We start from the raw sequence: 56,998 nt of genomic DNA, 5'->3' as shown, positions 1-56,998 counted from the left end.
ATGATGCGGTGATGATTCCTGTCCTAGGTGAAACTAGCACCTGGAAGATCGTATTCTTTATCGCTGCCATTCCAGGGTTCTTTATTGCTGCTGGAATGCTGTGTATCAAAGAGCCGAGGCGCACCGGCTTAAGATACAATTACGAGAGTAAGGAGTCGGTAAGCGTCAGTACTCTTTTTGATTTTCTCCAAAAGAATAAAAAATCACTGATAACACATCTCTTTGGTTTTATCGGCGGGGTGGCTTTTGCTAACGGACTTTTGCTTTGGAGTCCAACGATAATCCACAATAATCACGGAGTACCAATAGGAGAAGTTGGTCAGGAGTTTGGAGTTCTATTGATCATTGTTGGTGGGGCTGGTCCGTTTCTTGGTGGCTGGATTTCAGATTTCATGTACTCGAAGAATATCGCATCAGCACCAATTAAGGCAGCCATCCTTCTATCAACTATAGCCTTGATACCTGCAGTAATGTTTACATGGATGCAATCGATCATTCTCACTTATATTCTTTTGTCACTTGTCATACTGATTCTTACAGCTCAACTTGGTCTGGCAATTACGGCTCTTCAAGTAATAACGCCAAACGAACTTCGCGGCCAGGTTTCCGCGATATTTTTGCTAGTGGTTAATCTTGTTGGCGTTGGCTTTGGCCCTGCTTTGATTCCCTTTATCGCCGGATTCTTCAGTACGAGTTATGGCCTAAATATGGCGGTATCTATTGTTGGGTGCATGGCATTTCTTTGTTCAATTGTTGCATTAGCCATGGGGATTAGCGCTTACGATGATAGTGATCAGAGCATGAGTCTGAGCTAAATATTAAATGACTTTTAGAAATTTATGAGGTTGGAAGATGCCAAAAATACTTGCAGAGTACATTGATCGCTTGTGCACGGTTGAGATGCGAGGGAAAGGAAAGAATATTCCTAGAGGAGTTTTAAGTACTTTTTATAACGCTGCGCTGGAAGAAGGCGGTGGAGACCCGTTAAGTTTCCGAGCGGCGGAACTATTGATCAACTCGTGTTCTCCCGGAAAAACGGTATTTATCTTCTGTAACGCTGGGGTAGCTCCTTATCTCCCTTATGGAGAAACTGATGGTCCGCTGGGTGGTGTGGCTATTGCTCATGCAATAAATGCAGCTACTGGAGCAATTCCAGTTTTTATATCTTCTGATGCGCATTCTCCGCCGGTTGTGTCAGTAGCTCGTGCGGCAGGTTTTCAGGTAGTTGAACCTGATATTGCGCTACAGCGTCCGAGATGGGCGGCCATTGATGAGCGTTACAATGAGCTCGATATTGAAAATGAGAAGGCATTAGAGCTAATAGAGCGATACGATCCTGTCGCAATGGTTTCCGTAGAATGTACCGCTCCCAACAGCGAAGGAGTATATTGTTCGATACTTGGTTTTCCAGTTGTCGGTGTCCCTGCTTATCATAATTTTTTTCGTATTGCCTCTGACCGATTGATTCCTACCATTGGTGTTGGCGATGGAGGAAATGAGATAGGCTGCGGGCGTATTTTGAAAACCGTTCGCGAACTGCGCGGTATTCCAGTGGGTGGAAACGATCCAGCAGCAACGATCAAAACTGATGTTCTGTTCTTTGCTGGCGTATCAAATTGGGGAGGATATGGTATTGCTGCTATGATCGCGTTCCTCTCTGAGAATCCTAAAGCATTTCATTCAGATGTGACGGAACGCAGGATGCTGGATGCTGTAGTTTCTGCAGGTGCAGCCGATGGCGCTGAAGCCAGCCTCAACCCTAATGTTGATATGATTGACAATCGTGTGCACATTGATTTAGTAAACATCTTGCACACCATGGTGATGAATGCACTGCAGCCGCTCGAACGGCCATTTTAAGTAGGGATTTGCGATTTTTTGCGAGGAAGTGTTTTGAGTGTAGTTTCTACTGTATGGTTGTCGTTATTTTTCAGTTGAAGTACTTGATAAGCGATTAGATATACGTTAAAGGCCTGAGATCAAAAATGAATGATATGCATCAGCCAGCACCGGTTGAAATACCTAAAAAGGTAGACTTTTTTGAGGGATTGAGTACTTCATTAAAGATAAATTATTTGATTGCAATAGCTTCAAACTTAACGCCTGTTTTGAAGAATGACAGTAAAAACTTCAAGTATATCAGTATTCAGGAGCTTCGATGCTTAAGTGTTATTGTTCGATTAGGTCCGCAAACATTGAGTCAGTTAGCGAAGGCTAGTCGCCAGAATACTGCCAACGTGAGCCGTACAACGACGAAGTTGCTGCATAAGAAGCTTTTGGTCAAGATTTCAAATCCCGAACACAAGCGTAGCTATTTCTTGTGGGTAACTAATAGTGGACTTGATTTGTATAACACTTTTAGGCCAGAGATAGAAAGTCGAGCGGAGCAGTATACTCTGAACTTCACGGAGAAAGATAAAGAGCAGTTATGTTTACTCTTGCAAAGGTATATTGAAAACGCAACTTAGTGGATTTTTCGGTTGCATAAATGTGTGAATCTGGCTCGCTTCTGCTTATTTGGCTATTACAAAAGGGAGGAGCCCAGCTTTGTAGATAAGGCAAACGAAGTTTGGCAGTTCTATAAGTCTCATAGTAACCCCCTAATATGATCTACTAAGCACTACACATTGGAATTACTATGAGGCATTCTATCAGGTAACGGTGTTTTCGGATGCGCACTATCTATTGCATGGCGCGCTCCCGAAAGCCGGCCATTGCCGCCGTTTCTGTGTCATATTGCTCGCGATCCACGATGTGCCGTCTGTGCTTCTCCTGCAGACGCGGGAGTACCCCGGCGTAGTCGCGCGGATCGAGGGCACCAAACCACTGTTTAAAACGGGTCGCCGCGCCGAGGTTCATCCCCATATCGTTCAACAACTCGTCGATATGGTGAATGGAGAAGGGGATGATGTTGGTGCCCTTGGAATGCTTGCCGTCGGTCCTGGCCTCCATCCACGCCAGTCGTTCATCGGCATAGCGGTGTTGCTCGCCGATGGCGGGTAGGCTGACGCCGCCGTTCAGGTAATCCGCCAGCCACAGTGCGCCAACCTCGCAGTTCAGCTGGCTGAAGAACGAGGAGTTGTAGCCGTTGAAGGCCAGGCGCGGCACCCCGATTGGCAGCATTGAGCGGTAGAGGCGGAAATTTCCCTGCTCATCGGTGACCTTGGCCATGATGTCGGGGTCGAGGAAAGGGCAGACCTGGCGCCAGCCGGTGCCGCAGACAATGATATCGGCGGGAACGGTCTCTCCGTTGGACAGTTCCGCCGTGTTGGCATGCAGGCGCACGATTTCGCTGTTTTTTGCCACCCGTATCCGTCCCGCCCGGATTTTTTCGTAGAAGCCGTCGGTCACCAGGCTGACGGTGCTGCGGGCAATGGTTTCTAACGGCTTTTGTGGGTGCAGCCCCAGTGATTTGAGGTGGGTCTGTTTCTCGATAACAAACTGCACGCTGCCCAGCATGGCCTGGCGCAGGGGGTTGCCCCAGGTGTGAAAGAACTTGTCCGCGCCCTCCAGGCGGATATAGCGGAACAGGGCCTCGCTCAAGCGGGTCAGGAACAGGTGCTTGTAGTTGAGCACATTCGCCAGGCGCTTGGGCAGCTTCCAGATCAGGTTTCGCGCTACCACCGTGGTGCTGGCGGAGATGTCGGCGATCGCATTGGCCACGTCGCAAGAGGACTTGCCGTAGCCAATCACCAGTACGTGTTTGCCCCGAGCTGCCTCGCGGCTATTGAACTGGCTGGTATGGCAGATGCGTCCGCCGGCGGCGGTAAATTCATCGGCTCCCGGGTATTGGGGGATCGACGGCACCGAGAAAATCCCGTTGGCGATGATCAGGTAGTCGAAGCGCTCGGAGTAGCGCTCGCACTGGCCATTGGCGTCGGTACGCTTCAGGTCCAGCTGCCATTGCTGGGTGTGGTCGTCATAGCCGGCGTGCACCACTTCCGTGTTGAGCTGGATGTCGTCGGCAAAATCGAAGGCTTCGGTGTAGGCCTGCATGTAGGCTTGCACCTGTTCGCCGCTGGGCCACTCCGGGTAATCCGCCGGCATGGGGTAATCCGACAGGGCATAGGTCGAGCGCGGGTTCTGGGTGGTCAGGCCGGGGTAGCGGCGGGAGGCGGTCCACACTCCCCCCACTTCCGCTTCCTTGTCGAAGACGGTCACGTCGTAGTTCAGCGACTTGAACACCCTGGCCGCGCTCAAGCCGCCAAAACCCGCACCCACAATGCCAATTTTTCGAATCATGTCGCACCTGCTCCCACTGTTATGACGGTGGCCCGGACTGCTCGCGCAGCCAACACGGGTAACACCACAATTTATGGGGCTATTAAACCGCTTGCGGGTGGGGGTGAACTATTCAGTTCTTGTCGGACTTGTGCGAATCCTGCGTTTTTCCTGGCCACAAATGCATTTGGCGACAAGGGCAGCCAGTTCAGCTCGCCCCAGGTTTCCGATCTGGATGTTCACAGTGGCTTGCCTGTGCGTCGCGGGCGAGTACGCAGGAGGGTCAGTTGCTCCAGTACCTCGGATGGTAGCTGCTTCAGGGCTTTTGCCAGCAGAGCCTTCACCTCATCCTTGAATACGTAGCGGGGGTTAAACTCAAAAACCCGGGTGCGGCCCACCTTGCGGCTGACCAGCAGGCCGTCGCGTTCCATGCGCAGCAGCTGGTTCTGGACGGTACTGACATCCATGGACCAGCTGTTGGCAATTTCCCGAGGGTACCCACTCCCTCGCGCGGCGAGGAACAGGAGCACCCGCTCTGCACCCTCGCTCCCGACTATGGCTTCAATCATGGCGTCGCCTATCGACCGATTTATGCGGTCATATTACCGACATGTTCGGTCGATATAAAGGGCGAGGCTAGTCTACGCGTGGCGGTATGGCTAGTCAGAGCGGGGCGAGAAGGGGAGTGGAGTTTGGCGGCCTGCCGGGGATGCCCGGCAGGCCGCTGGTACGGTGATTGCGCGGGCCTTATCGCTCCCGCTGCCACTCGGCGAAGGTTTTGCCCTCGGCGGCGAGCTTCGCCAGCAGCTCGCTGGGCTGCCAGTTGTCCGCCGAAAGGGTGTCGCGGTAGCGGCACACGGTTTCATACATCGCGCCGGTGCCGAGGTGGTCCGCCAAGTGCATGGGCCCGCCGCGGTGGCGCGGGAAGCCGTAGCCGTAGGCGTAGACCACGTCGATATCCCCCGGGCGTTGGGCGATGCCCTCTTCCAGGATGTGCGCGCCCTCGTTGATCAGGGCGGTGGTGAGCCGGGATATGATCTCGTCGTCGGAGATCGCCCGGCGCTCGACGCCCAGTTCTTCCGCGGCGGCCTCTACGATCGCCATCACCGCGGGATCGTCGCTGCGTTTGCGGGTCTCGGGGTCGTACTGGTAGTAGCCCTGGCCGGACTTCTGTCCCAGGCGCCCCTGTTCCACCAGCAGATCCGGCACGCGGTAGCTGCGCGGGTCGCCCTTCTGTTCGGTGGTCAGGCCCTGGCGCGCCTTGTAGCCGATATCGAGGCCGGCGAGGTCGCCCACCGCGAGCGGGCCCATGGCCATGCCCCAGCGCTCCATGGCACCGTCGATCTGCGCCGGGGTGGCGCCCTCGATCAGGCACAGCTGCGCCTCGCGCTGGTAGTGGCGCAGCATACGGTTGCCGATAAAGCCGTAGCACACGCCGGCCAGCACCGGCACCTTGCCGATGCGCTTGGCCACGGCCATCGCCGTGGCCAGGATGGTGTCGCTGCTGGCGTCGGCGCGCACCACTTCCAGCAGCTTCATGACGTTCGCCGGGCTGAAGAAGTGCATGCCCAGCACCTGCTGCGGGCGCGATGTGACCCCGGCGATGGCGTTGACGTCCTGGTAGGAGGTGTTGGTGGCCAGGATGGCCTGTGGCTTGCAGATGCCGTCCAGCTGGCGGAACACGTCTTGCTTCAGTTCCAGGCTCTCGAAGACCGCCTCGACCACCAAATCCACCTCGGCGAGGGCCGCGTAGTCGGTGCTGCCGCCGATAAGCGCCAGTGCCGCGTCAGCCTTGTCCTGGGACAATTTGCCGCGCTTGACGCTGGTGGCGTAGTTCTTGCGGATCAAGCCCAGGCCCCGTTCCAGGCCCTCGTCGCTCATGTCGATCAGGGTGACGGGAATGCCGGCGTTGGCGAAACACATGGCGATGCCGCCGCCCATGGTGCCGGCGCCAATGATCCCCACCGTGTCGACCGGCTGGGTCGCCGTGTCGCGTGGCAGGCCCTGTACCTTGGCCGCCTCGCGCTCGGCGAAGAACATATGCCGCAGGGCGCCGGATTGCGGGTCTTCCATACAGGCCATGAACAGTTCGCGTTCACGGCGCAGACCCTCGTCAAAGGGCAGGGTGGCGGCGGCCTCGAGGCAGTCGACAATGCGCTGCGGCGCGTTTTCCCCGCGGGTGCGGCGCGCCAGGCGCTCGCGGGCCGTGGCCAGGAGTTCCCGGCCCGCGTCGTCCAGTTGCAGGGGCAGTTCGCTGGCGCGGCGCAAGGGGGCTTCGCCGTCCAGCAGTTCCCGGGTGTAGGCCAGCGCGCCGGCGAGCAGGTCGTCGCCCTCGATGACTTTATCCACCAGGCCGGCGTCGGCGGCCCGCGGGGCGGGCATCGGGTTGCCGCTGGTAATCAGTTCCAGGGCGGTCTCCAGGCCGGTGAGACGCGGCGTGCGCTGGGTGCCGCCGGCGCCGGGCAGCAGGCCCAGTTTGACTTCCGGCAGGCCGACCTTCGCCGAGGGCAGGGCGCAGCGGTAGTGGCAGCACAGGGCGGTCTCCAGGCCGCCGCCGAGGGCGGTGCCGTGCACGGCCGCCACGGTTAGCTTGTCGTGCGCGTCCAGGCGCGCGAGCACCTCGCCCAGGATGGGCTCCCGGGGCGGCTTGCCAAACTCGGTGATATCCGCGCCGGCGATAAAGGTGCGCCCGGCGCAGTGTACGACCAGGGCGCGGCTGTCGTCGGCGGAGGATTGCTCCAGCGCCGCCATCAGCCCGCTGCGCACACTGTGGGAGAGGGCGTTGACCGGCGGGTTGTCAATACAAACGATGCCAATGTCGCCATCGCGGCGATAACTTACGGTTTCTGTCATAAGGCTCACTTCACGGCTGTGACTTCTATTTCCACGAGGGCCTCATCTTCTATCAATGCGCTGACCTCTACAACACTCATCGCCGGAAAATGCTTGCCCATGACCTCGCGGTAGGCGGCGCCGATGCCGCGGAGGTTGTTGACATAGGCCTGCTTGTCGGTGATATACCAGGTCATGCGCGTGATGTGCTCGGGGCCGGCGTCGGCGCTGGCCAGGATGTCGGTGATATTCGTCAGCGCCTGCTTGACCTGGTCGGTGAAGTCATTGCTTTCGAATACGAAATCCGAATTCCAGCCTATCTGTCCGCCGACGAAGATGGTCTCGTTGCCGCGCGCGAGAATGGCGTTTGAGTAGCCTTTGGGGCGCGGCCAGCCTTCGGGTAACAGGGAGATATGCATATCGTGCTCCAGGTGATTTAGCGGTTAAGGCACTGGATTATATTTTAGGTCTAAAATATAATCCACCCGAAGCGCGGGTAAACCGTGGAAAATATAGCCAGCATACCGGGGAGAATAAGCATGACCGATTCCGTTCTGACTGAACTCGCACTGGGCCTTGCCAGCGGCAAGGTGCGTATCGTCGACCTGACAGCCACGCTGTCGCCGGATACGCCGATCCTTCAGTTGCCCACCGAATTCGGCTGGGGCGAGTCCTGGCCCTTCAGCATGGAGCAGATTTCACGCTACGACGAGAAGGGGCCCGCCTGGTACTGGAACAACCTGAAGTGCGGCGAGCACACCGGTACCCACTTCGACGCGCCCATCCACTGGGTGACCGGCAAGGACCACGAAAACCACGCCACCGACACCCTGCCGCCGGAGCGTTTTGTGGCCCCCGCGGTGGTGATCGACGCGGTGGCGGAATCCGCCGCCGACCCGGATTTCCTGATGAGTGTCGATTTCATCAAGGCCTGGGAGGAGCGCCACGGCGAGATCCCCGCCGGCTCCTGGGTGCTGTACCGCACCGATTGGTCGAAGAAAGCCTCTAACGAGGAATACCTTAATGCACAGGATGACGGCAGCCACACCCCGGGCTGGGATCCGGCCACGGTGGTATTTTTGGCGGAGGAGCGCGACGTGATCGGTGTCGGCGTGGAAACCGTGGGCACCGACGCCGGCCAGGCGCCGGCGCAGGACCCGATGTTTCCCTGCCACAACCTGATGCACGGCGCCAACAAGTGCGGCCTGGCCAGCCTGTGCAACCTGGACCAGCTGCCGCCCACCGGCGCGATCCTGATCGCCGCGCCGCTCAAGATCAAGAACGGCTCCGGCAGCCCGGCGCGGGTGCTGGCGCTGGTACCCCAGGGGTAAATTTATATGGCTGAACGTTCCTTTGCCGAGGAAGTCCTGAAGCTGCGCGCCGGCGACGGCGAGGTGTTCAAGGGCGAGGGCATCCTCGCCATCACCAAGGCGCTGCTGCAGTCCGGGGTGTCCTATGTCAGCGGCTACCAGGGCGCGCCGATTTCCGCGTTGATGGATGTGCTCAACGACGCCCAGGATATCCTGGGCGAGCTGGGGGTACACTTCGAGGCGGCGGGCAGCGAGGCGACTGCGGCGGCGATGCTCAGTGCGTCGATCAATTACCCGCTGCGCGGCGCCGTGACCTGGAAATCCACCGTGGGCACCAATGTCGCCTCGGACGCCCTGTCCAACCTGGCCTCCTCCGGCGTGACCGGCGGCGCCATGGTGATCGTCGGCGAGGACTACGGCGAGGGCTCCAGCATCATGCAGGAGCGCACCTACGCCTTCGCCATGAAGGCGCAGATGTGGCTGTTGGACCCCAGGCCCAACCTGCCCAGCATCGTGGACATGGTGGAGAAGGGCTTCGAACTGTCGGAGGCCAGCAATACGCCGCTGTTCTTCATGATGCGGATTCGCGGTTGCCACGTTTCGGGTGAATTTGTCGCCCACGACAACGTGCCCCCGCGGTACAGCGACAGCAATCCGGTCATCCCCAATCGCGAGGCGGACAAGATCATCCTGCCGCCCAATGTCTACGCCCACGAGCGCGAGAAAATCGCACAGCGCCTGCCGGCGGCGATTGAATTCATCAAAGAGCGCAAACTCAACGAGTTCTTCCCCGGCAAGCACGGCGACCTCGGCATTATCGTACAGGGGGGTTGCTACAACACCCTGGTGCGCGCCCTGCAGCGCCAGGGCCTGTCCGACGTACTCGGCAATTCCGACATACCCATCTACGTGATGAACGTGGCCTACCCGCTGGTACCGGACGAGCTGGTCCAGTTCTGCGCCGACAAGAAGCAGGTGTTGGTGCTGGAGGAAGGCCAGCCGGAATATGTCGAGCAGGGGATCAATACGGTGCTGCGCCGGGCCGATGTGCAGACCCGGGTGTACGGCAAGGACATCATGCCGATGGCGGGCGAGTACACCGGGCAGGTGATGCTGCTCGGCATTGCACGCTTCCTGGAGGCGGCGGGTATGACGCCGGCGCTGGGCAGTGCCGCCGTGGCGGCGATGGAAACACCGCTGTCCGAGGACGACCAGCGGGAATTGCTGAGCAACGTGCCGCCGCGGCCGTCGGGCCTCTGCACCGGGTGCCCGGAGCGCCCGCTGTTTTCGGCGGTCAAGCAGGTGCAGAAGGAGCTGGGGCCGTTTCACATCAGTTCCGACATCGGCTGTCACTCCTTCGCCACCCTGGCGCCCTTTAACCTGGGCAATACCATCATGGGTTACGGCCTGTCCCTGGCCAGTTCCTCCAGTATTCGCCACACCCTGCCGCACAAGTCGATCAGCATCATGGGCGACGGCGGCTTCTGGCACAACGGCCTGACCAGTGGCGTGACCAGTGCCGTGTTCAACAAGCACGACGGCCTGTTGATCATCGTCGACAACGGCTACGCCGCCGCCACCGGGGGCCAGGACATTCCCTCGCTGGTGGAGCCGAACAAGATCATCGCCACCACCATCGATACCGACGCCCCGGCACGGGAGGACCAGCAGCCGATCGAGGACGCCTGCCGCGGCGCCGGCGTGCGCTGGATTCGCACCGTGAGCACCTACAATATCGAGGCGATGAAAAACACCCTGCGCGAGGCGCTGACCACCGACGAGGGCGGCCTCAAGGTGATCATCGCCGAGGGCGAGTGCATGCTCAACCGGCAGCGGCGCATCAAGCCGCTGATGAAGCGCTCCATCGCCGATGGCAAGCGCACCCTGCGTGCCCGTTTCATGGTGGATGCCGAGACCTGTACCGGGGATCACGCCTGTATCCGCCTGTCGGGCTGCCCCTCGCTGACCATCAAGCCCAACCCGGACCCCCTGCGCAAGGATCCCGTTTCCTACGTCGACAACAGTTGCGTGGGCTGCGGCGTGTGCGGCGAGAACGTGCACTCGGCGATCCTGTGCCCGTCCTTTTCCCGCGTCGACCTGGTGTACAACCCCAGCTGGCGCGATCGGATGATGGGCAAGTTACGACAGACCGTGATCGGCTGGATGCAGTCGCGCGATGACGACCAACAGGCGGCCGGAACGCTATGACCAAACAACGTACCATCAACATGGTTGTCGCCGCCCTGGGTGGCGAGGGCGGCGGCGTATTCACCAACTGGGTGATCGACGTGGCTAACAGCGAGGGCTGGCTGTGCCAGAGCACCTTCCTCGCGGGGGTGGCCCAGCGCACCGGCGCCACTATTTACTACCTGGAGATGTACCCCCGCGGCGACATCCCCGAGGGCGAGCGGCCGGTGATGTCCCTGTTTCCCGCCCAGGGCGACATCGACGTGGCCATTGCCTCGGAAGTGGCGGAGGCCGGGCGCATGGTGCAGCGGGGCTTTGTGACCCCGGACCGCACCACGCTGATCGCCTCGGATCACCGGGTCTACGGCATCACCGAGAAGATCAACCTGGGGGATGGCACCATCGACCCCGCCGCGGTGCAGGCCATTGCCGGCCGCTACGCCAGGGATTACATCCACTTCGACATGGCGGCGCTGGCCAAGGCGCACAATGCGGTGATCTCCGCGGTGATGCTGGGGGCGCTGGCCGGTTCGGGGGTGCTGCCCTTTCGCCGGGAGAGTTTCATCGCCGCCATCGAGGCCTCCGGCAAGGCCGTGAAAACCAACCTCGCGGCCTTCAACGCCAGCTACCAGGCGGCCCAGGCGCGCGGGGTCCAGCAGTTCGAGCCGGCCAAGGCGGCGGAGCCGGCCGCGGGCTTTGCGCTGCCGCAAGCGCACAGCCCCGAGGGCGAGCAGCTGCTGGCGCGCCTGCGGGTCTTTCCCGAGAACTGTCACGAGGTCCTGTACCGGGGCCTGCTCAAGCTGGTGGACTACCAGGACTACGCCTATGCCGGGCAGTACCTGGACGAGCTGGAAGACATTCACGAGCGCGATGACGGCGCCGGCGACCACCAGTTGACCCGGGAGACCGCGCGCTACCTGGCGCTGTGGATGTGTTTCGAGGATATCCCCCGGGTGGCGCAGTTGAAAACCCGCGCCTCGCGCATGGACAAGGTCCGCGACGAGGTCAAGGCCGAGCCCGGGCAGCTTTTCGACGTGACCGAGTTCTTCCGCCCCCGGGTGGAGGAAGTCTGCGGCATGCTGCCCGCGGGACTGGGGCGCGCAGTGCAATCCTCGCGCCCCGCCAGCGCCGTGATCGGCCGCTTCACCGGCGGCAAGAAGCTGCGCACCAATACCATTGGCGTATTCCTGGTGCTGCGCATTCTGGCTGGCCTGCGGCGCTGGCGGCGCCGCAGTCTCGCCTACGCCGAGGAGCACGCGCTGATCGGGCGCTGGCTGCAGGCGATCCGCCGCGCGGCGCAGGGAGACGATCTGGATTTGGCCCGCGAGCTGGCGGAGTGCGGTCGGCTGGTGAAGGGATACGGCGACACCCGCGCGCGCACCAGCGCCCAGGTGGCCGATATCCTGGCGCGGGCGGAGCAGGGCGGGGCGTCCGCGGCGGCCGTGGCCCACTGGCGCGAAACCGCCTTTGCCGATGACGATGGCGTGGCGTTTCGCCAGTCGCTGGCGGCATCATCGGCTGGCAGCGAACCCAAGGCCTCGAATCGGGCGGCGTAAGCCGTGGTCGAATAAATTCGACCCCACACGGCGCGGATGGCGCCCCCCTGTAGGGCGGAATTCATTCCGCCGCTTTTCGGTCGAATAAATTCGCCCCCACACGGCGCGGATGGCGCCCCCTGTAGGGCGGAATTCATTCCGCCGCTTTTCGGTCGAATGAATTCGACCCAACACGGCGCGGATGGCGCCCCCTGTAGGGCGGAATTCATTCCGCCGCTTCTCGGTCGAATGAATTCGCCCCCACACGGCGCGGATGGCGTCACCCCGTCGGGCGGAATTCATTCCGCCGCTTCTCGGCCGAATAAATTCGACCCTACACGGCGCGGGTGGCGCCCCCTGTAGGGCGGAATTCATTCCGCCGCTTTTCGGTCGAATAAATTCGACCCTACACGGCGCGGATGGCGTCACCCCGTCGGGCGGAATTCATTCCGCCGCTTCTCGGCCGAATTCATTCGGCCAACGCCCCGCCGTCCTCCACCCCCGGATTGCGCTCCGCGAGAATATCGATGTTAAACCGCATCACCAGCTCGTTGTACTGGTTGTAGGCCTCGTTGCGGCTGCGAATGATGCCCCAGCGGTCGCGCACCACGCGCTCGGGTTTCTCGGTGATCTCGTAGGTGAAGGTGATGGTGTGCCCGGGCCGCACCGGCACGAACCACTCCAGGTCCTCCAGGCCCATGCCCGCCCCGTTGCGGCGGCCGTCGCGCACGCCGCGGGCGAAGCGCTCCATGTAGTCCACCATCAAGCGCATCCAGGTCGCGGTCAGGTGCCAGCCGGAGGCCACCAGGCCGCGGTGCAGGGTATCCCGCGCCGCCACCGGGTCGGTGTGGTAGATTTCGGGGGCGTAGCGCTCGCCGAACTCGATGATTTCCAGCTCGCTGAAGGTGTGGGAACCGAACACGTGGAACTCGCCGACCGGGATGTCCTCCCACCAGCGGCTGCGGATGTAGGGCTTACGCTGCATCGCTGTGCTCCCCGTGGGCCACCAGCAGCACGGCGTTCAGCTCGATGACCGGCCGGCCGTCCTGGTTGTGCACGGTGATGTCCATGTGGGTGCGACCGCAGCCCGCCTGTCGCGAGTTGTTCTCGCCGCCGCGGATGGTCACTTTACCCTGGAGCGTGTCATCGACGAACACCGGCGCCTTCCAGCGCAGGGAGGGGACCGAGTCGATACCCATGACCGGCACGCCCTGTTGGTGGAGGGTGTCGGTCAGCAGGCGCATCATCAGCGCCGTCACCTGCCAGCCGCTGGCGCACAGGCCGCCGAAGATGGAGTCTTCCGCTGCGGCGTTGTCGAGGTGGTAGGGTTGGGGGTCGAACTCGGCGGCGAAGTCGAGAATGGCTTCCCGGTCCAGCGTCAGCTGGCCGGTGGCGAAAGTCTCGCCGGGCTGCAGGTCGCTCCAGTATCGGCTCATGTGCGGTTCCCTGTGGGGTGACGACGGCGGGCCTCGGGGCCCGCCGCCGCTACCTTAAACCAGGGCGGCGCACAGCGTCCACTGTCGCCCCTTGGGGCTGGCGATGGCGTGGGTGCGGCCTAGGACCGTCCGCCGGCCTCGCCAAAGGCCGCCAGGGCCTGGCGGGCGATGATGGTCTGCTGCACTTCCGAGGCGCCCTCGTAGATCCGCAGGGCGCGGATGTCCCGGTACAGCGACTCGACGATGTGCCCGCGGCGCACGCCCTGGCCGCCGTGCAACTGCACCGCGGCGTCGATCACCTGTTGCGCCGACTCGGTGGCGTGTAGCTTGGCCATCGCCGCCTCCCGGGTGACCCGGTCGGCGACGCAGTCGCGGGTCCAGGCCGAGCGGTAGACCAGCAGGGCGCTGCTGTCGATGGCCAGGGCCATGTCCCCCAGCTTGCCCTGCACCAGTTGCAGGTCGGCGAGAGTGCCGCCGAAGGCCTTGCGTTGCTGCACGTGGGCCAGGCTTTCATCCAGCGCCCGGCGCGCCATGCCCAGCGCCGCGGCGGCCACGGTGGAGCGGAACACGTCCAGCGTGCCCATGGCGATGCCGAAACCGCGGCCGGATTCGCCGACCCGGTTGGCCGCCGGTACCCGGCAGTTGGTGAAGCGCAGGGTGGCCAGGGGGTGGGGCGCCACCAGGTCGATGCGCTCGGCGATCTCGAAACCGGGGGTGTCCGCCTCGACGATAAAGCAACTGATGCCCTTGGCGCCCGGGGCCTCGTCGGTGCGCGCGAACACGGTGTAGAAATCCGCGATGCTGCCGTTGGAGATCCAGGTCTTTTCCCCGTTCAGCACGTAGTGGTCGCCGTCCAGGGTGGCGCTGCAGGCCATGGCCGCCACGTCGGAGCCCGCGTCGGGTTCGGACAGGGCGAAGGCGGACAGTTTTTTACCCGCCGCCACGTCGGGCAGGAAGCGCTCCTTCTGCGCGTCGCTGCCGAACAGCGAGATCGGGCCCGAGCCCAGGCCCTGCATGGCGAAGGCAAAGTCCGCCAGGGCGTGGTGCCGGCCGAGGGTTTCGCGAATCAGGCACAGGCTGCGCACGCTGAGCTTGTCGAGGGCGCCGCCGCCGCTGGCGGGGACCGCATAGCTGGTGATCCCGGCCTCGCCCATGGCGCGCACCAGGCCGATGCAGGTGCCGTCGAGGTCGTCGTGCTCGTTGGCCACCAGTGCCGGGATGTGCTCGCTGGCCCAGCGGTCGACAACCGCCTCCAGGTCGCGGTGGCTGTCATCCAGGAAGGGCCACTGCAGGTAGCTTCTGTCGCTCATAGCGTATTTCCCCTAGTCGCCTTCGAACACCGGCGTTTGCTTGTTGACGAAGGCGTTGTAGGCGCGCTCGAAATCCTTGCCCTGCATGCAGATGGCCTGGGCCTGGGCTTCCGCCTCGATGGCCTGGTCCACGGACATGTTCCACTCCTGGTGCAGCTGGGTCTTGGTGATGCCGTTGGCGAAGGTCGGGCCCTCGGTGATGCGGCGGGCGGCCTTCAGGGCGTCCGCGGCGGGGTCGTCGCTGACCGCGTTGAAAAAGCCCCAGCGCTCGCCTTCCTCGGCTTTCATCGCGCGGCCGAAGTAGAGCAGCTCGCTGGCGCGTCCCTGGCCGATAATGCGCGGCAGCAGGGCGCAGGCCCCCATGTCGCAGCCGGCCAGGCCCACGCGGTTGAACAGGAAGGCCACCTTGGCGTCCGGGGCCGCGTAGCGCAGGTCGGAGCTCATGGCGACGATGGCGCCGGCGCCGGCGCACACGCCCTCGACCGCGCTGACAATGGGCTGCGGGCAGGCGCGCATGGCCTTGACCAGGTCGCCGGTCATGCGGGTGAAGGCCAGCAGCTCTTTCATGCTCATTTTGGTCAGCGGGCCAATGATCTCGTGCACGTCGCCGCCCGAGCAGAAATTACCGCCGGCGCCGCGGATCACCACGGCGTGGATGTCGTCGGCGTACACCAGCGCGCGAAACAGGTCGCGCAGCTCGGCGTAGGAATCGAAGGTCAACGGGTTCTTGCGCTCGGGGCGGTTCAGGGTGATGGTGGCGACGCCCTCATCGGCCTCCCAGAGAAAATGCGTGGCCTGGTAGCCCGCCATGGATGATAGTTGCATGCTGCGGTCCTGTGTTGTTGTGTTGCAATCGTTGCGTCAGCTGGTCTCGCCACCGCTGATGGAAATCGCCTGCCCGGTGACCGAGCGCGCGCCCTCGGAGCACAGCCAGGTCACGGTATCCGCCACTTCCTGCGGGTCGATCAGGCGGCCCTGAGGATTGACGCGGGTGAACTCCTCCAGCGCCTGCTCCTCGCTGCGGCCGGTTTTCTGCACAATATTGGCCACGGCGTCGCGGATAATATCGGTGTCGGTGTAACCGGGGCACACCGCGTTCACGGTTACGCCCTTGCGCGCCAGTTCCAGGGCCAGGGCGCGGGTCAGGCCCAGCACGCCGTGCTTGGCCGCGCAGTAGGCGCTGACGTAAGCATAGCCCTTGAGGGAGGCGGTGCTGGCGATATTGACGATGCGTCCGGCGCCGCGCTCGCGCATTGCCGGCACCACCTGGGCGCAGCAGTTGAACACGCCGTCCAGGTTCACCGCCATCACCGCGCGCCAGCCGGCGCTGTCGAGTTTGTGGAAGGGCGTGGTGGGCGCCGCGCCGGCGCAGTTGACCAGCACGTCGATGTCGCCGAGGGCCGCGCGCGCGCTGTCGAAGGCGCGCGCGACGCTGTCGCTGTCGGTGACATCGCAGGTGGCTATGTGGCTGCGGGCGCCCTCGGGCAGCTGCCCGCTGGTGGCCTGCAACGGCGCCTCGCGGCGGCCGAGCAGGCTGACGGCGTAGCCCTGCCCCGCGAGCGTGCGGGTGATGGCGGCGCCGATGCCGCTGCCGGCGCCGGTGATCAGGGCGTGTATCATGCGTTGGCCGCCATTTCCCGGGCCCGCTCCATGTTGATATGGAGCTGGCGGTAACCGAGGAAGTACTGGTGCGGTTCGACCACGCCGACGCCGGTGTGGCCCATTTCCGCGGCGGCGCGCAGGGTCCAGGCCGGGTCCGCCAGGTGCGGCCGCGCCAGGCACACCAGGTCCGCGCGGCCGGCGGCGATGATGCTGTTGACGTGGTCCACCTCGTAGATGTTGCCCACCGCCATGGTGGCGAGCCCGCCCTCGTTGCGGATGCGGTCCGACAACGGGGTCTGGAACATGCGCCCGGGCAGGGGCTTGGCGTCGTGGGAAACCTGGCCGCTGGACACGTCTATGATGTCGGCGCCGGCCTCGCTGAAGGCGCGGGCGATAGCCACCGCGTCCTCTTCGGTGTTGCCCTGCTCGGCCATCCAGTCGCAGGCGGAGATGCGCACCGACATCGGCTTGTCCTGCGGCCACACCTCGCGCATGGCGCGGAATACCTCGAGCGGATAGCGCAACCGGTTCTCCAGGCTGCCGCCGTATTCGTCGTCGCGCTGGTTCATTACCGGGGTGATGAAGGAGCTGAGCAGGTAGCCGTGGGCGGCGTGCAGCTCGATCATGTCGAAGCCGGCGCGCTCGGCGCGCTGCGCCGCGGCGACATGCTGGGCGGTGATCTCGTCCATCATCTCCCGGGTCAGCGCCGTCGGCACCGGGCTGTAGCTGTCGTAGGGGATGGCGGAGGCGGACACCAGGGGCCACTGATCGGCGGCGTCCAGGGGCTCGTCGAGGATGGCCGGATCCCACTTCCAGGGCTCCTTGGTGGCGCCCTTGGCGCCGGCGTGGCCGATCTGCAGGCAGAATCTGGCCTGGGTGTGCTGGTGCACGAAGTCGTTGATGCGTTTCCAGCCCGCTTCCTGCTCGTCGTTCCAGATGCCGGCGCACCCGGGGGTGATGCGGCCCTCCGGCGACACATCGGTCATCTCGGTGTACACCAGGCCCGCGCCGCCCTTGGCCAGGGCGCCGTAGTGCACCAGGTGCCAGTCGTCCGGCTGGCCGTCCACGGCGCTGTACATCGACATCGGCGACACCACCACGCGGTTGATCAGCTTCATGTCCCGCAGCTTGTAGGGCAGGAACATGGGCGGCACGGCCTCGTCGAAGTCATCGCCCAGCACGCGCTTGGCCAGGTGTTTCTCCATGCCCTCCAGCCAGGTCTTGTCGCGCAGGCGCAGGTTTTCGTGGCTCACCCGCTGGCTGCGGGTGAGCATGGAGTAGTTGAACTGCTTCAGGTCGAAGGCCTTGGCGTAGCGGGGCACATTCTCGAACCAGATCATGGCGTTGCGCGCGCTGTTTTGCAGGCGCAGGGCGTCGATCTCGCGCTCCGCCTGGTAGGCGTGCAGGGCCTCGCCGATGGTGGCGTCGCGGGTCAGGTGATCGGCCAGGGAAATGGCGTCTTCCAGGCCCAGCTTGGTGCCCGAGCCAATGGAGAAGTGGGCGGTGTGGGCGGCGTCGCCGATCAGTACCAGGCGGTCGTCTTTCACCCAGTTGCGGCACAGCACGTGGGGGAAGTTGATCCAGGCGGAACCGCGGATATGGGCCGAGTTGGTCAGCAGCTCGTGGCCGCCGAGGTACTTCTCGAAGATCTTGCGGCAGGTCTCGGCGCTTTCGGCGTGGCTCATGTGCTCGAAGCCGATGGCGTCGTAGACGTCGGGGTTGCACTCGACGATGAAGGTGGAGGTCTCCTCGTCGAACTGGTAGGCGTGGGCCCAGATCCAGCCGTGCTCGGTTTCCTCGAAGATAAAGGTAAAGGCGTCGCGGAAGGTCTGCTTGGTACCCAGCCAGACGAACTTGTTGGGGCGCACGTCGACGCTGCAATCGAAGGTCTCGAGGTCGGCGTTGCGGATGCGGGAGTTGATGCCGTCCGCGGCCACCACCACGTCGGCGTCGGCAAAGCGGGTGTCGATGTCCTCGGGGCTGAATTCACTCTCGAATTCCAGCTTGACGCCCAGTTCCCGGCAGCGCTCGTGCAACAGCTGCAGCATGCGCTTGCGCCCGAGGCCGATAAAGCCGTGGCCGTCGGAGCGCTCCATCTCGCCCTTGAAGTAGCAGTCGATCAGGTCCCAGTGGATAAACTCGCCGGCGATTCGCTCGCCGCTGACCGGGTCATTGGCCATCAGGTTTTCCAGCGTTTGGTCGCTGAACACCACGCCCCAGCCGAAGGTGTCGTCCGGGCGGTTGCGCTCGTACACCGTGACGTCGTGGGAGGGGTCGCGCAGCTTCATGGAGATGGCCAGGTACAGGCCGGAAGGGCCGCCGCCGAGGCACACGATTTTCATGGGCATTCCTCTCTTCAAGGGTCGGGCGCCAGTGGCGGTCGCCAGACAGGCAATAATAGTTTAAGCTTAAAGCTTGATGCCAGTATAGCGCAAACATTTTATATTTAAAATATCAACTGACACATGGCCACTAGCGAACCCCAAGCACTTGTTACCCTCGACCAGGAAACGCGCCTTCACGAGGATGATCACCACTCCATCAAGCTGTGGCTGCGTCTGCTGACCTGCTCCAGCCTGATCGAGTCGCGCCTGCGCACCTCGCTGCGCGAAACCTTCGATACCACGCTGCCGCGCTTCGATTTCCTGGCGCAGCTCGAGCGCACGCCCAACGGGCTCACCATGGGCGAGTTGTCCCGGCGCATGATGGTGTCCGGGGGCAATATTTCCGGCATCGCCACACAGCTGGTCAACGAGGGCCTGGTGGAGCGCAGTCCGTTGCCGGACAACCGGCGCACCGTGCTGGTCAAGTTGACCCCGAAAGGCGCGCGGACTTTCGCGCAGATGGCCGAGGAGCACGAGCACTGGATTATCGGCATGCTGGGGCACCTCGAGGTTGCTGAGGTGGATCAGTTGATGGTCCTGCTCAGCCGGGTAAAAGAGGGGCTATAGCCGGCCTCCGCCGCGCATTTCGTCGCCCCCTCGCGCGGGCGGCGGCCCATTTCCCCCGTTACTAGCCAGGTATTTCGCGATAGTTGAGCGTCGCGCGCGCAAGCATGGGGTGGGGCGGGGGCAAGCGGCGCTCGCGGACATGGGCGCCAACACGCCGCCGCGGCTTGCACAGCAAAATATTTTAGATTTAAAATATCGGCTCCTTCAATCGGGAGTCGACCATGTGGAAACCGCCGCAACGCATCAAGTACACCGCTGTTGAGGAGGACTGGCCCAGCGCCTCCGAGGCCGCCGCCAGTCGCCTGTTCTCGCCGCTAAGGGCCGGCCCGCTGACCCTGGACCAGCGCACCTGGATACCGGCCATGGTGCCCTGGCGCTCCAACGAGGAGGGCGAGGTCACCGCCGACGTACTGCAGTGGTACGAGCGCTTCGCCCGCGGCAAGCCCGGCGCCATCGTGGTCGAGGCCACCGGCATCCGCGACATTCCCAGCGGCCCCCTGCTGCGTATCGGCGACGACCGCTACATCCCCGGGCTGAAAAAACTGGTGGATGTGGTGCGCGAGGCCAGCGAGGGCCAGACCCGTCTGCTGATCCAGATCATCGACTTCCTGCCCATTCGCCGCCGCCCGGACCCGGAGAAGTTCCTGCGCCGCTTTCTCGCGGTGGGCGACCACCATCGCCAGGCGCTCGATCTGCCCGGCGCGGACGAGGCGGCGGTGCGCGAGGCGCTGCTGGCCCTGGAACCCGGTGCGCTGCAAGCCGCGCTGACCCCCAAGGAGTGGGAAGACATGCAAATGGGCTACCGGGAGCGGGTGACCGACACCCACATTCCCGGTGTCGCCGATTTGCCGCGAACCCTGCCCGGCCTGTTCGCCGACGCCGCGCGGCGCGCCGAGGAAGCGGGTTTTGACGGGGTGGAGCTGCACTACGCCCACGCCTATACCATGGCCTCTTTCCTGTCGGCCACCAACACCCGCGAGGACGGCTACGGCGGGGCGCGGGAGGGTCGCGTGAGGCTGCCCCTGGAGGTGTACCGCGCGGTGCGCGAGGCCACCGGCGACCAATTCGCCGTGGGCTGCCGCTTCCTGAGCGACGAGATCATCGACGGCGGCAACCGGGTCGACGACGCCTGCTACTTCGCCCGCTGCTTTGCCGAGGCCGGCATGGATTTCCTGTCCCTGTCCCGCGGCGGCAAATTCGACGACGCCAAGCAACCGAAGGTGGGCTGGGCCGCCTATCCCTATACCGGGCAGAGCGGCTACGAGTGCATGCCGGGTTATATTTCCGATGAACAGGGGCCCTTCGGGCGCAATATCGAGCCGGTGGCGGCCATCCGCCAGACGCTGCAGGCGCACCAGCTCGACATCCCGGTGGTGGTCGCCGGCGGCATCTTCGGTTTCAAGGCCGCCGAGGACATCCTGCGGGAGGACAAGGCCGACATCATCGGCTTCGCCCGCCAGGCCCTGGCGGACCCGGACTGGTTCGAGAAGGTGCGCACCGGCTACGGCCCGCAAGTCATCGTATGCCGCTACAGCAACTACTGCGAGGGCCTGGACCAGAAACACAAGCAGGTCACCTGTGAGCTGTGGGACCGGGAGCAACTGGACGAGCCGGGGGTCGCGCTCACCGTCGATGGCAAGCGGCGCATGGTGGCGCCGGCGTGGAAACCGCGCTAGTGTTCAAGGCCCCGGCTGTGTTCTGACCGGGCGCCGGTTTTAAAGAGCACGATAATATCGGGAAGGAGAGCTGCCGTGGTGACTGGAGTTTTGCGTGATCGCAACTGGGTCGTCAACGCCGGGGCCGTTCTCCTGGGCATGGCGGCCAGTGCCTGGGGCGGTAGCGAGAAGTCGCCAGGCCAGGTCGTGAGCCCACCGGCTGTCGTCATCGCGCAGCAACCGTACACCGACAACCCCAGCGAGCACGCCAGCTTCATCACCCGGGCCAGCATCCCGCCGACCGGCGCCGGCCCGCTCGACGGGATGACCCTGGGCATCAAGGACAATATCCACGTCGCCGGCCTGCCCAACACCGCGGGGACGCCGGCTTTGGCCAGCTTCGTGCCCGGGGAGGATGCCGGGGTTGTCGCGCGGCTCAGGGCCGCGGGGGCGACCATCGCCGGCAAGAACAACCTGCACGAACTCGCCTACGGTATTACCAGCGCCAACACCGCCTACGGAGTGGTTGGCAATGCCCGGGATGCGGACTACCTCGCCGGGGGCTCCAGTGGCGGCACCGCCGTCGCCGTGGCCCTGGGGCTGGTCGATGCCGGTATCGGCACCGATACCGGGGGTTCGGTGCGCATCCCCGCCGCGCTGAACGGGGTGGTCGGTTTCCGGCCCACCACCGGCCGCTATCCCAACAGCGGCATGACGCTGATTTCCACCACGCGGGATACCGCCGGACCGATAGCGATGAATGTGCGTACCGCGGCCCTGCTCGACAGCGTGATGGCCGATGAGGCCTGCGGCAGCCTGGAGCCCGCAAAGCTGGCGGGTTTGCGACTCGGTGTGCCCCGCGCCTACTTCTACGACGATCTGAGCCCGCTCGTCGCCGCCGCGGCGGCCGCGTCCCTGGAGCGCCTGGCGGCGGCTGGCGCGGTACTGGTGGAGGCGGATATTGCGGACATCGAGTCGCTGAACGGCGCCGTGGGCTTTCCCGTGGTGCTGTACGAAACCAGCAGATTGCTGCCTGACTACCTGGCGCGGTACCGGCCGGGGCTGGGCATCGAGGCCTTCGTGGACAGTATTGCCAGCCCCGATGTCAAAGCGGTGGTCGGCGATGCGCTGGGGGGCGCCGTCGATGAGGCCAGCTACCGCAGTGCTGTCGGCGAACACCGGCGGGCGCTGCAGGGGGCCTATCGGGACTATTTCGCAGGGCACGATGTCGAGGCGGTGATTTTTCCCACCACGCCGCTGGCGGCGCGGCCGATTGCCGGCAACCTGGAAACGGTGTCCCTGAACGGAGAGCGCCGCCCGACCTTCAACACCTACATTCGCAACACCGATCCCGCCTCGAACGCCGGTATTCCCGGTATCAGCCTGCCCGCCGCGGGTGGTGACATGCCCATCGGCATGGAACTCGATGGCCCCGCCGGCAGCGACTGCCGCCTGCTGGACATTGCCGCCGCGATCGAGCCGCTTATCGCGGCAGCCGCAACTCGGTGACGGAGGCGGCGGCGCGCTCCACCGCCGCGCGCGAGAACGGCAGGGCCTTGTATTCGAAGCGCTTGTACAGTTCCAGCTGGTCGTCGTAGTGCGGCGCCGGCGAGCCGTCGGGTAGCAGGTGGCCGCCCTGGCCGGGGGGGATCACGTCGCGGCCTTCGATACCCGTGCCGGTGGCGACGAAGACATTGTTCTCGCTGCCCCGGTTCTGGTAGGTGGGGACGCTCAACAGGTTGTCCTCGCTGGCCTGGGGGACTCCGCGGAAATTGACCGGCGCCCACTGCATCGGCGCCGCATCCACGCGCCAGGCGCCGACCTCTTCGCCCTGGCTGGCGCGCAACGCGTCGACGGCGGTGATAAAGCTGTGCGCGAGCACCGTGTCCGGAGACTGGCCGTTGAGGAAGTCGTACGCCGGCTGGCCGCCCGCGGCCAGCGTGTCGAGCTGCCGCACCAGGGCTTTTACGCCCACCGGGTTGCCGATCGAGGGTCCCTGTCGGGTGGTGGGGTAGTTGGTGGCGGCGAACAGGTGCCAGAAATCCCCACCCACATCGTCCTGAAAGACCTGCTCCAGCAGCGCCCGCACCCAGGCTTCCATCAGGGTCGCCGCGGGACCGAACTGCCCCTTGCCGTCCGCCCGCCACTGGCCGTCCCAGTTCCTGAGCAGGGCCAGGGCCTGCATCCGTGTGGCCTGTAGCTCGCGATCCGCCAGCGCGTTTTCGAGGTAGGGCAGCAGGAACGGCAGGTTGACGTCGGCGAAGGTGCTGCGCCGGTTGATATCCACCATCTGTTGCACGGTGCCGCCGCGCGCGGCCCGCATGGCGTCGATCAGCACCTGGGCGCGGTCGGCGCGAGCCCAGGTCAGGTTCCACAGGTCGGAACTGCGCCAGTTTTGCGCGGGCCGGTTGTTCCAGTTGACGATATAGCCCTGGTGCGGGTCGAGGGTCTTGGGGTTGTCCGCATAGGGCCGCAGGCCCGCCCAGTCGGCGCGCCCGTCGCCCACGGCGGGCAGCCGCGAGTCGTGCCCGGCGGCCCGTTGGGGGTAGCGGCCACTGTGGATATAGGCCAGGCGTCCCGTCTTGTCCATCAGGTACATGTTGATGTTGGTGACCTTGGCGCCGATCCGGTCCACGGCCGCGGGCAGGGCTTTATCGACGGCAAGCCAGATCCAGGCCATTAGCGAATCCACCGCCTTGCCCTCCCAGGCGCGGGCGCGGGCCCAGGCGATACCCTCCATCGGCCGGTGATCGAGCACCATGCCCTGCACGGCGCGGCGGGCGGTCACTGTCACCGGGGGACGGCCGCGCACGTGAATGGTTTCCTCCCAGGTGTCGAAATCCACCCAGTTGCCGTTGTGTCGGTATTGCCCGGGATTGTCGGGGTTGAGGCGCAGCAGGTACTCGTCGGTCTGGTCGCTGAGGCCGGCGGTGCTGCCCCAGGCGATAGCGTTGTTGTGGGCGAACAGCAGCGAGGGCAGGGCCAGCAGCGTGTTGCCGACGACATCGAAGTCGCCGCCGTGCAGGCCGATGCCGTAGACATAGCCGGGCATCGAAAAGCCGAACTGAGGGCCGTTGAGCAGTGCGCCCCTGGCATCGCCGAGCGTGTTCATCGCCCAGAAATTGCTCGCCGGGGCGAACTCGGGGTGGGCGCCGAAACCGCTGCGGGTCAGTTGTTGTCGCAGCTGGCTGGCCAGTTCCGGAGTGCTGCTCAGGCCGGCGAGCTTGCCGGTGTCGTCGAACACCATCCGGCTGGGGCCCTTCGATGGCGCCAGCTCGTCGAGGTAGGCAGGGCGCGGGGGAGCGTTGTCGTCGACCTCGCCGGTGCGGGCGATGGTGGTCGGCGAGGTGTTGTCGTAGAGCCATTTCACGCTGTTGAACAGGGCCCAGGCCGCCCGCTTGCCGTGCCGGGCCTCCATCGCCTGCAGAAAAGCGAGGTTGTCGCGCTCGGAGTTGAAATCGGCGTAGCGGTGGGCGATGGCGCCGACGAATATCGCGGCGACGTCCTGTGCGCTCCAGCGCGAGGGCGCAAAGTCGTAGTCGATAAAGGGCTTGGGCAGGAGCGCGCCCCTGTCGGTGGCGAGTTCGTCGATGCGCGCGTTGAAGCCCTCGGCGTAGGCCGCCAGAATCTCGCGGTCCCGGGCGTTGAGCGCCGCCACCTGCGCCGCCACCGCGGGGTGGTTGTACTGGGTGCGCAGCGTGATATCCAGGTCGAGGTAATCCTCCCCAAGCACCGCCGATACCGTGCCTGTGGCCGTGCGTTTGAGCATCTCCATCTGGAACAGCCGGTCCTGCGCCACCGCGTAACCGTAGCCGAAATACACGCCGCGGTTGCTCTCGGCGAAGACGTGGGGCGTGCCGTAGCGGTCGCGATAGAGGGTGACCGCTTCGGTGCGGGTGGCCGCGACCGGCGCGCCGGCATCGGCGCCGCCGGGCCCGGTATGGCAGGCTTGCAGGCAAATACCTATCAGGGCGATACCGGCGAGGGCGGTACGTTTCATCGCTGTTGTTCTCCGGCAACCGCGCAGGTCGCTGGGTTGCGCGCAAGGGTGGGCCGGCGTGGCGCTCGCGCCGCCGGCCCCCGGTTCACATTTCGTAGCTGATGGACAGGCCGTAGGTTCTGGGGTGACCCCAGACGCCGATCACGCCGGGGCCGATCACATAGCTGTGCGAGATGTACTCCTCGTCGGTCAGGTTCTTGCCCCAGGCCGCCACGGTCCAGTTCTGGCTGGCGGACACCCAGGCCAGCCGGGCGTCGAACAGGTCGAAGTCCTCGATAATGGTGTCCTGGTTGAGGTAGTCATTGATCTGCTCGTCGGTGTGCGCGTAGTCCGCGCGCAGGTTGATCAGCGAGCCGCCGCCCAGGTGGATGTCGTAGCTGGCGGTCAACGAGTATTTGTTTTCCGGCGCCTGGCGCAGGTCGGAGCCGGATACATCGACCGCGCCGCCGGCGCCGGCGATGATCAGGTCGTTGACCTCCGTGGACAGGTAGGCGTAGTTGCCGCTGAGGCGGAAATTGTCGCTGGGGTGCCAGGTGAATTCGGTCTCGATGCCGTAGATGTCCGCCTCGCCGATGTTGTCGGTGATAAACGAGCCGAAGTCCGGGTTGGCCTCGGTGGGGCCAAAGCGTACGATCTGCAGGTCCTGGTAGTCGATGTAGAAGGCCGCCGCGTTGAGGCGCAGGCTCTGGTCGAGGAAGTCGCCCTTCAGGCCCAGCTCGTAATTGATCGCGTCCTCCGGGTCGACCGGTACCTGCGCCTGCTCCGGCGTGCCCGGCGCGCCGCCGAAGCCGCCGCTCTTGAAACCGTAGGCCACGGTGCCGTAGACCATCATGTTGTCCAGCGGCCGGTAGGTGAGGGTGACCTTGGGCGAGACATCGCTCCAGGAGTCATCGGCGGTCACGTCGAAGGTCTGGGCGATGATCGCCAGGCTGCCGCCGACCCCGGTGCAGTACCGGGGGTAGTCAGCCGCGCCCGGCTGGCCACAGTTGACTGAAATGGAGCGGGTTTCCTTGTCGTCGTAGGTATAGCGCAGTCCGACGGTCAGGGTCAGGGCCTCGGAGAAATCGTAGTCGCCCTGGAAATAGGCGGCGTAGCTGGTGGTTTCGTTAACCTGCCGCGAGACCTCGTTGCCAATGTCGCCGGTCCCGGGCAGCAGCAGGCGAAACTGCTCGGTGCGGTCGGTTTCCTCGTCCAGGTAGTAGATGCCCGCCACGTAGTTGAAGTTGCCGCCGAGGTTGGAGGTCCAGCGGAATTCCTGGGTGAAGGTATCGATGTCCTGGACGATATCGTCGATGATCTCCACCGGGATGCCCACGCCGATCGACGCCATGCCCCAGTCCGTTTCGGCGTTGCGAAAGGCGGTGATGGTGGTGAAGGTACCGGATTCGAACAGGATGTCGCCCTGCAGGCTGACACCCCCGGTTTCGCGCTCCGAACCGCCGCCCTCGGCCTTGGTGCCCACCGGCGCCGTCACCTTGCGGAACGAGCCGCCCTGTTCCCGCCACAGGTCCACGGTGGGCGCGGTGCCGGAGACGATCGGCACGCGCCCCATGTCCTCCCGCTCGTCCTCCATGTAATCGGCGGAGAACAGCCAGTCCATGGACTCGGTCTCCCAGCGCAACTGCCCGCGATAGGAGGTCACATCCTCGTCCTGCTGGTCGATGCCGAGAACGACGTTATCCACGTAGCCGTCGTGTTCCCGGTGGTTGTAGACCAGCTTGCCCGAGAGGGAGTCGGTGATGCCGCCCGACACCAGGCCCTGGTAGCGCAGGTTGCCCTCGTTGCCGACCGAGACTTCCGCCCGCACGTTAAGCTCGTCCGAGGGCTTGAGGGTGGTCACGTTCAGCACGCCGCCGATGGCGTTGCGGCCGAACAGCGTGCCCTGTGGGCCGCGCAGGACCTCGATTCGCTGCACGTCGAACATTTCCTGGTTGATGCTGGCGATGCTGCCGACATAGACCCCGTCGAGGAACATGACCACGGAGTTGTCCATCCCGGCGCCGTCGTCCGCCGAGCTGATGCCGCGCATGGAGATGATGGCCTGGCCGGGGGCGAACTCGGCGTAGGCCATGCCCGGCGCCTTGTAGGCGATCTCGGTGGGGCCGAAAATTTGCGCCTCGTTGAGTTCATCCCCGGACAGGGCCGTCACCGCGACGGCGACATCCTGCAGGTTTTCCTCCCGGTAGTTCGAGGTGACGATGACCTCCTCCAGCTGTCCGGCCTGGGCGTGGGCGGGCGCGGCGGGGAGCAGGCATGCGAGGGAGGCGCCCGCGGCGAAGGCGAGGGCGGGGCGGCTTATAATTGCGGGGTTTACGGGTTGAAGCGACATGGTGACCTCCTCTGGGCAGGCCTCCCACACCCTGCTGGCGTGGAAACTGCCGTTGGCTATGGGGCGCTCGCGGCACCGGGTCTTCGTTTATTTATCCATATAAATCAACCGCTTGTTGCCTTGCTTGTCGGTCCCGGTCCGGGTGTGGGAAACGGCGGCGCCACAGGCCGCCTTCCATTGAAGCCGGCAGCCGGGGTCCCGGGGTGCAACCAGGCCATAGTCAGAGTATAGAACCCTTCGCGGGGCAAGGGCGGGGGCGGGTGGCGTTATGCCCGTTTCAGGCCGCCGAAGCGGTCGTAGAAGCTGGCATCCGCCTGTGGCAGGGCGCCCTCGGCGGTCTCCATGGTCCCGGTCAGGTAGTGTTCGGCGCCGGCGTAGGTGGCGCGGTAGAGATTGGCGGCCAGGTTGCGGGCGGCCTTGCCGGCCCAGTTCCCGGGCAGCAGCTCGTCGGGGAGGTCGGTGTCTTTCAGCAGGATGCGCCGGTATTCGTGAATTGCCAGGGTGCGGACCTGGAAGCACTGTTCCGGCGCTGGCGTCCTGGCCCGCTTGAGGGCCGCCAGTACCGGCCGGAAGGTCGCCAGGAAGGCGTTGTAGCGGGCCTCGAGCTCGTCGATCTGCCAGCAGTCCCGGGCCAGCTCCTGCAGCGCCACCTGCGAGGCGGCGTCCTCGGTGTGGGCGTTCATCACCACCACCTTGTCGCTCGCCCCCAGTTCCTGGAGGGTTTCATCCAGCGCCCGGCGGTCGCCGCCCGGGTGCCCCAGAACACCCGAGGCCAGCGCGGCGTAGCCCTCCCAGCGCAGCTGGCGGCGCAACTGCTCGCGCTCTTCGTCCACCAGGAACGAGGGCATGACCACGATCCACTGGCCGTCCCAGCGGGGGCGGGCGGCGGCGTAAATGCGGCGGGCCGCACGCTGGTACTGGCGCGAACCGGTCTCGGACAGGCTGTAGTAACTGCGCCGCCCCACCTGGCGCGAGGTGAGCCAGTCTTCCTGCAGCAGGCGGTAGACCGAGGTGCGCACCAGGCGGTCACTGAGGCCGAAGGGCGCCAGGGCGTGGATCAGGCTGCCCAGCCAGAGGGAACCGCCGTGCTGGGAAATGGCGTCGCCAAACACAGTGATGATGAGCGAGCGCCCGCGGATCGGGCGTCGCTGCCGGAAGTCGTCCAGCAGGTCGGAAATGATTTTGAGTTGTGCCATATATCGATTTGTTATTGCCCTGTGCGAGCGCACAGCGCTATTGGAATGATGCTTTACATAATACCAAATAATTAAAAAATATATAAAAATTGTGTCATAAAAAGCAGGCGCCTATACTGGACGCTCCATTTGTGCTCGGGGACGCAATAGCCATGCCAGTATTCAGTATCGATGGAATTACGCCGGTGGTCGACCCCACGGCTTTCGTGCACGAGACCGCGGTGTTGATTGGCGATGCCATCGTCGGCCCCGGCGCCTATGTGGGCCCCAACGCGGTGATGCGCGGCGATTTTGGTCGCCTGATCCTCGGCCCGGGCGCGAACCTGCAGGATACCTGCATCATGCACGGTTTTCCGGGGACCGATACCGAGGTGGAGGAAAACGGCCACATTGGCCACGGCGCGGTACTGCACGGTTGCCGCATCGGCCGCAACACCCTGGTGGGGATGAACGCGGTGATTATGGACGGCGCGGAGATCGGCCCCGAATGCATTGTCGCGGCCTGCGCCTTCGTTAAGGCCAAGTTTCACTGCGATGCCCGGTCCATGCTGGTGGGCAGTCCAGCCAGGCTTCTGCGCCAGGTCACCGATGAGGAAATTGCCTGGAAATCGCGGGGTACCGCGGAGTATCAGGCACTCTCGCGGCGTTGTTTGCAGACCCTGCGGCCGGCGGAGCCCCTGGCGGCGGTCGAGGCGGACAGGCGCCGCATCGTCGTCGAGGATGTCCAGCCGCTGTACAAAAGCCGCGGCTGAGCCGCGTGGTGCGGCACTGATTTAGCAGCGGTCTTTTTCCCGACCGGGCCCGGCCGCTCGCGCGTACCGGGCATCGATTTTTCCCGCCAGTCGGCCCTTTCCGCCTCCCCGGCCGGGCTTCGCTCATTCCCGTGAATCGTTCGGCCGCCACTGCACCCGCGGGGGCGGCGAGGCCTGGTCAATCCATTGTCACCCCTGGCCCCATTGATCCCGCCAGCCCCTTTCACGGGGCGCGTATTGCGCGCGTGCGGTCCGGCGGTCGCCGGGTTAGCGGGGTCGCGGCTCCGCCGCCGGCGCGAGTGAGTTGAGGATTAAGTGATACAAAAATATTGAAAAATAATTATAAATGGTATTACATACTGCTCGCCTATAATGCGCATAACAGGAAGCCGGAGCGAGCCCATGCGATCACAACCCTGTACCCAGCCACTCCACGCCATCGAGACCGCCAGTGTCGACGAGCTGCGCGCGCTGCAACTCGAGCGACTGCGCGAGACGCTGCGGCACGTCTACGACAATTCCCCGGTGTATCGCGCCCGCTTCGAGGCCCACGGGGTGTCGCCGGAGGACCTGGGGTCGCTGGAGGATTTGGCGCGCTTTCCCTTCACCACCAAGCAGGACCTGCGCGACAACTACCCCTTTGGCCTGTTCGCCGTGCCCCGGGAGCAGGTGGTGCGCATCCACGCCTCCAGCGGCACCACCGGCAAGCCCACGGTGGTGGGCTACACGCAAGAGGATATCGACACCTGGGCCGAGGTCGTGGCGCGTTCGATTCGCGCCGCCGGCGGCCGGGCCGAGGACATGGTGCATGTCGCCTACGGCTACGGTCTGTTTACCGGCGGCCTGGGGGCGCACTACGGGGCCGAGCGCCTGGGCTGCACGGTCGTGCCGATGTCCGGCGGGCAGACCGAGAAGCAGGTGCAGCTGATCCGGGATTTCGACCCCGACATCATCATGGTGACCCCCTCCTACATGATGAACATCGCCGATGAGCTGGAGCGCCAGGGCATCGACCCCCGCGACCTGTCGCTGCGCGCGGGTATCTTCGGCGCCGAGCCCTGGACCGACGCGATGCGCAGTGAGATGGAGCAGCGCCTGGGCATCGATGCCGTGGATATCTACGGCCTGTCCGAGGTGATGGGCCCCGGCGTGGCGCAGGAATGCGTGGAGAGCAAGGACGGTCCCACCATCTGGGAGGACCATTTCTACCCCGAGATCATCGATCCCGAAACCGGGGAAGTGCTGCCCGAGGGCGAGGAGGGCGAGTTGGTCTTCACCAGCCTGACCAAGCGCGCGATGCCGGTGATCCGCTACCGCACCCGGGATCTCACCCGCCTGCTGCCCGGCACCAGTCGCACCATGCGCCGGATGGCGAAAATTACCGGCCGCTCCGATGACATGCTGATTATCCGCGGCGTCAACGTATTCCCCTCCCAGATCGAGGAACAGCTGCTGGCGGTGGAGGGCCTGGCGCCGCACTACTACCTTGAGGTGAGCAAGCAGGGCCACCTGGATGCCCTGGCGATCCATGTGGAAATGGCCGCGCCGAGCTCGCCCAACACGATGCAGGACGCGCAAAAGGCGCTGCAACACCGGGTCAAGTCGCTGATTGGCGTGTCCGCCGCGGTGACGGCCCACGAGCCCGGCACGATCCCCCGCTCCGAGGGCAAGGCCCAGCGGGTGGTCGACAAGCGCCGATAGCCGCGCCCGGCAATCCGGAATTCAAAACGACAAATGCGACAAATGCGATAGGAGTACCCAGATGAAGCTCGAGAGCTACGTAACAGGCCGCTGGCAGGCGGGCGAGGGCGAGGGCGTCACCGTGCACAATGCCGTCAGTGGGGAGCCTGTGTGCCAGGTCTCCAGCGAGGGTGTCGATTTCGCCGCCGTGGTGCGTCACGGGCGCGAGGTCGGCGGTCCGGCCCTGCGCGCCATGACTTTCCACGAGCGCGCCGCGGCTCTGAAAGCCATGGCCAAGCACCTGATGGCGAAGAAGGAGGACTTCTACGCCCTGTCGGCCAAAACCGGCGCCACCCGCGCCGACGGCTGGGTGGATATCGAGGGCGGTATCGGCACCGTATTTACCTACGCCAGCCTGGTGACCCGGGAGATGCCCAACGACGTGGTCATGGTCGAGGGAAGCATGGAGCGGCTGTCGAAGGAGGGCACCTTTGTTGGGCGCCACATCCTCACTTCCAAGCCCGGGGTGTCGGTGCACATCAACGCCTTTAACTTTCCCTGCTGGGGCATGCTGGAAAAAATCGCCCCGAGCCTGGCGGCGGGAGTGCCGGTGATCGTCAAGCCGGCGACCCCGGGCGCCTTCCTCACCGAGGCCGTGGTGCGCGAGATGATCGCCGGCGGTTTCTTCCCCGAGGGCGCCATCCAGTTGATCTGCGGTTCGGTGGGCGACCTGCTGGACCAGCTCGACGAGCAGGACGTGGTGACCTTCACCGGCTCGGCCAACACCGGGCGCAAGCTGCGCGCCCACCCCAATATTGTCGCCAACTCCATCCCCTTCACCATGGAGGCCGACTCCCTCAACTGCGCCATTCTCGGCCAGAGCGTGCAGGCGGAGGATCCGGAGTTCGACCTCTTTATCAAGGAAGTGGTGCGCGAGATGTCCGTCAAGGCGGGACAGAAGTGCACCGCGATCCGCCGCGTGATCGTGCCCCGCGACCGCCTCGGCGCGGTGGCGGACGCGCTCAAGGCGCGCCTGGATAAAATCGTGGTCGGCGATCCCGAGGCCGAGGGCGTGCGCATGGGCCCCCTGGTGGGGCGCGACCAGGCCGCGGACGTGCGCGCCAATGTCGAGCGCCTGGCCGAGGAATGCGAGATCATCCACGGCGGCGGCACCGATTTCGCGCTGACCGGCACCGACAACGCCAGCGGCGCGTTCTTCCCGGCCACGCTGCTGCGCTGCGACGATCCGAAGCAAAAGCGCCTGGTGCATGAGGTCGAGGCCTTTGGCCCGGTCAGCACCGTGATGCCCTACGACAGCCTCGAGGACGCCGTGGCCATCGCCCGCCTGGGCAAGGGCAGCCTGGTCGGTTCGCTCTTTACCCACGACGATGCCGAGGCGCGCGAGGTGATTCTCGGTACCGCGCCCTGGCACGGGCGCATGCTGGTGTTGAACCGCGACTGCGCCGGCGAGTCCACCGGCCACGGTTCGCCGCTGGCGCCGTTGGTGCACGGCGGTCCCGGTCGCGCCGGCGGGGGCGAGGAACTGGGCGGCCTGCGCGCGGTGAAGCACTATATGCAGCGCACCGCCGTCCAGGGTTCGCCCACCTCGCTGATGGCGATTACCTCAGAGTACCACCCCGGGGCCCGGGCCTACAGCGACGCCGTGCACCCCTTCAAGAAGCACTTCGAAGACCTGCGCATCGGCGAGACCCTGATTACCCACCGGCGCACGGTCACCGAGGCGGACATCGTCAACTTCGGCTGCCTCAGCGGCGACCACTTCTACGCCCACTTCGATGAAATCGCGGCGAAGGATTCCTTCTTCGGCAAGCGTGTGGCCCACGGTTACTTTGTGATCTCGGCCGCGGCGGGCATGTTCGTGGAGCCCTCGCCGGGTCCGGTGATCGCCAACTACGGCCTGGAAAACCTGCGCTTCGTGGAACCGGTCGCCCCGGGCGACACCATCCGCGCCAAGCTCACGGTGAAAAACAAGATCAAGAAAGCCCGCCGCGGCGAGGAAAAGCCCAACGGCGTGGTGGTGTGGGCGATCGAGGTGACCAACCAGGACGAACAGCCGGTGGCCGTCTACGACATCATGACCCTGGTCGAGCGTCGCGAAGACTGAGGCCGCGGGCGGGATAAACGAGGAGCGAGACATGGCTTACAGCAACATCGAGTTTGCGATCGAGGCGGGGGTTGCCGTGCTGCGGCTCAATCGCCCCGATTCATTGAACAGCTTTACCAGCGACATGCACGTCGAGGTGCGCGAGGCGCTGACACTCGCGGCCGAAGAAAGCGCGGTGCGCGCGGTGCTGCTCACCGGTAACGGACGCGGCTTCTGCGCCGGCCAGGACCTCAACGACCGCGCCGTGGCGCCGGGCGAGGCGATGCCCGACCTCGGCGATTCGGTGGAGAAAAACTACAACCCCCTGATCCGCCTGCTGACCGGCATGGAAAAGCCGGTGATCTGCGCGGTTAACGGGGTCGCCGCGGGAGCCGGGGCCAATATCGCCCTGGCCTGCGACATCGTCATCGCCGCGCGCTCGGCCAGCTTTATCGAGTCCTTTTGCAAGCTGGGCCTGATCCCTGATTCCGGCGGCACCTGGATCCTGCCCCGCCTGGTGGGCATGGCCCGCGCCCGTGGTCTGGCCATGCTCGGCCCCAAGATCAGCGCCGAGCAGGCCGAGGCCTGGGGCATGATCTGGCAGGTGGTGGACGACGACGCGCTGATGGACACCGCCCTGGGCCTCGCGCGGCAGATGGCCACCCAGCCCACCCGCGGCTTTGCCTTCGCCAAGCAGGCCCTGGCTGCCTCCACCACCAATTCCCTCGATGAACAGCTGGAGGTGGAGAAGGAACTCATGCGCGCCGCCGGCAAGACCCACGACTACCAGGAAGGTGTGAAGGCCTTCCTGGAAAAACGCCAGCCGGTGTACAAGGGAGAATGAGCGTGTTGGACGCGCAGCAGTTGGCCGATGCCGCCGCCGCCGCGATGTGGTCCGGCGATCGCGCCTCCCAGGGCATGGGCATGCGGATCGAGTCGGTGACGCCGGGCGAGGCGGTGCTGAGCATGACCGTGCGCGAGGACATGTTGAACGGCCACGCGCTGTGTCACGGTGGCTTCCTGTTCGCCCTCGCCGATAGCGCTTTCGCCTTCGCCTGCAACAGCGAAAACCACAGCACCGTCGCCGCGGGCGCGCGCGTGGAGTTCCTGGCGCCGGGCAAGCTGGGTGACCGGCTGACCGCCACCGCGAAACAATTGCACCAGGGGGGGCGCACGGGGCTGTATGATGTCGCCGTCACCAACCAGGACGGCCGGACACTGGCCGTCTTCCGCGGCAATGCCCACCGGATCGGTGGCAATCTTGTCGATTCTGAAAGTGGAGAAGCCCTGTTATGACCGAAGCCTTTATCTGTGACGCCATCCGCACCCCCATCGGCCGCTACGGCGGCGCCCTGGCGCCCGTGCGCGCCGACGACCTGGGCGCGGTGCCGCTGGCGGCGTTGATGGCGCGCAATCCCGGCGTGGACTGGACGCGCGTCGACGACGTCTGGTACGGCTGCGCCAACCAGGCGGGGGAGGACAACCGCAACGTGGCGCGCATGTCGTCGCTGCTGGCGGGCCTGCCGGTGGAAGTGCCCGGGGTGACCGTCAACCGGCTCTGCGGCTCCGGCATGGACGCGGTGGGTACCGCGGCCCGCGCGATACGCGCGGGGGAAGTGCAGCTGGCGCTGGCCGGCGGCGTGGAATCGATGTCCCGCGCGCCCTTCGTCATGCCCAAGGCCGCGTCCGCCTTCAGTCGGGATGCGCAGGTCTACGACACCACCATCGGCTGGCGCTTCGTGAACAAACTGCTAAAAGCCCAGTACGGCATCGATTCCATGCCGGAGACCGCGGAGAACGTCGCCGCGCAGTTCGGCATCGAGCGCGAGGCCCAGGACGCCTTCGCCCTGCGCAGCCAGCAGCGCGCCGCCGCCGCGATGGAGGCGGGACGCTTCGCCGATGAGTTGACCCCGGTGACCATTCCCCAGCGCAAGGGCGATCCGGTTGTGGTGGAGGCCGACGAACACCCGCGCCCGGATACCACCGCGGAAGCACTGGCGCGCCTGGGGACGCCCTTCCGCGAGGGCGGCACCGTCACCGCCGGCAATGCCTCGGGGGTCAACGACGGCGCCTGTGCCCTGTTATTGGCCACCGAAGCCGCCGCCGCGCAATACGGGCTCACTCCGCGTGCCCGTGTGTTGGGCATGGCCTCCAGCGGCCTGGAACCGCGCATCATGGGCTACGGTCCGGTGGGCGCGGCGCGCAAGGTCCTGGCGCAGACCGGCCTGTCCATCGGCGACATGGACATCATCGAACTGAACGAGGCCTTCGCCGCGCAGGGCCTGGCGGTGACCCGTGAACTCGGCCTGCCGGACGATGCCGCCCACGTCAACCCCAACGGCGGCGCTATCGCCCTGGGCCACCCCCTGGGCATGAGCGGCGCGCGCCTGGTAACCACCGCCATGTACGAACTCCACCGCCGCGAGGCCCGCTACGCCCTGTGCACCATGTGCATCGGCGTGGGTCAGGGCATCGCCATGATCATTGAACGCGTTTAGCAGGAGAGAGCTCATGACCAATGACAGCTCACCGAACGAACAGCAGTTGGAAGCGGCCTTCCAGGCCCGGATCGACGCCGAGGAAAAGATCGAGCCGAAGGACTGGATGCCCGAGAGGTACCGCAAGAACCTGATCCGGCAGATTTCCCAGCACGCCCACTCCGAAGTGATCGGCATGCAGCCGGAGGGCAACTGGATCACCCGCGCGCCCACCCTGCACCGCAAGGCGGTGCTGCTGGCCAAGGTGCAGGACGAATGCGGTCACGGACTGTACCTGTACAGCGCCACCGAGACCCTGGGGATTACCCGCGAGGAGCTGATCGAGGCGCTGCACAGCGGCGCCGCCAAGTACGCGTCGATCTTCAACTACCCCTCGCTGACCTGGGCCGACATCGGCGCCATCGGCTGGCTGGTCGACGGCGCAGCCATCGTCAACCAGGTGTCCCTGCAGCGCACTTCCTACGGCCCCTACGCCCGCGGCATGGTGCGTATCTGCAAGGAGGAGAGCTTCCACCAGCGCCAGGGTTACCACATCATGATGACCCTGATGCAGGGCAGCGACGAGCAGCGCGCCATGGCCCAGGACGCGGTCAACCGCTTCTGGTGGCCCTCGCTGATGATGTTCGGCCCCCACGACGCCGAGTCCGCGCACTCCGCCCAGTCCATGACCTGGAAGATCAAGCGCCAGAGCAACGACGAGCTGCGGCAGAAATTTGTCGACCAGAGTGTCGAGCAGGCCGAGGTTATCGGCCTCACCCTGCCCGATCCCGATCTCAAGTGGAACGAAGAGCGCGGCCACTACGATTTCGGCGAGATCGACTGGGACGAGTTCAACCGTGTAATCAGCGGCAGCGGGCCCTGCAATCGCCAGCGTATCGCACACCACGTCGCCGCCCACGAGGATGGCGCCTGGGTGCGCGAGGCCATAGCCGCCCACGAGGCGAAGAAACAGCAGCGCGCCAGCAAGGCCGCCTAGGCATCTGAGGAGACGAGAGATGACACAGCACATGAAACTTTACGAGGTCTTCATTCGCTCCCGGCGGGGCCTCGATCACAAGCACGTCGGCAGCCTGCATGCCGAGGACCCGGAGCAGGCGCTGGAGTACGCCCGGGATGTTTACACCCGGCGCAGCGAGGGTGTCAGCATCTGGGTGGTTAATTCCTCCGACATTCACGCCTCCCAGGAAGGGGATTGCGAGAGCTTTTACGATCCCCTGGACGACAAACCCTACCGGCACGCCACGCATTACCAGCTGCCGGACAAAGTCAACAACATGTAGGCGGGGGCATTGACGATGACAACTGACCTGACCCGCGCCACCGCCGACTACGCGGTGCGCCTGGGTGACGACGCCCTGATTCTCGGCCACCGCCTGTCGGAGTGGTGCAGCAACGGCCCCTTCCTCGAGGAAGACCTGGCGCTCACCAACGTGGCGCTGGACTACATCGGCCGGGCGCGGATGTTCCTGGGCTACGGCGCGCAACTGATTGGCGGCGACTGCACCGAGGATACCCTGGCCTACCAGCGCGATTGCCGCGAGTTCACCAACCTGCTGATCAACGAGCTGCCCCGGGGCGACTTCGCCTTTACCATGGCGCGGCAGTACCTGCTCGACGAGCACGCGCTGCTGTTCCTGGAGGCGCTGCAGGGCTCGAGCGATGCGGAACTGGCGGCCATCGCCACCAAGGCGATCAAGGAAACGCGCTATCACCTGCGCCGGAGCCGCGAGTGGATGCTGCGCCTGGGCGATGGCACCGAGGAAAGCCGGCGCCGCCTGCAACAGGCCCTGGAGGATATCTGGGGCTACCTGCCGGAGTTGTTCGCCATGGATGAACTGGAACGCGAATTGCTCGCGGCCGGTATCGCGGTGGACCGTGAAGCCCTGGAGGCCCCCTGGCGCCGGGCGGTAAGCGCTACTTTCGCCGAGACCGACGTGACCCTGCCGGCGGACGGCTGGCGGGTCGACGGCGGGCGCACCGGCTACCACACCGAGCACCTCGGGCACCTGCTGAGTGAATTGCAGTTCGTGCAGCGCGCCTATCCCGGATGCCAGTGGTGAATGCCGTGGCCGCGTCCGATCGCATTCCACTGTTGCCCGTCGAGGAGCTGGAGCGCCGCCGGCGCCGGCAGCACTCGGCGTGCCCGGAGTTGTGGCGCCTGCTGGACGCGGTAAAAGACCCGGAGATCCCGGTGATCAGCATCTGGGAGCTGGGCGTGCTGCAGAACATCGAGCGCGACGGCGATACGGTGGAGGTGACGATCACGCCCACTTACTCCGGTTGTCCGGCCATGGACGTGATCCGCGAAGAGATCGGGCAGGCCCTGGAGGAGGGGGGGTATCCCCACCACCGTATCCAGACCCGGCTGTCGCCGGCCTGGTCGAGCACCTGGATGGACGAGGAGGCGCGCGCCAAGCTGGAAGCCTACGGCATCGCCGCGCCGGTGAGCGAAGCCGGGCGGGCCGCCCCCGCGTGCCCGCACTGTGGCTCCGACCGGGTGCAGGCGGTTAGCGAATTCGGTTCCACGGCCTGCAAGGCGCTGTACCAGTGCCTGGATTGCCACGAGCCCTTTGACTATTTTAAAAGCTTCTAGGAGTTGCCATGAGCGACGCACAGTTCCACACCCTGACCCTGTCGCGCGTCGAGCCGGAAACCGACCAGGCGATGCGGCTGAGTTTCGAGATCCCGGACAGCCTCAAGGAGGCCTTCCACCATCAGCCCGGGCAGTACCTGACCCTGCGCGCCGATGTGGGCGAAGAGTCCCTGCGCCGCTCCTACTCGATCTGCTCGGGCATTCACGACCCGAATCTGCAGGTTGCGGTCAAGCGCGTCGAAGGGGGCGTGTTCTCCAATTTCGTCAACGACAGCCTCAAGGCCGGTGACACCGTGGAGGTGCTGCCGCCCCAGGGCAGCTTCTTCGTGCCGCTGGACCCGCAGGCCGAGCGCAACTACCTGTTCATCGCCTCCGGCAGCGGCATCACGCCGGTGGTGTCCAACATCAAGTCCATTCTCGAGACCGAACCCGCGGCGCGGGTGACGCTGCTGTACGGCAACCAGCGCACCAATACCATTATGTTCCGCGAGACCTTGAGCTTCCTCAAGAACCGCTACCTGACGCGTTTCCAGTGGGTGAACATCCTCAGCCGCGAGGACCAGGGCGCCGATATCCTCAACGGCCGGCTGGACAACCGCAAGGGCGCCGAGTTGGGCCGCCGCCTTGTCGACCTCGACAGTTTCGACGAATATTTCATCTGCGGCCCCGAGTCGATGATCTCGGAAGTGTCTCGCGGCCTGCGCGGCGTGGGGGTGGCGGAGGAAAATATCCACTACGAACTGTTCGCCGCCTCCGCCGACGACGCCCGCGCGGTGGTGGAGAAACACCACGCCCGCGCCAGGACTTATGCCGGCCGGACCAGCGAGGTCACCGTGGTCATGGATGGTCGCGCCAGCACTTTCGAGCTCACCGCCGACGGGGAGAACGTACTCGATGCGGGCATCAACCACGGGCTCGACCTGCCCTATTCGTGCAAGGGCGGCGTCTGCTCGACCTGCAAGGCGCGGCTGATCGAGGGCGAGGTGGACATGGACATCACTCACGCGCTGGAACCCGGTGAAATGGAGGCCGGCCTGATTCTCACCTGTCAGGCGCACCCGATATCGGATAAGGTAGTCGTGGATTTCGACCAGAAATAACAAGGGGAGCGTCGAACATGTATTGTATGAGCGTGGAGTACCTCCGCGAGGAAGGCAGCCGCTTCGATCACGATTACTACCGCGATACGCACCTGCCCCTGTGCCGGCGCCTGTTGGACGGGCGGGGCCTTGTGGGTACGGTGCTGCGGCTGGATGCCGGCAAGGCGCCGGGCAGGCACGACCTGTTCTGGGCCAGCGTGGATATCGTGTTCGAGAGCGAGGAGCAGCTTAAGGCGGCGCTCGCGGAAGTGGGTGGCGAGATCAACGCCGACGTGCCCAATTACACCGATATCCGGCCCCGCGTCAGCTTTGCCGAGATCAGTGTAGCGCTCGATTGAACCAGGGGCCGCCCGGCGGCCCCGGGCCTGTCGGCCCACTCAGCTTGCCGTGCCGGGCAGTCCCGGCGCCTATAAAAACAAAAGAGGTGGCTTTGAACGATAGCGATAGACTGCGCGCCGTCAGGGTGCGCACCCGGCGCAGGATGGTGTTCAGCCTGCTGGTGCTGACGCTGTATTTTTCCTTCGTGTTGAACTGGACCGAAGCGGGCGCCTTCCTGGCGCGGCCCCTGGGCGGGACACAGGTTACGGGGTCACTGGTGATGTTCGTGGCCCTGATCCTGTTGTTTATCGGCCTGGAACTCATCTTCCTGTGGTTCTATCGCCGGGAGGGCTCCGGCGATGAGTAGTGTGCACGAGCTCCTTCGCAAGGGCTTCGCGGCGTTGATGCCGCTGTCGATGGCGCTATCACCGGTCGCGTTCGCCGCGGCGCCGGGGCCGGTCGGCGAGGTCAGCCAGCAGGCCCTGAATCCCGTGGCCATCGGCATGTTCCTGCTGTTTGTGCTGGTGACCCTGCTCATTACCTGGTGGGCCGCCCGCCGCACGCGCAGCAGCGGCGATTTCTACAATGCCGGCGGCCAGATCAGCGGCCTGCAGAACGGCGCGGCCATCGCCGGCGATTTCATGTCGGCGGCTTCCTTCCTGGGTATCACCGGGCTGATTTTCCTCGGCGGTTTCGACGGCCTGGTGCTGGCGCTGGGCGCGTTTTCGGCCTGGCCGTTGATGCTTTTCCTGCTGGCCCGTCGGGTGCGCAACCTGGGGCGTTTTACCTTCATCGACGTGGTGTCCGAGCGCCTGGAGCGTACCCGCATCCGCCTGGTGGCCATCAGCGGTACCTTGACCGTGGTGATTCTCTACCTGATTGCGCAGATGGTCGGCGCCGGAAAGTTGATCCAGCTGTTGTTCGGCCTGCCCTACGAAGTGGCGGTGATCGCGGTGAGTGCGCTGGTGCTGGCCTATGTCACCTTTGGCGGCATGCTGGCCACCACCTGGGTCCAGATCGTCAAGGCGATACTGCTGCTCACCGGGGTGACCGTCTGCGCGGTGCTGGTGATGTACCACGCCGGGTTCAGCTTCGACACGCTGTTGGTGGAGGCGACCGCGGCCCATCCGCGCGGCGACGCCATACTGCGCGCCGGCCAGATTTTCGACGACCCGGTTCAGGTGACCACCACCCTGGTGGCGATGCTGTTCGGGACGCTCGGCCTGCCGCACATCCTGATGCGCCTGTACACCGTGCCCGACATGGTCCAGGCCAAGCGCTCGGCCTTCTACGCCTCGCTGTTCATGGGTTATTTCTACCTGGCGTTGATCGTGCTCGGCTTCGGCTCGGTCATGCTCCTGTATGGCAACCCGGAATTTTTCGAGCCGGGCGGCGGCCTGGTGGGGGGTGGCAACATGGCCTCGATTCACCTCGCCTCGGCGGTGGGGGGGGATGTGCTCACCGGTTTCATGTCCGCGGTCACCTTTGCCACTATCCTCGCGGTCGTGGCGGGCCTGACGGTATCCGGGGCGGCGGCGATCTCTCACGACCTGTACGCGGAAGTTATGTGCAAGGGCCAGCCGGATCCCGCGCGCGAATTGTTTTTGACGCGTGTCACCACCGTGACCATTGGCGTGATCGCGGTGGTGTTGGGTATCCTGTTCCAGGATGAAAATGTCGCCTTTATCGCCACCATGCCCATGGTGGTGGCGGCGTCGGTCAATTTCCCGCTGCTCTTCCTGTCCCTGTTCTGGTCGGGGTTGACCACGCGGGGCGCGGTGATTGGCGCCGTGCTGGGCCTGGTTTCCTCGGTGGTGCTGATCGTGATCGGTCCGCAGGTATGGGTCTCGGTACTGGGCTTCGAGGCGCCGCTGTTCCCCTACGACTACCCGGCCCTGTTTACCCTGCCGCTGGCGCTGGCGGCCTGCTGGCTGTTCTCGGTTACCGACCGCTCGACGCGGGGTACAAAGGACCGCGCCAATTATCACGCGCTGCTGCTGCGTTCGGAATTTGGCGACGCCGCGTCATCCGCCGCGGATGGCGGGGAGGCGGTTGCCGGTGCTCCGGCCGCTGGCGGGCGGGTTTGACTTTGGCTTCCAGTAGGGGTTCACTGATTCGTGGGCGCGCCGCGCCGGGGAGTGGACATGAATGAATCCATGAGACTGCCGGAAGCTGACCTGCAGGACTTCGAGGCCTTCGACAACCAGGTCTGCGAGGTGTTTTTCCCGATGGCCTGCGAAATGCCCAGCGCGCGACGCAAGGACTTTCGCGGCTACGTCGAGCGCCGGCAGCTGGGTGAGGTGGGCTTTGCCGCCGTGCGCAGTTCGCCGCTGGACGTCTACCGTCGCCGCAGCCATATCGGCCAGGTGGCGGACACCCAGTACCTGGTCAAGGTCCAGGTGGAGGGCGAGAGCCTGGTTCGCCACCGGGGCCTGGAAGCCCACCTGCGGCCAGGGGATTTCACGGTCTGCCTGAGTTCCGAGCCCTACGAACTGCATTTCGCCGCGGAGTATTCCCAGGTGGTGCTGGCAGTGCCGCAGCCCGTCATGGAGGATTGCCTGCACCACCCCGAGCGTCACCTGGGGGTGCGCAGGGACGCCCAGGTCGGGGCCAACGGCCTGTTTTCCCAGTTCGTAACCTCCATTGCCGCCCGGCTCGACGATATGGACGGCGTGCTGGCGCAGCGCCTGGAGGCCAATGTCATCGACCTGCTGGCGACCACCCTCAGCCACAGCCAGGAGGCCGAGCGGCGCGAGCGCCTGGAGGTCGGCGTCAAGTGCGAGCACCTGCACCGCATCAAGCATTTCATTCGCAGCCACCTTCACGATGAACGCCTGAGTCCCGCGTGGGCGGCGCAGTCCCTGGGCATATCCACGCGCTATCTGCATATGCTGTTCGAGAACGAGGGCACCTCGGTGTCGCGGTATATTCTGGCGATGCGCCTGGAGGCCTGCCGCCAGGCGCTCGACAACGACTCGTTCCAGCGCTACTCCATCGCGGATATCGCCTACCGTTTCGGATTCAAGGACCCGGCGCACTTCAGCCGCGCCTTCAAGCGCGTGTTCGGCAATTCCCCGGCCCGCTATCGCCGCGGCCAGGCGGCAATACCGGCGAAAACCTGAGGCAGGGATTCCCCCTGAGCCAAGCTCCAGTTTCGCTCAGAGACAACTCTCGGAGGGGCGATCGGTTGTAGGGTTAACACAGTGCATTGGACAGAGGTCACGGCCGCGGCTGCCGTGTACCTGCCTCGTGCTGTCAGCATCCAAAAAAACATCAAAGAGGGTAGCGAGATGAAGAAAGATAAGACTGGAATACCAAGAACCCGACTCAGTGCGGCGGTAAGCCTCGCACTGCTGGCGGCGGGCCCGGTGGCGGCCCAGCAACTCGAGGAAGTGGTCGTTACCGCCCAGAAGCGCCAGCAGAGCATGCAGGATATCGGCATCTCGGTGACCGCGTTCTCCGGCAACAAGCTGCGCGAGTTGGGCATGACCAGCAGTACCGACATCGTGACCATGACGCCGGGGCTGAACTACACCACGCCCAATGCCGAGGGCAGCCAGACCAACTTTTTCCTGCGCGGCGTCGGTCTCAACGACTTTACCGATGCCAACGAAAACCCGGTGGCCGTGTACATGGACGAGGTGTACCGCGGGGCCATGGCGGGTCTGTCCTTCCAGCTATTCGATATCCAGCGCGTGGAGGTATTGCGCGGGCCACAGGGCACGCTGTTCGGTCGCAACACCACCGGCGGCCTGGTGCACTTTTTGTCCGAACCGCCGACCGAGGAGTTCAGCGGCTATGCCGATCTGACCCTGGGTGAAGAGAGCGAGGTGAAGTTCGAGGGCGCGATCGGCGGCGCGATCTCCGACACCCTGATGGGCCGGTTGTCGGTTGCCACCCACGACTACGACCCCTACGTGAAAAACCGCCTGGGGCGGGACTACAACGGTCTCGAGTCACGGGCGGCTCGCGGCCAGTTGAAGTGGGTGCCCAGCGACACCTTCGACGTGCTGCTGTCGGCCAATTACGCCAAGAACGACGCCGAGGTGGGCGCCTGGCAGCATCAGTCCACCAAATTCGGCGCCGATGGCTTTACTTCCGTGGCGCTGCCCGGCAACGAGGACTTCTGGGGAACCTGCCCCGGCTGCGATGTGTTCGGCTACAGCGACACCGACGGTGATCCCTGGGCGGGAGACTACGACCGCGAGGGCACTGTCTACGTCAAATCCGAAGGCGGCGCGGCGACCATCAACTGGGATCTCAACGACTCGCTGACCCTCACCTCCATCACCGCCTACCAGACGGTGGAGCGGACCCAGGAGGAGGACACCGACGCCGGCCCCGTGCCCCTGGCGCCGAGTTTCCCGGCCGAGACCGACCAGTTTACCCAGGAGCTGCGCCTCTCCGGCGGCGACGATCGCAGCCAGTGGGTCGCGGGTGTCTACTACTACGACAGCGAAGTGGAGGCGACCTATACCCTCGACGCCCTGGGGCTCGGCTTCGTGTTCCTGGACACTGATATGACCCAGGACACCGAGTCCTGGTCGGTATTCGGGCAGTACGAGTTCGCCATCAATGACCAGTGGAGCGTTATCGCCGGCCTGCGCTACAGTTCCGAGGAAAAGGAACTGGATTACCAGGGCTTTGATCGCTCGGGTATCTTCGCCGCGGAAACCGCGGCCGGGAACCTCCCGCTGACCCCGACCCGCCCGCTGCCCGATAGTACCTTTTTCTTCAGCACCGACACGGTGGGCAGCCTCGCCAAGCACGACGAGACCAACGTGACCGGCAAGCTGGAGCTGGACTGGCGTCCGGCGGACGACCTGCTGCTGTATGCCAGCTATTCGCGCGGCACCAAGTCGGCCGGCTTCAACACCGGCTTCCTCGACGAGACCTTCATCTTCGCCAGCAACGTACCGGAGACGGTGCCCTACGACGAGGAAGTGCTCGACGCCTTCGAGGTCGGTTTCAAGAGCGACCTGGCCGGCGGCCTGGTGCGCCTGAACGGCGCCGCGTTCTATTACGACTATTCGGATTTGCAGACCTTCCGCTTCGAGCTGCTTAACCAGGTGATCTTCAACACCGACGGTCAGTACTGGGGCGGCGAGCTGGAGCTGACCGCGGCGCCGATGGAGGGGCTCGACCTGGCCTTGGGCGCGGCCTACCTGGACACCACGGTGGAAGACGTGCCCGACGGCGCTGGTGTGCCCCGGGACCGCACCGCGGTGTCCGCCCCGGATTGGTCGCTCAACGCCTCCGCGCGTTACGAGTGGGGTTTCATGGAGGGCACCATGGCCGCCCTGGCGACCTACTCCTACCAGGGCGAGACCTACTTCGATATCCAGAACCCGGATATTGCCCAGGAAGAGGGCTACTCACTGGCCAATGTACGTCTGGAATGGGCGAGCCCCAGTGATGCCTGGATCCTGTCCGCCTTCGTCAACAACGTGACCGACGAGGAATACCTGGTGTACACCTTCGACTTCACCGGCTCCTTCGGCTTCAACCAGCAGGCCTACGGCAAACCGCGCTGGGCAGGTGTCTCGGCGCGTTACAGCTTCTGAGGCGCCCGGCCAGGGGCGCCCGGCCAAGGGCGCCCTGCTAGGGTTGTCCCGCCAGGCGTGTCCTGGCGGGAGGCAGAAAAAAACGCCGCGTAAACCGCGGCGTTTTTTTTGGTCGAATGAATTCGACCCTACATCTGCCCCGGAGATTACCCCCTGTAGGGCGGAATTCATTCCGCCGATTTTGCGTCGGATGAATCCGGCCCACACCCGTCCTGGAGATTACCCCTGTAGGGCGGAATTCATTCCGCCGGTTTTGCGTCGAATGAATCCGGCCCACACCCGTCCCGGAGATTACCCCCTGTAGGGCGGAATTCATTCCGCCGGTTTTGCGTCGAATGAATCCGGCCCACACCCGCCCCGGAGATTACCCCCTGTAGGGCGGAATTCATTCCGCCGATTTTGCGTCGAATGAATCCGGCCCACACCCGTCCTGAAGATTACCCCTGTAGGGCGGGATTCATTCCGCCGGTATTGCGTCGAATGAATCCGGCCCACACCCGTCGCGGAGATTACCCCCTGTAGGGCGGAATTCATTCCGCCGTCTTTCGGTCTCGGCACTGTCGGTGAATCCGCGCGTCAGGCTGATCCGGCGTCGAAGTAATCCCGTACCGCCTGGCATGACATCTCGACCAGCGCCGGTGTCATGGTGCGCGCGGTCTCGGTCTCGGGACGCGTGGCGACCCAGCCCAGGTAGGTGAAGCTGCGCGCGGCGAAAAACAGGGGCATGTGCGCCAGCTGCTCATCGGGCAGTGCTCGGTAACGGCGGTAGCCCTCGACGAGTGCCGCATAGGCCTGGTCGAAGTGCGCTTCGCCGCGCTCGAAGTACAGCGCCGTGGCCAGTTCGAACAGGTGCCAGCCGAAGCCGGCGTCGTCGAAGTCGATCAGGCGCACCTCGCTGCCGTCCACCAGCAGGTTCTCGGCGACGAAATCGGCGTGAATCAGGCTGTAGCGGCCGCTGTTGGCCGGGTCCGCCTGGTAGCGCAGCAGGTCGGCGTGGACCCGGTCCCGCGCGGTGAGCAAGAGCTCGCGCTGAGCGTCGCCGAGGGCCGGCAGCTCCCAGAAGCGGCCCCACAGGGGCTCTTCGCCGGCCAGGGCGTCGGCGTCCCAGGCGTGGCGGCGGAAACCGTCGGGCAGCTGCCAGTCCAGCGCCTGGTTGTGCAGCTTCGCGGCCAGTTCGCCGATGGTGCCGTAGATCGTGGCGATCGGTTGGCTGGCGTCGAGGCCGTCCTCCACGGCCCCGAGCTGGCGCCCCTGCACCCATTCGAACAGGTCCACCTGGCGCTCCCCGGGCACGCCATCGGTCCGCACATGGGCGAACAGACGACCGTCGCGGGTTGGGATAACCGCCGGCACCCGGATGCCCGCGGTGTCCAGTGCGTCGATCCACTGCAGTTCCGAACGCAGCGCGTCGTCGCTGTGGTAGGCGTGGCGATGGACTCGCAGCGCGTACTGCTCGCCGTTCGCGGCGCGCACGCGAAACACCGCGTTTTCACGAAACTTGATCAGTTGCAATTCACTGGATTCCAGGCCCCAGAGGGGCAGGGCGTTGCGCACCAATTGTTCCAGTCGCGCGGTTTGTTGTTCCGCGTCGAGCGTATCGAAGTTATCCACGGCGCGCCTCCGTGACCTGTGTCAGGCAGGTGTCCAGGGTCTCGATCAGCCGGTCGGCGTGCTCGCGTTGGAAGGGCATGGGCGGCCGCAGCTTGAGGATCTGGTCCTGCTTGCCGATGCTGCTGATCAGCACGCCCTCGCGCCGCATGGCGTTGACGACCTGGCGGGCCTCGGCGCCCGCGGCCTCGCGGGTATCGCGGTCGCGCACCAGTTCGATGGCGAAAAACAGGCCCTTGTCGCGCACGTCGCCAATCAGCGCGTGGCGCGATTGCAGCTCGCGCAGGCCGCGCGCCACACAGGCGCCGGTGTCGACGGCGTTTTGCAGCAAATTTTCCTGCTCCAGCACGTCCAGCACCGCCGCGGCGGCCGCGCAGGACACCGGGTTGCCGGCAAAGGTATTGAAATACATGCCCCATTCACCGAAGGCTTCAATCAAGTGCTCGCTGGCGATAACGCCGGAAATCGGGTGGCCGTTGCCCATGGGTTTGCCCAGGGTGACGATGTCGGGGGTGACCCCGGCCCACTCGTGCGACCACCAGTGGTGCCCGGTGCGGCCGAACCCGCCCTGGACCTCGTCGGCGATGTACAGTCCGCCCGCGGCGCGCACCCGCTCGATGGCCTTGGCGAGAAAGCCTGGTGGTTCGTAGACCAGGCCCTCGTTGGCGAAGTCCGGGCAGATCAGTATGCCAGCCACGCCGAGCCCGCGGGATTGCAGGGTGTCGATGGCTTGTTGCACAGTGTCCGCGTAGTAATCCGCCAGTGCGTCACCACTGAGTTCTTGCGGCGTGCGATAGCTGTCGGGAATCGGAAAACTCGCGACGCGCTGGGTGGACTGCGCCTCGGGCATGAAACCGGTGCCCAGCTCCGCCACCGCGGCGGTGTTGCCGTGGTAGGCGAAGTCGGTGACGATGATACCTTCGTTGCCGGTGGCGTGCCGCGCCATGCGCAGCGCGACCTCGTTGGCCTCGCTGCCGGTGCAGGCGAACATCGCCATGTTCAGCGAGGGGTGGAATTTAGCGGTCAGGCGCTCGGCGTAGTTGACGATATTGTCGTGCAGGTAGCGCGTGTGTGTATTCAATGTCGCCGCCTGGCGGGCGATGGCCTCCACCACGCGGGGGTGGCAGTGACCTACGTGCGGGACATTGTTGTAGACGTCCAGGTAGCGGCGCCCATCGGCGTCGTAAACCCATACCCCCTCGCCGCGCACCAGGTGCAGCGGCTCCTCGTAAAACAGGGGTGAGTGACTGCCGAGGACGCGAAAACGCCTTTCAAGCAGGGTGTTGCGTTCGTTGCCTGTCATCGTATCTGTTCCCCGTGTTAGCGGCGGCCTTCAGCCGCGCTCCGCGTAAAACCCGTCCATGACCACCTGGCTTTCGGGCAGGGTGGAGCCGCCGTCCACGACGATGGTCTGGCCGGTGATGTAGCCCGCCTCCTCGGCGGCCAGGAACAGCATGGTGTTGGCGATGTCCTCCGGTACGCCCAGCTCGCCCCGGGGAATGCAGGCCGCCATGGCCTTGAGTTCCTCCGCGTCGCCCAGGGCGGACATCGCCTGGGTCAGAATATAGCCGGGCTCGACTCCGTTGACGGTGATGCCCTCCCGCGCGAACTCCAGAGCCGCGGTGCGAATGAAGCCGTTCATCCCGCCCTTGGACATGGCGTAGTGGGCGGTGCCCGGCATGGCGACCGTGGGGCCGGTGACCGAGGAGGTAAAAATGACCCGTCCCCACTGTTTGCGGCGGAATTCCGGCAGGCAGTATTGCGTCAGCCATACCCCGGCCTTCATGTTGACGTCGAGAGTCCTGTCCAGTACCTCGTCGGTGAGTTCCTCGATGTAGTGGATCGGGTAGACCGCGGCGTTGTGGATCGCGATGTCCACGGTGCCGTAGGTGTCGAGGGTGGCCTCGACGAGGTCCCTGATGGCGCTCCTGGAGCCCACGTCGCACTGTACGAGCGTGGCTTCGCCGCCGCCGGCGCGGATGGTATCCACGGTTTCCTGGCCATTGCCGGACGAGCGGGTTGCCACAATGACCTTTGCGCCGGCATCGGCGAACACCCGGGCGATGCCTTCCCCGATACCCTGGCCCGCGCCGGTGACAATGGCGACTTTACCCTCGAGTTTTCCCAACATGATCCTTCCTCCGCGATGTGATCTTTTTTAAACCTAGATGATTTCGCGCGGGCAGGCTATCCACCGAAAGTATTATGCGAGTGCGCCGGGAGTTGGCCGCGTTTCAGTTGTCGGCGCCCAGTTCGCGCAATACCCGGGCGCTGAGCGCGGTCCGCGAGGTGACCTCCATTTTGTGGAAAATATGCTGCAGGTGGGTCTTTACCGTGGCCAGGCCGAGGGAGAGGTCGCGGGCGATATGCTTGTTGCTGGCGCCGCTCACCACCCGTTCGACGACGTCCAGTTCGCGGGCCGTGAGATGATAGCGCTCCTGTATGGAATCCCGCTGCCGGTACCGCGCCGGCATGTAGGTGGTATTGAGCGCGTACTCGAGAAAGGGCTGCAGCGAGCGCAGCATCTCAAGCTCCGTTGTGGTGAAAGGGCCCGATTCCGGCGAGCGCAACAGGGTCATGATGGCCACGATGTCGCCGTCGCGACGAAAGAACATATCGGTCACGTGCCGGTGCCCCATCGGCGCCATGAATGACTGGTAGTAATCCGAGGCCAGTAGTTCCGGCTCGCCGATAACCTCGTCGATATTGACCAGGCGCACCTCGCTGTGGCGAAAGTGTCGCGGGTGCAGGGGGTCGCTGAACTGGTAGCGCTGTGAATAGTCGCGGCCGGCTTGGGGGGCGATATTGTGCAGCACCACGCCGCTGTGCCGCATATCGGGCCCCACCAGATAGAAACCCGAGGAGTCGACCTCGATCAGGCGTTCCAGCAGGTTCAGGCTCTCCTGCTGGAAGCGGTTGGGAAACTGGGTGTCCACTGTTGTTATCATACTTCTGACGGATGCTGGTGGCGTGTCAAACTGTGCATAATGCCAGATCACTCACCGTGTGAGGTCGATCATAATGACAACAATAGCAAAACCCGAAAGGGCGCTGAACATCAACAGTCCCTCGGCGCTGTTCGGGGTGATCTACCTGGGTACCATCGGCGCCGCGGTGTTCATCGTGCAGCCCGGCTTCGTCCAGGGGCTCGTCGCCAGCTTCGGCCTCACCGAGCAGCAGGTCGGCTATGTGGCTTCCGCGGAAGTGTGGGGTATTGCGCTCACCACCGTGGCCCTGGCCTTGCACGGCAAGCGCACCCCGGCTTTTCGCGTGGTGGTGGCCGCCATCGGCGTGTTTGTACTGGGTAACCTGCTGTCGCTGCTGACCCGCGATCCGCTGCTGTTTACCGCCTGCCGCTTTCTCGCCGGGCTCGGTTCGGGCGGCCTGGTATCCCTGACTTTCACCCAGGTGGGGCTGACCGAAAAGCCGGACAGGAATTTCGGTTTCCTGATCATGGGGGTGTTGACCTACGGCGCCCTGGGGCTGTGGGCCATGCCCTCGCTGATCGCGGCCATCGGGGTGGAGGGGCTGATCGCCTGCTTCGCGCTGTTTGGCGCCAGCGGCCTGCTGTTTGTGCGCGCCGTGCCCGCCTCGCTGACCGATCACGAAGTGGTCGAGGCGGATGCGGTGGACCTGCCGGCCGCCGGGCGCTGGCTGGCCGTCGCGGCCATGTTCACCTACTTCTTCGCCCAGGGCGTGATTTGGGCCTATCTGTTCCTGATCGGCATGAACGCGGGCCTGCTCGAACAACAGGTCGCCAACGGGTTGATGCTGTCTCAGTTCCTCGGTATTGCCGGGGCGCTGGTGGCGGTGCTGCTGGGCAACCGCCTGGGACGCGCGGGCCCCCTGGCGGCGGGCGTCCTGGGAGGCGCGCTGGTGCTGTTGGTGCTGCTGGGGCCTTTTACCGCGGCGGTCTATGCGCTCACCGTCTGCCTGTACAACTTCGCCTGGAACATGACCCATCCCTTTCTGCTGGCCGCCATGGCCAGTTTCGACCGCCACGGGCGCGTGGTGACCCATGCCGTCGCGGCGCAGATGCTCGGTCTGTCGGTGGGGCCGGCGTTTGCCGGTTCACTGCTTCCCGAGGGCGGTTACACCGCGGTGATCATCGCCGGTGTCGGCCTGTTCGTGCTTTCCTACCTGCTGATCCTGGTGCCCCTGGTGGATCACTGGCGGCGCCTGCGACCAGCTGTCGCCGCGACGGGTGACCCCGCTTCCCAGCAATAGCGCGGGTCCTTGTTCAACAGCCCGCCCAACGCGAAGGCGAGCTTCTTCGACAGACAAGCGCCAGTTTCCCGCAAAGACAAGACAGCGGTGCGCCGACCTGCTTCAATGCATGTCTGGCAACTCGTGCCACCATAATTCGAAGTAGAGGTTCGCCATGTCTGAATACCAGATGATCATTGATGGACAAAAGGTCGATACCGACGCGCACTTCCCGGTACTGAATCCGGCCACCGAGGAAGTCATTGCCCAGTGCCCGCGAGCCACGGAGCAAGACCTCAACCGGGCCGTGGACGCCGCGCGCGCAGCCTTTCCCGCGTGGAGCGCGCGTCCCGACGCGGAGCGCGCTGAAATGGTTCACGCCATTGGCGCGGCGCTGGAGGCGCACGCCGGGGAACTGGCCGGTTTGCTGGTGCGCGAGCAGGGCAAGCCCCTGGGCGGTTTCGCCGGGCTCGGCGCCCAGTTCGAGCTGGGCGGCACGGTGGCCTGGTGCCACGCGACGGCGGATCTCGAGCTGCCGGTGGAAGTCATTCAGGACAACGATGAAGCGCGCATTGAAGTACACCGCAAGCCGTTGGGCGTGGTGGGTTCCATCACCCCCTGGAATTACCCCCTGCTGATCGCCATCTGGCACACCATGCCGGCGCTGCGCAGCGGCAACACCGTGGTGATCAAGCCCTCGGAATTCACGCCCCTGACCACTTTGCGCGCCGCCGAGATCATCAATGACATCCTGCCGCCGGGCGTGTTCAATATCGTCACCGGTGACGGCAGTCTCGGCGCCGCCATGACCAATCACCCGGGTATCAACAAGATCGTATTCACCGGTTCCACGCCGACCGGCAAGAAGATCATGCAGGGCGCCTCCGGCAACCTCAAACGCCTCACCCTGGAACTCGGCGGCAACGACGCGGCGATCGTGCTGCCGGATGTCGACGTGGCGGCGGTGGCGCCGAAGATCTTCGCCACCGCGCTGATCAACAACGGCCAGACCTGCGCCGCGCTCAAGCGCCTGTACGTGCACGAAGATATTTACGACGAGCTGTGCCAGGCCCTGGCGGACATTGCCGGCAGCGTCAAAACCGGCCCTGGCGACGGCGAGGTCGACTTTGGTCCGGTGCAAAACAAGCCGCAGTTCGACAAGGTCTGCGCCATTGCCGAGGAGGCCCGCGCCAGCGGCGCGCGCATCCTGACCGGCGGCCAGCCGCTGCCCGGTCCCGGCTACTTTTTTCCGGTGACCATTGTCGCCGATATCGACGAGAACACGCGGCTGGTGCGCGAAGAGCCCTTCGGGCCGATCCTGCCGGTACTCAAGTACACGGATGTCGAAGATGCGCTGCGCCGTGCCAACGACAGCCCCAACGGTCTCGGCGGCTCGGTGTGGTCGGGTGATCTCGACCGGGCGGCGGCGCTGGCCTCGCGCCTCGAGTGCGGTACCGCGTGGGTCAACAACCACGCGATGATACAGCCGGACGCCCCCTTTGGCGGCGTTAAGGAATCCGGTTTCGGCGTCGAGTTCGGCCGTTACGGCCTCGAGGAGTACACCAGCATCCAGACGCTGCAGATCAGCAAGGCCTGAGTTGGTGCTTTTTTTTCGCAGGCAACTATACTCGGTAAGAAAAACAAGGGAATCACTATGTACCAAGCGCTGAAAAGGTGGGCCTTGGTGCCCGCGGCCGGATTGTTGGTGTCTTTAGCCCCAACCGCCGCGGGGGCCGAAGATCGCCCGCCGCCGCTGCCCATCGAGCCCATCGGGGTGATTGAAACGCTGCCCGCCACCTATCCGGAAAGCTGGTTCCTGGTGCACGACGCGGCTTTTTTTCATATGTCCGACGGCAAGGTCTACGTGATCGATAGCGCCGAGGACACTGTCGCCGAACAGGTCAAGGGCACCTTCAATGTGGCGTTGATGGGTAACATCCTGCACTCCGCGCGGCGCGGGGAAATCTATGCCGTTGAAACCTTTCACGAGCGCGGCACGCGCGGTGAGCGCAAGGATTACCTGACGATCTGGGATCAGCAGAGCCTGGCGCCGGTGGCGGAGGTTTTCCTGCCGGGCAAAAAACGCTTCATGGGGATGCCCAGCCGCGAAACGCTGTTGCTGCTGAACGACCAGCGCTGGCTGGCGATCGCCAACTTCAGTCCCGCGGCATCGGTGACCCTGATCGATCTCGAGAAGCGGGAAATCATCAGCCAGGTCCCAACACCGGGATGTACTTTCGTTTACCCCAGCGGCGATCGCGGTTTCAGTTCCCTGTGCGCCGACGGGCGGTTTATGTCGACCTCGCTGGAACGGGACGGCAGCATCGCGCAACAGGTGCGCACCGACGCCTTTTTCAGTACCGACGTGAACCCGATTTTCGAGCGCGCGGCCATCATCAACGATACGGGGTATTTCCCCGGTTTCGACGGCATGGTCTGGCCGGTGGACTTCAGCGGCAAAACCGCGAAAGTGGGCGAGGCCTGGCACCTGGTGCCCGAGGCCGAGCGCGCCGAGCGCTGGGCACCCGCGGGCATCGGTATCATCGCGGAGGACGACCTGGGGCGTTTTTACGTATTGATGCATCCCGATGCACAGGACGGCAGCCAAAATGGCGGTGGCCCCGAGGTTTGGGTATTTGATCCGAAGAAGCAGGCGCGGGTGGCGCGTATCGCGCTCAAGGAATGGGGCCTGAGCATCACCGTGAGTCGCGGCAAGGAACCGAAATTGCTGGTGACCAACCCCGTGAATATGGGCATGGAGTTGTACGACGCCCAGAGCGGTGACTACATCAAGACGATTACCGATATCGGCCAGGAAACCCCGCTGATGCTCTACCGGGCGGAATAGGCGGGGCTGCCCATGCTCGATATGCTTGCCTACGGTATAACCCTGTTCACCGCCTGGTTGCTGGGCGTGTCGTCGTGGCACAAGTTCAAAAACCTCGGTTTTTACCGCTCGCTGGTGGCGGCCTATCTGGGTGGCTTGCAGGTGCCCGTGCCGATGATTGCGGCACTGGCCGCCGCCGAGGCGCTGCTGACGGCGCTAATGCTACTGCCGGCCTCTCGCGCGCTGGCCCTCGCCGGCGCGGCCGGGCTGCTGCTGGCCTACGCCTTGCTGATGGGCAGCAAGTTGCTGCAGGGGCGTCGCGACATGCGTTGTGGCTGCGCCGGTCCGGCGGCGGACGTTTTACTAAGCCCGGCGCTGGTGGTACGCAATCTGGTATGCATCGCCCTGTGCCTGGTGGCGATCCCGTTGACACCGGGACCCTTTGGTGTAATCGCCACGCTGACGGCCGCCACCGTCGTGGGTGGCTTTCTGGCGCTGTTGTACCTGTGCAGCGAACAATTGATCAGCAATGCGCAACGCATGACAAAAGGGGTATGAGGATGGACTGGTTGGTGGTATCCAACATCGTGTTGTGGATCGGCTTCCTGGCGATGGTGTTGGTGAACTTCGCCCTGGCGCGGCAGATTGGCGTGCTCTACGAGCGCGTGGCGCCCGCCGGCGCGTTGATGATGAACCAGCAGTTGTCAGTGGGGTCCGCGGCGCCGGAAGTGGCGGTACGAGACCTCCACGGTCAATCGCTGGCGGTGGGCGGCAAGGGCGATGGCCGTGCGCGGCTGCTGTTTTTCCTGTCGCCGGATTGCCCCATTTGCAACGAGTTAACGCCGGCGCTGAAAGCGGCGGCGCGTTCCGAGGCGAGCTGGCTGCAGGTGGTGCTTGCCAGTGACGGTGACCAGGATCATGCGGGCTACGTGGCGCGCAAGGGTCTGGAACAGTTTCCCTATGTGGTGTCGGAACTGCTGGGTAAAACCTACGGCGTGGCAAAGTTGCCCTACGCCGTGCTGATCGACGAGCAGGGCGCGATCGCATCCATGGGTATCGTTAACTCGCGGGAGCATCTCGACAGCCTGTTCGAGGCCAAGGAACTCAAGGTGGCATCGATACAGGACTATATGAATAAGCGCAGCGGCGTACAGTATGTGGAGGCGGACAAGGCATGAAGTTTCTCGATAGGATGATGGAACAGCGCAGCCGTGAACTGGCCCAGCGCAGCTCGCGCCGGGGATTGTTGAAGGGCCTGGGATCGCTGCTGGTGGGCAGCGCCGCCATACCGCTGCTGCCGGTCGCCCGCGCTAGTGCCGCGGGCAATCCGGGGCAGCCGGTGGAAGAGGGCGACCCAAGCAGCTGTGATTACTGGCGCTATTGCGCCATCGACGGTTTCCTGTGCGATTGTTGCGGCGGTAGCGCCAATACCTGCCCCCCGGGCACGGAGATGTCACCGGTAACCTGGATCGGCACTTGCCTGAACCCCGCTGATGGGCGCAACTATGTCATTTCCTACAATGACTGTTGCGGTAAATCGTCCTGTGGGGCCTGTCTGTGCCAGCGCGACGAGGGCGACCGGCCTCCCTATCGGCCCGATGCCACCAATGATATCAACTGGTGCCTGGGCACCAGCAGTGCGGCCTACCACTGTTCCACGGCGATCGTTGTGGGTGTGGCGCTGGAAGATTCATGACAAAAGTGCAAGCCGCCATTGCGGCCCTGCTGCTGTGTAGTTGCTTGCCGGCAAGCGCCTCGGGCACTGCCGCCGAAAACAGCCGCGCGTACCGGCAGGCGCATTTCGACTACCAGATGAACTGTCAGGGTTGTCACGCGCCGGACGGCGCCGGCGCCGGTTCGGTGCCGCGCATGAAGGGTCATGTCGGCGTTTTTTTGCAAAGTCAGCAAGGGCGGGAATACCTGGTACGGGTACCCGGCTCGGCTACCTCGGCGCTGGACGATACGCGCCTGGCCGCTGTGCTGAACTGGATCGTGCTGGAGTTTTCAGGTGACAGCCTGGCAAGTGACTTTCAGCCCTACTCAGCCGCCGAGATCGGCAGGATGCGGCAACAGCCGCTCAATGAAGTTGACGATTACCGCGTCGAATTACTGCGCACACTGAGCGACGCGTCTGGGAGAAACCAATGAAATACCGTCTATGTCGAATGCTGGCTGCCGCTTCGCTGGTCCTGGCCGCTGGCGCGCATGCGCAGGCCCCGAGCCAGGCAGCGAACTGCGTCACCTGTCACGGACAGCAGGGCGAATCGATCAACCCCCAGTGGCCGAACCTTGCCGGCCAGCATGCTGACTACCTTGCTGAGCAGATCACCGCATTCCGCGATGGCACCCGCGAGAACGCGGCGATGATGCCCTTCGTGAAGAATCTCGATGAAAAGGACATTCGCGAACTGGCCGATTACTACGCGAGCCTGCCCCGGAAGGTATCGTCGAGCGGAGACTCCGACCTGGTCGAACGCGGCAGGAACCTCGCGGGCTACTGCGCGGCGTGCCACGGTATGCGTGGCGAGCCCGTCGCCAACAACTGGCCGATACTCGCGGGCCAGCAGGCGCCTTACCTGGCGCAGCAGCTCAGGGCCTACAAGTCGGGAAAGCGTGTGCATTCCTTGATGCAGGCGGCACTGGCCAGCCTTAGCGAAGAAGAATTCAGCGCACTGGCTGCCTACTACAGCCAATTGGAGCCCTAGCGCGACGCGCGGTGTATAACTTATGACGCCCGGGTCGGTATCCAAGGATCGCGAAGCGCTGCAGGCGCAGTGCAGCGATCGGCAGATGGAGCCGACCCTCTCCCCCCGCTTTATTACCTATGTTCGTGATCACCTGATGGATCGCGGCATGGACCCCTCGGACTTGTTCCTGAGTTGCGGTCTCGATATTGACCGTTGTGATGAATTTGATAAACCCCTGCCCGTGCCGACAGTTTGCCGGTTGCTGGAGGGGGCGGCACGCTGCAGCGATAATTCCACCCTCGGCCTTGATATGGCGCGTAGCTATCATTACGAAGCGTCAAGCCTGCTTATCCTCGCCGTAGTGTCGGCGTCAAATGTGGCAGAGGGTATTCGCTGTTTGTGTCGCTATGACCGCTTCGTCGATACCGCGATTGAAACCCGCTTTGATTTTGACGAGCACCATGCTGAATTCGCGCATCGTACTCTGGCCAACCAAG

General features: G+C 64.4%; 51 protein-coding genes (2 of these 51 only partly in view). 34 read left to right on the top strand and 17 right to left on the bottom strand.

Annotated features, from left to right (window positions below; translation table 11 throughout):
- The 3 genes from JYP50_RS12340 to JYP50_RS12330 all read left to right on the top strand — a co-directional run.
- Positions 1 to 815: the 3' portion of a spinster family MFS transporter gene (locus JYP50_RS12340; RefSeq protein ID WP_206560836.1), read on the top strand. The gene continues 508 nt to the left of window position 1, outside the view; the window shows 815 of its 1,323 coding nt (coding positions 509–1,323); its start codon lies off the left edge, out of view; the stop codon is at positions 813 to 815.
- A gap of 37 nt (positions 816 to 852) precedes the next feature.
- A complete protein-coding gene (locus JYP50_RS12335) occupies positions 853 to 1,860 on the top strand; it encodes a glutamate cyclase domain-containing protein (RefSeq protein WP_206560835.1) in 1,008 nt (335 codons plus the stop codon).
- A gap of 125 nt (positions 1,861 to 1,985) precedes the next feature.
- Entirely contained in the window at positions 1,986 to 2,468 is a 483-nt protein-coding gene (locus tag JYP50_RS12330) for a MarR family winged helix-turn-helix transcriptional regulator (protein ID WP_206560834.1), read from the top strand.
- A gap of 214 nt (positions 2,469 to 2,682) precedes the next feature.
- Here JYP50_RS12330 and JYP50_RS12325 read toward each other — a convergent pair whose 3' ends face one another.
- The 4 genes from JYP50_RS12325 to JYP50_RS12310 form a co-directional block, all read right to left on the bottom strand.
- The gene (locus JYP50_RS12325; RefSeq protein ID WP_206560833.1) at positions 2,683 to 4,242 is read right to left on the bottom strand and encodes a flavin-containing monooxygenase; all 1,560 of its coding nucleotides are present in this window, start codon (positions 4,240 to 4,242) and stop codon (positions 2,683 to 2,685) included.
- Positions 4,243 to 4,460: 218 nt separating this feature from the next.
- Positions 4,461 to 4,790 (bottom strand): winged helix-turn-helix domain-containing protein, encoded by a 330-nt coding sequence (locus JYP50_RS12320; RefSeq protein WP_206560832.1) that lies wholly within the window; start codon positions 4,788 to 4,790, stop codon positions 4,461 to 4,463.
- 178 nt (positions 4,791 to 4,968) lie between these two features.
- The gene (locus JYP50_RS12315; protein WP_206560831.1) at positions 4,969 to 7,074 is read right to left on the bottom strand and encodes a 3-hydroxyacyl-CoA dehydrogenase NAD-binding domain-containing protein; all 2,106 of its coding nucleotides are present in this window, start codon (positions 7,072 to 7,074) and stop codon (positions 4,969 to 4,971) included.
- A gap of 5 nt (positions 7,075 to 7,079) precedes the next feature.
- A complete protein-coding gene (locus JYP50_RS12310) occupies positions 7,080 to 7,472 on the bottom strand; it encodes a RidA family protein (RefSeq protein WP_206560830.1) in 393 nt (130 codons plus the stop codon).
- Positions 7,473 to 7,592: 120 nt separating this feature from the next.
- Between JYP50_RS12310 and JYP50_RS12305 the strand changes: the two genes are divergently transcribed.
- Genes JYP50_RS12305 through JYP50_RS12295 form a run of 3 tightly spaced genes read left to right on the top strand, consistent with a single transcriptional unit; the run spans position 7,593 to position 12,106 of the window.
- Complete coding sequence (locus JYP50_RS12305) at positions 7,593 to 8,384, top strand: cyclase family protein (RefSeq protein WP_206560829.1); 792 nt, start codon at positions 7,593 to 7,595, stop codon at positions 8,382 to 8,384.
- Positions 8,385 to 8,390: 6 nt separating this feature from the next.
- Positions 8,391 to 10,571, top strand: a complete 2,181-nt coding sequence (locus tag JYP50_RS12300) for an indolepyruvate ferredoxin oxidoreductase subunit alpha (RefSeq protein WP_206560828.1) — start codon at positions 8,391 to 8,393, stop codon at positions 10,569 to 10,571.
- Positions 10,568 to 12,106: an indolepyruvate oxidoreductase subunit beta family protein gene (locus JYP50_RS12295; RefSeq protein WP_206560827.1), complete on the top strand. Its 1,539-nt coding sequence runs from the start codon at positions 10,568 to 10,570 to the stop codon at positions 12,104 to 12,106. The genes JYP50_RS12300 and JYP50_RS12295 overlap by 4 nt, the downstream gene beginning before the upstream one ends.
- A gap of 448 nt (positions 12,107 to 12,554) precedes the next feature.
- On the opposite strand, the gene JYP50_RS12290 is transcribed toward JYP50_RS12295, so the two are convergent.
- The 6 genes from JYP50_RS12290 to JYP50_RS12265 form a co-directional block, all read right to left on the bottom strand.
- Positions 12,555 to 13,070, bottom strand: a complete 516-nt coding sequence (locus JYP50_RS12290) for a MaoC/PaaZ C-terminal domain-containing protein (RefSeq protein WP_206560826.1) — start codon at positions 13,068 to 13,070, stop codon at positions 12,555 to 12,557.
- Positions 13,060 to 13,521, bottom strand: coding sequence for a MaoC/PaaZ C-terminal domain-containing protein (locus tag JYP50_RS12285; RefSeq protein ID WP_206560825.1), 462 nt, complete (start codon positions 13,519 to 13,521; stop codon positions 13,060 to 13,062). Before JYP50_RS12285 ends, JYP50_RS12290 begins: the two co-directional genes overlap by 11 nt.
- A 119-nt stretch (positions 13,522 to 13,640) precedes the next feature.
- Positions 13,641 to 14,831, bottom strand: a complete 1,191-nt coding sequence (locus JYP50_RS12280) for an acyl-CoA dehydrogenase family protein (protein ID WP_206560824.1) — start codon at positions 14,829 to 14,831, stop codon at positions 13,641 to 13,643.
- Between the two features lie 12 nt (positions 14,832 to 14,843).
- Complete coding sequence (locus JYP50_RS12275; RefSeq protein WP_206560823.1) at positions 14,844 to 15,656, bottom strand: enoyl-CoA hydratase family protein; 813 nt, start codon at positions 15,654 to 15,656, stop codon at positions 14,844 to 14,846.
- 36 nt (positions 15,657 to 15,692) lie between these two features.
- A complete protein-coding gene (locus tag JYP50_RS12270; RefSeq protein ID WP_206560822.1) occupies positions 15,693 to 16,451 on the bottom strand; it encodes an SDR family NAD(P)-dependent oxidoreductase in 759 nt (252 codons plus the stop codon).
- The gene (locus tag JYP50_RS12265) at positions 16,448 to 18,775 is read right to left on the bottom strand and encodes a bifunctional salicylyl-CoA 5-hydroxylase/oxidoreductase (RefSeq protein WP_206560821.1); all 2,328 of its coding nucleotides are present in this window, start codon (positions 18,773 to 18,775) and stop codon (positions 16,448 to 16,450) included. Before JYP50_RS12265 ends, JYP50_RS12270 begins: the two co-directional genes overlap by 4 nt.
- A gap of 123 nt (positions 18,776 to 18,898) precedes the next feature.
- Between JYP50_RS12265 and JYP50_RS12260 the strand changes: the two genes are divergently transcribed.
- The 3 genes from JYP50_RS12260 to JYP50_RS12250 all read left to right on the top strand — a co-directional run bounded on the left by JYP50_RS12260 (position 18,899) and on the right by JYP50_RS12250 (position 22,548).
- A complete protein-coding gene (locus JYP50_RS12260) occupies positions 18,899 to 19,384 on the top strand; it encodes a MarR family winged helix-turn-helix transcriptional regulator (RefSeq protein WP_206560820.1) in 486 nt (161 codons plus the stop codon).
- 221 nt (positions 19,385 to 19,605) lie between these two features.
- The gene (locus JYP50_RS12255) at positions 19,606 to 21,060 is read left to right on the top strand and encodes an NADH:flavin oxidoreductase (protein WP_206560819.1); all 1,455 of its coding nucleotides are present in this window, start codon (positions 19,606 to 19,608) and stop codon (positions 21,058 to 21,060) included.
- A gap of 78 nt (positions 21,061 to 21,138) precedes the next feature.
- Positions 21,139 to 22,548, top strand: coding sequence for an amidase family protein (locus JYP50_RS12250; RefSeq protein WP_347136779.1), 1,410 nt, complete (start codon positions 21,139 to 21,141; stop codon positions 22,546 to 22,548).
- Here the strand turns inward: JYP50_RS12250 and JYP50_RS12245 are convergent.
- The 3 genes from JYP50_RS12245 to paaX form a co-directional block, all read right to left on the bottom strand.
- Positions 22,523 to 25,039 carry a penicillin acylase family protein gene (locus tag JYP50_RS12245; RefSeq protein WP_206560818.1) on the bottom strand — a complete coding sequence of 839 codons (2,517 nt, stop codon included), beginning with the start codon at positions 25,037 to 25,039 and terminating at the stop codon, positions 22,523 to 22,525. The genes JYP50_RS12250 and JYP50_RS12245 overlap by 26 nt on opposite strands.
- A gap of 85 nt (positions 25,040 to 25,124) precedes the next feature.
- Positions 25,125 to 27,368, bottom strand: a complete 2,244-nt coding sequence (locus tag JYP50_RS12240) for a TonB-dependent receptor (RefSeq protein WP_206560817.1) — start codon at positions 27,366 to 27,368, stop codon at positions 25,125 to 25,127.
- A gap of 266 nt (positions 27,369 to 27,634) precedes the next feature.
- Positions 27,635 to 28,564, bottom strand: coding sequence for a phenylacetic acid degradation operon negative regulatory protein PaaX (gene paaX, locus JYP50_RS12235; protein ID WP_206560816.1), 930 nt, complete (start codon positions 28,562 to 28,564; stop codon positions 27,635 to 27,637).
- A gap of 152 nt (positions 28,565 to 28,716) precedes the next feature.
- On the opposite strand from paaX, the gene JYP50_RS12230 reads away from it, so the two are divergent.
- From JYP50_RS12230 to JYP50_RS12155, 16 genes are all read left to right on the top strand, one after another.
- A complete protein-coding gene (locus tag JYP50_RS12230) occupies positions 28,717 to 29,316 on the top strand; it encodes a phenylacetic acid degradation protein PaaY (RefSeq protein WP_206560815.1) in 600 nt (199 codons plus the stop codon).
- Between the two features lie 402 nt (positions 29,317 to 29,718).
- Positions 29,719 to 31,017, top strand: coding sequence for a phenylacetate--CoA ligase PaaK (gene paaK / locus JYP50_RS12225; protein ID WP_206560814.1), 1,299 nt, complete (start codon positions 29,719 to 29,721; stop codon positions 31,015 to 31,017).
- Between the two features lie 61 nt (positions 31,018 to 31,078).
- Entirely contained in the window at positions 31,079 to 33,121 is a 2,043-nt protein-coding gene (paaZ, locus tag JYP50_RS12220) for a phenylacetic acid degradation bifunctional protein PaaZ (RefSeq protein WP_206560813.1), read from the top strand.
- Positions 33,122 to 33,152: 31 nt separating this feature from the next.
- Positions 33,153 to 33,944, top strand: coding sequence for a 2-(1,2-epoxy-1,2-dihydrophenyl)acetyl-CoA isomerase PaaG (gene paaG, locus JYP50_RS12215; protein ID WP_206560812.1), 792 nt, complete (start codon positions 33,153 to 33,155; stop codon positions 33,942 to 33,944).
- Positions 33,941 to 34,396 (top strand): hydroxyphenylacetyl-CoA thioesterase PaaI, encoded by a 456-nt coding sequence (gene paaI / locus JYP50_RS12210; RefSeq protein ID WP_206560811.1) that lies wholly within the window; start codon positions 33,941 to 33,943, stop codon positions 34,394 to 34,396. The genes paaG and paaI overlap by 4 nt, the downstream gene beginning before the upstream one ends.
- A complete protein-coding gene (gene pcaF, locus JYP50_RS12205; RefSeq protein ID WP_206560810.1) occupies positions 34,393 to 35,598 on the top strand; it encodes a 3-oxoadipyl-CoA thiolase in 1,206 nt (401 codons plus the stop codon). Before paaI ends, pcaF begins: the two co-directional genes overlap by 4 nt.
- 13 nt (positions 35,599 to 35,611) lie before the next feature.
- The gene (gene paaA, locus JYP50_RS12200) at positions 35,612 to 36,574 is read left to right on the top strand and encodes a 1,2-phenylacetyl-CoA epoxidase subunit PaaA (RefSeq protein WP_206560809.1); all 963 of its coding nucleotides are present in this window, start codon (positions 35,612 to 35,614) and stop codon (positions 36,572 to 36,574) included.
- Between the two features lie 19 nt (positions 36,575 to 36,593).
- Positions 36,594 to 36,878, top strand: coding sequence for a 1,2-phenylacetyl-CoA epoxidase subunit PaaB (gene paaB / locus JYP50_RS12195; protein WP_206560808.1), 285 nt, complete (start codon positions 36,594 to 36,596; stop codon positions 36,876 to 36,878).
- Between the two features lie 15 nt (positions 36,879 to 36,893).
- Entirely contained in the window at positions 36,894 to 37,658 is a 765-nt protein-coding gene (gene paaC, locus JYP50_RS12190) for a 1,2-phenylacetyl-CoA epoxidase subunit PaaC (RefSeq protein WP_206560807.1), read from the top strand.
- Positions 37,659 to 37,663: 5 nt separating this feature from the next.
- Positions 37,664 to 38,191 (top strand): 1,2-phenylacetyl-CoA epoxidase subunit PaaD, encoded by a 528-nt coding sequence (paaD, locus tag JYP50_RS12185; protein ID WP_347136778.1) that lies wholly within the window; start codon positions 37,664 to 37,666, stop codon positions 38,189 to 38,191.
- Between the two features lie 8 nt (positions 38,192 to 38,199).
- Entirely contained in the window at positions 38,200 to 39,291 is a 1,092-nt protein-coding gene (gene paaE, locus JYP50_RS12180; protein WP_206560805.1) for a 1,2-phenylacetyl-CoA epoxidase subunit PaaE, read from the top strand.
- A 17-nt stretch (positions 39,292 to 39,308) separates the two neighbouring features.
- A complete protein-coding gene (locus JYP50_RS12175; protein ID WP_206560804.1) occupies positions 39,309 to 39,629 on the top strand; it encodes an EthD family reductase in 321 nt (106 codons plus the stop codon).
- 92 nt (positions 39,630 to 39,721) lie between these two features.
- Positions 39,722 to 39,976 (top strand): DUF485 domain-containing protein, encoded by a 255-nt coding sequence (locus JYP50_RS12170; protein WP_206560803.1) that lies wholly within the window; start codon positions 39,722 to 39,724, stop codon positions 39,974 to 39,976.
- Positions 39,969 to 41,696 carry a sodium:solute symporter family transporter gene (locus tag JYP50_RS12165; RefSeq protein WP_241263098.1) on the top strand — a complete coding sequence of 576 codons (1,728 nt, stop codon included), beginning with the start codon at positions 39,969 to 39,971 and terminating at the stop codon, positions 41,694 to 41,696. Before JYP50_RS12170 ends, JYP50_RS12165 begins: the two co-directional genes overlap by 8 nt.
- Before the next feature lie 57 nt (positions 41,697 to 41,753).
- The gene (locus JYP50_RS12160; protein ID WP_206560802.1) at positions 41,754 to 42,731 is read left to right on the top strand and encodes a helix-turn-helix domain-containing protein; all 978 of its coding nucleotides are present in this window, start codon (positions 41,754 to 41,756) and stop codon (positions 42,729 to 42,731) included.
- 168 nt (positions 42,732 to 42,899) lie between these two features.
- Positions 42,900 to 45,173, top strand: coding sequence for a TonB-dependent receptor (locus JYP50_RS12155; RefSeq protein ID WP_206560801.1), 2,274 nt, complete (start codon positions 42,900 to 42,902; stop codon positions 45,171 to 45,173).
- Between the two features lie 576 nt (positions 45,174 to 45,749).
- Here the strand turns inward: JYP50_RS12155 and JYP50_RS12150 are convergent.
- From JYP50_RS12150 to JYP50_RS12135, 4 genes are all read right to left on the bottom strand, one after another.
- Complete coding sequence (locus JYP50_RS12150; protein WP_206560800.1) at positions 45,750 to 46,784, bottom strand: phosphotransferase; 1,035 nt, start codon at positions 46,782 to 46,784, stop codon at positions 45,750 to 45,752.
- A complete protein-coding gene (locus JYP50_RS12145) occupies positions 46,777 to 48,084 on the bottom strand; it encodes an aspartate aminotransferase family protein (RefSeq protein WP_206560799.1) in 1,308 nt (435 codons plus the stop codon). Before JYP50_RS12145 ends, JYP50_RS12150 begins: the two co-directional genes overlap by 8 nt.
- A gap of 30 nt (positions 48,085 to 48,114) precedes the next feature.
- The gene (locus tag JYP50_RS12140; RefSeq protein WP_206560798.1) at positions 48,115 to 48,912 is read right to left on the bottom strand and encodes an SDR family oxidoreductase; all 798 of its coding nucleotides are present in this window, start codon (positions 48,910 to 48,912) and stop codon (positions 48,115 to 48,117) included.
- Positions 48,913 to 49,015: 103 nt separating this feature from the next.
- A complete protein-coding gene (locus JYP50_RS12135) occupies positions 49,016 to 49,729 on the bottom strand; it encodes a helix-turn-helix transcriptional regulator (RefSeq protein WP_206560797.1) in 714 nt (237 codons plus the stop codon).
- A 73-nt stretch (positions 49,730 to 49,802) separates the two neighbouring features.
- Between JYP50_RS12135 and JYP50_RS12130 the strand changes: the two genes are divergently transcribed.
- From JYP50_RS12130 to JYP50_RS12090, 9 genes are all read left to right on the top strand, one after another.
- Positions 49,803 to 51,008 (top strand): MFS transporter, encoded by a 1,206-nt coding sequence (locus tag JYP50_RS12130; protein WP_206560796.1) that lies wholly within the window; start codon positions 49,803 to 49,805, stop codon positions 51,006 to 51,008.
- A gap of 154 nt (positions 51,009 to 51,162) precedes the next feature.
- Positions 51,163 to 52,584 carry an aldehyde dehydrogenase family protein gene (locus tag JYP50_RS12125; protein ID WP_206560795.1) on the top strand — a complete coding sequence of 474 codons (1,422 nt, stop codon included), beginning with the start codon at positions 51,163 to 51,165 and terminating at the stop codon, positions 52,582 to 52,584.
- 108 nt (positions 52,585 to 52,692) lie between these two features.
- Complete coding sequence (locus tag JYP50_RS12120) at positions 52,693 to 53,835, top strand: amine dehydrogenase large subunit (protein WP_206560794.1); 1,143 nt, start codon at positions 52,693 to 52,695, stop codon at positions 53,833 to 53,835.
- Positions 53,836 to 53,847: 12 nt separating this feature from the next.
- A complete protein-coding gene (locus JYP50_RS12115) occupies positions 53,848 to 54,372 on the top strand; it encodes a MauE/DoxX family redox-associated membrane protein (protein ID WP_206560793.1) in 525 nt (174 codons plus the stop codon).
- Between the two features lie 2 nt (positions 54,373 to 54,374).
- On the top strand, positions 54,375 to 54,992 hold the full coding sequence (locus tag JYP50_RS12110) for a redoxin domain-containing protein (RefSeq protein ID WP_206560792.1): 618 nt from the start codon (positions 54,375 to 54,377) through the stop codon (positions 54,990 to 54,992).
- Positions 54,989 to 55,510: a methylamine dehydrogenase light chain gene (locus tag JYP50_RS12105; RefSeq protein WP_206560791.1), complete on the top strand. Its 522-nt coding sequence runs from the start codon at positions 54,989 to 54,991 to the stop codon at positions 55,508 to 55,510. Before JYP50_RS12110 ends, JYP50_RS12105 begins: the two co-directional genes overlap by 4 nt.
- Positions 55,507 to 55,962: a c-type cytochrome gene (locus tag JYP50_RS12100; protein WP_206560790.1), complete on the top strand. Its 456-nt coding sequence runs from the start codon at positions 55,507 to 55,509 to the stop codon at positions 55,960 to 55,962. Before JYP50_RS12105 ends, JYP50_RS12100 begins: the two co-directional genes overlap by 4 nt.
- Complete coding sequence (locus JYP50_RS12095) at positions 55,959 to 56,519, top strand: c-type cytochrome (protein WP_206560789.1); 561 nt, start codon at positions 55,959 to 55,961, stop codon at positions 56,517 to 56,519. Before JYP50_RS12100 ends, JYP50_RS12095 begins: the two co-directional genes overlap by 4 nt.
- 22 nt (positions 56,520 to 56,541) lie before the next feature.
- On the top strand, positions 56,542 to 56,998 hold the 5' end (the start) of the coding sequence (locus JYP50_RS12090; protein ID WP_206560788.1) for an AraC family transcriptional regulator. Its footprint extends 626 nt past the window's final position; the window shows 457 of its 1,083 coding nt (coding positions 1–457); its start codon is at positions 56,542 to 56,544; the stop codon falls past the right edge of the window.

This window comes from Parahaliea mediterranea, assembly GCF_017255185.1.
Lineage (GTDB): Bacteria > Pseudomonadota > Gammaproteobacteria > Pseudomonadales > Halieaceae > JAFKCZ01.
This window is presented reverse-complemented; position numbering and strand designations above follow the sequence as displayed.

Excerpts from the sequence above, each read along its gene's own strand:
- JYP50_RS12265 (WP_206560821.1), bottom strand. The coding sequence starts at position 18,775 with ATGAAAATCGTGTGCCTCGGCGGCGGCCCTTCCGGCCTGTACCTGGCC.
- JYP50_RS12290 (WP_206560826.1), bottom strand. The coding sequence starts at position 13,070 with ATGCAGCGTAAGCCCTACATCCGCAGCCGCTGGTGGGAGGACATCCCG.
- JYP50_RS12140 (WP_206560798.1), bottom strand. The coding sequence starts at position 48,912 with ATGTTGGGAAAACTCGAGGGTAAAGTCGCCATTGTCACCGGCGCGGGC.
- JYP50_RS12255 (WP_206560819.1), top strand. The coding sequence starts at position 19,606 with ATGTGGAAACCGCCGCAACGCATCAAGTACACCGCTGTTGAGGAGGAC.
- JYP50_RS12305 (WP_206560829.1), top strand. The coding sequence starts at position 7,593 with ATGACCGATTCCGTTCTGACTGAACTCGCACTGGGCCTTGCCAGCGGC.
- JYP50_RS12330 (WP_206560834.1), top strand. The coding sequence starts at position 1,986 with ATGAATGATATGCATCAGCCAGCACCGGTTGAAATACCTAAAAAGGTA.
- JYP50_RS12100 (WP_206560790.1), top strand. The coding sequence starts at position 55,507 with ATGACAAAAGTGCAAGCCGCCATTGCGGCCCTGCTGCTGTGTAGTTGC.
- JYP50_RS12335 (WP_206560835.1), top strand. The coding sequence starts at position 853 with ATGCCAAAAATACTTGCAGAGTACATTGATCGCTTGTGCACGGTTGAG.
- JYP50_RS12260 (WP_206560820.1), top strand. The coding sequence starts at position 18,899 with ATGGCCACTAGCGAACCCCAAGCACTTGTTACCCTCGACCAGGAAACG.
- JYP50_RS12145 (WP_206560799.1), bottom strand. The coding sequence starts at position 48,084 with ATGACAGGCAACGAACGCAACACCCTGCTTGAAAGGCGTTTTCGCGTC.
- JYP50_RS12310 (WP_206560830.1), bottom strand. The coding sequence starts at position 7,472 with ATGCATATCTCCCTGTTACCCGAAGGCTGGCCGCGCCCCAAAGGCTAC.
- JYP50_RS12155 (WP_206560801.1), top strand. The coding sequence starts at position 42,900 with ATGAAGAAAGATAAGACTGGAATACCAAGAACCCGACTCAGTGCGGCG.
- JYP50_RS12300 (WP_206560828.1), top strand. The coding sequence starts at position 8,391 with ATGGCTGAACGTTCCTTTGCCGAGGAAGTCCTGAAGCTGCGCGCCGGC.
- paaK (WP_206560814.1), top strand. The coding sequence starts at position 29,719 with ATGCGATCACAACCCTGTACCCAGCCACTCCACGCCATCGAGACCGCC.
- JYP50_RS12230 (WP_206560815.1), top strand. The coding sequence starts at position 28,717 with ATGCCAGTATTCAGTATCGATGGAATTACGCCGGTGGTCGACCCCACG.
- JYP50_RS12115 (WP_206560793.1), top strand. The coding sequence starts at position 53,848 with ATGCTCGATATGCTTGCCTACGGTATAACCCTGTTCACCGCCTGGTTG.
- JYP50_RS12175 (WP_206560804.1), top strand. The coding sequence starts at position 39,309 with ATGTATTGTATGAGCGTGGAGTACCTCCGCGAGGAAGGCAGCCGCTTC.
- JYP50_RS12160 (WP_206560802.1), top strand. The coding sequence starts at position 41,754 with ATGAATGAATCCATGAGACTGCCGGAAGCTGACCTGCAGGACTTCGAG.
- JYP50_RS12280 (WP_206560824.1), bottom strand. The coding sequence starts at position 14,831 with ATGAGCGACAGAAGCTACCTGCAGTGGCCCTTCCTGGATGACAGCCAC.
- paaX (WP_206560816.1), bottom strand. The coding sequence starts at position 28,564 with ATGGCACAACTCAAAATCATTTCCGACCTGCTGGACGACTTCCGGCAG.
- paaZ (WP_206560813.1), top strand. The coding sequence starts at position 31,079 with ATGAAGCTCGAGAGCTACGTAACAGGCCGCTGGCAGGCGGGCGAGGGC.
- JYP50_RS12105 (WP_206560791.1), top strand. The coding sequence starts at position 54,989 with ATGAAGTTTCTCGATAGGATGATGGAACAGCGCAGCCGTGAACTGGCC.
- JYP50_RS12095 (WP_206560789.1), top strand. The coding sequence starts at position 55,959 with ATGAAATACCGTCTATGTCGAATGCTGGCTGCCGCTTCGCTGGTCCTG.
- JYP50_RS12125 (WP_206560795.1), top strand. The coding sequence starts at position 51,163 with ATGTCTGAATACCAGATGATCATTGATGGACAAAAGGTCGATACCGAC.
- JYP50_RS12275 (WP_206560823.1), bottom strand. The coding sequence starts at position 15,656 with ATGCAACTATCATCCATGGCGGGCTACCAGGCCACGCATTTTCTCTGG.
- JYP50_RS12135 (WP_206560797.1), bottom strand. The coding sequence starts at position 49,729 with ATGATAACAACAGTGGACACCCAGTTTCCCAACCGCTTCCAGCAGGAG.
- pcaF (WP_206560810.1), top strand. The coding sequence starts at position 34,393 with ATGACCGAAGCCTTTATCTGTGACGCCATCCGCACCCCCATCGGCCGC.
- JYP50_RS12315 (WP_206560831.1), bottom strand. The coding sequence starts at position 7,074 with ATGACAGAAACCGTAAGTTATCGCCGCGATGGCGACATTGGCATCGTT.
- paaB (WP_206560808.1), top strand. The coding sequence starts at position 36,594 with ATGACACAGCACATGAAACTTTACGAGGTCTTCATTCGCTCCCGGCGG.
- JYP50_RS12325 (WP_206560833.1), bottom strand. The coding sequence starts at position 4,242 with ATGATTCGAAAAATTGGCATTGTGGGTGCGGGTTTTGGCGGCTTGAGC.
- JYP50_RS12130 (WP_206560796.1), top strand. The coding sequence starts at position 49,803 with ATGACAACAATAGCAAAACCCGAAAGGGCGCTGAACATCAACAGTCCC.
- paaC (WP_206560807.1), top strand. The coding sequence starts at position 36,894 with ATGACAACTGACCTGACCCGCGCCACCGCCGACTACGCGGTGCGCCTG.
- JYP50_RS12110 (WP_206560792.1), top strand. The coding sequence starts at position 54,375 with ATGGACTGGTTGGTGGTATCCAACATCGTGTTGTGGATCGGCTTCCTG.
- JYP50_RS12240 (WP_206560817.1), bottom strand. The coding sequence starts at position 27,368 with ATGTCGCTTCAACCCGTAAACCCCGCAATTATAAGCCGCCCCGCCCTC.
- paaA (WP_206560809.1), top strand. The coding sequence starts at position 35,612 with ATGACCAATGACAGCTCACCGAACGAACAGCAGTTGGAAGCGGCCTTC.
- JYP50_RS12270 (WP_206560822.1), bottom strand. The coding sequence starts at position 16,451 with ATGATACACGCCCTGATCACCGGCGCCGGCAGCGGCATCGGCGCCGCC.
- paaI (WP_206560811.1), top strand. The coding sequence starts at position 33,941 with ATGAGCGTGTTGGACGCGCAGCAGTTGGCCGATGCCGCCGCCGCCGCG.
- paaE (WP_206560805.1), top strand. The coding sequence starts at position 38,200 with ATGAGCGACGCACAGTTCCACACCCTGACCCTGTCGCGCGTCGAGCCG.
- JYP50_RS12245 (WP_206560818.1), bottom strand. The coding sequence starts at position 25,039 with ATGAAACGTACCGCCCTCGCCGGTATCGCCCTGATAGGTATTTGCCTG.
- JYP50_RS12320 (WP_206560832.1), bottom strand. The coding sequence starts at position 4,790 with ATGATTGAAGCCATAGTCGGGAGCGAGGGTGCAGAGCGGGTGCTCCTG.
- JYP50_RS12165 (WP_241263098.1), top strand. The coding sequence starts at position 39,969 with ATGAGTAGTGTGCACGAGCTCCTTCGCAAGGGCTTCGCGGCGTTGATG.
- JYP50_RS12295 (WP_206560827.1), top strand. The coding sequence starts at position 10,568 with ATGACCAAACAACGTACCATCAACATGGTTGTCGCCGCCCTGGGTGGC.
- paaG (WP_206560812.1), top strand. The coding sequence starts at position 33,153 with ATGGCTTACAGCAACATCGAGTTTGCGATCGAGGCGGGGGTTGCCGTG.
- JYP50_RS12285 (WP_206560825.1), bottom strand. The coding sequence starts at position 13,521 with ATGAGCCGATACTGGAGCGACCTGCAGCCCGGCGAGACTTTCGCCACC.